Annotated in this window: 56 protein-coding genes, 4 tRNA genes and 2 pseudogenes (1 of these 62 running past the window's edge); 38 read left to right on the top strand and 24 right to left on the bottom strand. The window is 63.5% G+C overall.

Going from position 1 to position 56052, the window contains the following annotated elements:
• The first annotated feature begins 17 nt into the window (after positions 1–17).
• The 3 genes from ybgF (at position 18) to OX460_RS16715 (ending at position 1084) form a co-directional block, all read left to right on the top strand.
• Entirely contained in the window at positions 18–776 is a 759-nt protein-coding gene (gene ybgF, locus OX460_RS16705) for a tol-pal system protein YbgF (protein WP_099664974.1), read from the top strand.
• A 67-nt stretch (positions 777–843) separates the two neighbouring features.
• Positions 844–919: transfer RNA gene (locus OX460_RS16710), tRNA-Lys, on the top strand.
• Positions 920–1008: 89 nt separating this feature from the next.
• Positions 1009–1084: transfer RNA gene (locus tag OX460_RS16715), tRNA-Lys, on the top strand.
• Between the two features lie 45 nt (positions 1085–1129).
• Here the strand turns inward: OX460_RS16715 and OX460_RS16720 are convergent.
• The 4 genes from OX460_RS16720 to OX460_RS16735 form a co-directional block, all read right to left on the bottom strand.
• The gene (locus OX460_RS16720) at positions 1130–1429 is read right to left on the bottom strand and encodes a BrnA antitoxin family protein (RefSeq protein ID WP_289899312.1); all 300 of its coding nucleotides are present in this window, start codon (positions 1427–1429) and stop codon (positions 1130–1132) included.
• Positions 1389–1661 carry a BrnT family toxin gene (locus tag OX460_RS16725; RefSeq protein WP_289899313.1) on the bottom strand — a complete coding sequence of 91 codons (273 nt, stop codon included), beginning with the start codon at positions 1659–1661 and terminating at the stop codon, positions 1389–1391. Before OX460_RS16725 ends, OX460_RS16720 begins: the two co-directional genes overlap by 41 nt.
• An 80-nt stretch (positions 1662–1741) precedes the next feature.
• On the bottom strand, positions 1742–2872 hold the full coding sequence (locus OX460_RS16730) for an acyltransferase (RefSeq protein ID WP_289899314.1): 1131 nt from the start codon (positions 2870–2872) through the stop codon (positions 1742–1744).
• Positions 2873–2994: 122 nt separating this feature from the next.
• The gene (locus tag OX460_RS16735) at positions 2995–3336 is read right to left on the bottom strand and encodes a helix-turn-helix domain-containing protein (protein ID WP_052140607.1); all 342 of its coding nucleotides are present in this window, start codon (positions 3334–3336) and stop codon (positions 2995–2997) included.
• Between the two features lie 106 nt (positions 3337–3442).
• Between OX460_RS16735 and OX460_RS16740 the strand changes: the two genes are divergently transcribed.
• Positions 3443–4531, top strand: a complete 1089-nt coding sequence (locus OX460_RS16740; RefSeq protein ID WP_289899315.1) for an NADH:flavin oxidoreductase/NADH oxidase — start codon at positions 3443–3445, stop codon at positions 4529–4531.
• Here OX460_RS16740 and OX460_RS16745 read toward each other — a convergent pair.
• Positions 4525–6012: an MDR family MFS transporter gene (locus tag OX460_RS16745; protein WP_289899316.1), complete on the bottom strand. Its 1488-nt coding sequence runs from the start codon at positions 6010–6012 to the stop codon at positions 4525–4527. The genes OX460_RS16740 and OX460_RS16745 overlap by 7 nt on opposite strands.
• Positions 6009–6467, bottom strand: a complete 459-nt coding sequence (locus tag OX460_RS16750; protein WP_289899317.1) for a MarR family transcriptional regulator — start codon at positions 6465–6467, stop codon at positions 6009–6011. Before OX460_RS16750 ends, OX460_RS16745 begins: the two co-directional genes overlap by 4 nt.
• Before the next feature lie 119 nt (positions 6468–6586).
• Between OX460_RS16750 and OX460_RS16755 the strand changes: the two genes are divergently transcribed.
• Both OX460_RS16755 and OX460_RS16760 read left to right on the top strand, forming a co-directional pair.
• Positions 6587–6662 (top strand) — tRNA-Lys (locus tag OX460_RS16755).
• Positions 6663–6733: 71 nt separating this feature from the next.
• Positions 6734–6809, top strand: a tRNA-Lys gene (locus OX460_RS16760).
• Positions 6810–6909: 100 nt separating this feature from the next.
• On the opposite strand, the gene OX460_RS16765 is transcribed toward OX460_RS16760, so the two are convergent.
• From OX460_RS16765 to OX460_RS16780, 4 genes and pseudogenes are all read right to left on the bottom strand, one after another.
• The gene (locus OX460_RS16765; RefSeq protein WP_289899318.1) at positions 6910–7593 is read right to left on the bottom strand and encodes a PEP-CTERM sorting domain-containing protein; all 684 of its coding nucleotides are present in this window, start codon (positions 7591–7593) and stop codon (positions 6910–6912) included.
• A gap of 240 nt (positions 7594–7833) precedes the next feature.
• A pseudogene (locus OX460_RS16770) lies at positions 7834–7998 on the bottom strand (transposase); the annotation flags it as partial.
• A gap of 118 nt (positions 7999–8116) precedes the next feature.
• Positions 8117–8763, bottom strand: a pseudogene (locus tag OX460_RS16775) (IS5 family transposase); the annotation flags it as partial.
• Positions 8764–8998: 235 nt separating this feature from the next.
• A complete protein-coding gene (locus tag OX460_RS16780; RefSeq protein WP_289899376.1) occupies positions 8999–9739 on the bottom strand; it encodes a helix-turn-helix transcriptional regulator in 741 nt (246 codons plus the stop codon).
• Positions 9740–9867: 128 nt separating this feature from the next.
• Between OX460_RS16780 and OX460_RS16785 the strand changes: the two genes are divergently transcribed.
• On the top strand, positions 9868–10125 hold the full coding sequence (locus OX460_RS16785) for a hypothetical protein (RefSeq protein WP_289899319.1): 258 nt from the start codon (positions 9868–9870) through the stop codon (positions 10123–10125).
• Positions 10126–10192: 67 nt separating this feature from the next.
• Positions 10193–10801 carry a YigZ family protein gene (locus OX460_RS16790; RefSeq protein WP_289899320.1) on the top strand — a complete coding sequence of 203 codons (609 nt, stop codon included), beginning with the start codon at positions 10193–10195 and terminating at the stop codon, positions 10799–10801.
• Positions 10802–11061: 260 nt separating this feature from the next.
• On the opposite strand, the gene OX460_RS16795 is transcribed toward OX460_RS16790, so the two are convergent.
• From OX460_RS16795 to OX460_RS16805, 3 genes are read right to left on the bottom strand one after another with little or no spacing between them, the layout of a single operon-like run.
• Positions 11062–11667 (bottom strand): hypothetical protein, encoded by a 606-nt coding sequence (locus OX460_RS16795; protein ID WP_289899321.1) that lies wholly within the window; start codon positions 11665–11667, stop codon positions 11062–11064.
• A 33-nt stretch (positions 11668–11700) separates the two neighbouring features.
• Positions 11701–12090: a hypothetical protein gene (locus OX460_RS16800; protein ID WP_289899322.1), complete on the bottom strand. Its 390-nt coding sequence runs from the start codon at positions 12088–12090 to the stop codon at positions 11701–11703.
• Positions 12091–12103: 13 nt separating this feature from the next.
• Complete coding sequence (locus OX460_RS16805) at positions 12104–12481, bottom strand: nuclear transport factor 2 family protein (RefSeq protein ID WP_251350913.1); 378 nt, start codon at positions 12479–12481, stop codon at positions 12104–12106.
• Between the two features lie 262 nt (positions 12482–12743).
• Here OX460_RS16805 and OX460_RS16810 point away from each other — a divergent pair, with 262 nt between their 5' ends.
• The 6 genes from OX460_RS16810 (at position 12744) to OX460_RS16835 (ending at position 18779) form a co-directional block, all read left to right on the top strand.
• Positions 12744–14144 carry a cation:dicarboxylase symporter family transporter gene (locus OX460_RS16810; protein WP_251350914.1) on the top strand — a complete coding sequence of 467 codons (1401 nt, stop codon included), beginning with the start codon at positions 12744–12746 and terminating at the stop codon, positions 14142–14144.
• An 80-nt stretch (positions 14145–14224) separates the two neighbouring features.
• A complete protein-coding gene (locus OX460_RS16815) occupies positions 14225–14521 on the top strand; it encodes a hypothetical protein (RefSeq protein ID WP_289899380.1) in 297 nt (98 codons plus the stop codon).
• Positions 14452–14649 carry a histidine phosphatase family protein gene (locus tag OX460_RS16820; protein ID WP_289899377.1) on the top strand — a complete coding sequence of 66 codons (198 nt, stop codon included), beginning with the start codon at positions 14452–14454 and terminating at the stop codon, positions 14647–14649. The genes OX460_RS16815 and OX460_RS16820 overlap by 70 nt, the downstream gene beginning before the upstream one ends.
• 112 nt (positions 14650–14761) lie before the next feature.
• A complete protein-coding gene (locus OX460_RS16825; protein ID WP_289899323.1) occupies positions 14762–17275 on the top strand; it encodes a TonB-dependent receptor in 2514 nt (837 codons plus the stop codon).
• A 20-nt stretch (positions 17276–17295) separates the two neighbouring features.
• On the top strand, positions 17296–18219 hold the full coding sequence (locus OX460_RS16830; RefSeq protein ID WP_099664989.1) for an S-adenosyl-l-methionine hydroxide adenosyltransferase family protein: 924 nt from the start codon (positions 17296–17298) through the stop codon (positions 18217–18219).
• A 236-nt stretch (positions 18220–18455) separates the two neighbouring features.
• Positions 18456–18779: a hypothetical protein gene (locus tag OX460_RS16835; RefSeq protein WP_251350917.1), complete on the top strand. Its 324-nt coding sequence runs from the start codon at positions 18456–18458 to the stop codon at positions 18777–18779.
• Between the two features lie 99 nt (positions 18780–18878).
• On the opposite strand, the gene OX460_RS16840 is transcribed toward OX460_RS16835, so the two are convergent.
• The 3 genes from OX460_RS16840 to OX460_RS16850 all read right to left on the bottom strand — a co-directional run bounded on the left by OX460_RS16840 (position 18879) and on the right by OX460_RS16850 (position 23941).
• Positions 18879–22100, bottom strand: coding sequence for an efflux RND transporter permease subunit (locus tag OX460_RS16840; RefSeq protein ID WP_099664991.1), 3222 nt, complete (start codon positions 22098–22100; stop codon positions 18879–18881).
• Between the two features lie 3 nt (positions 22101–22103).
• Positions 22104–23276 (bottom strand): efflux RND transporter periplasmic adaptor subunit, encoded by a 1173-nt coding sequence (locus OX460_RS16845; RefSeq protein WP_077401247.1) that lies wholly within the window; start codon positions 23274–23276, stop codon positions 22104–22106.
• A gap of 239 nt (positions 23277–23515) precedes the next feature.
• Positions 23516–23941: a divergent PAP2 family protein gene (locus tag OX460_RS16850; protein WP_289899324.1), complete on the bottom strand. Its 426-nt coding sequence runs from the start codon at positions 23939–23941 to the stop codon at positions 23516–23518.
• Positions 23942–24176: 235 nt separating this feature from the next.
• Here OX460_RS16850 and OX460_RS16855 point away from each other — a divergent pair, with 235 nt between their 5' ends.
• From OX460_RS16855 to OX460_RS16905, 11 genes are all read left to right on the top strand, one after another.
• Positions 24177–25259, top strand: a complete 1083-nt coding sequence (locus OX460_RS16855; RefSeq protein ID WP_289899325.1) for a DUF475 domain-containing protein — start codon at positions 24177–24179, stop codon at positions 25257–25259.
• A 225-nt stretch (positions 25260–25484) separates the two neighbouring features.
• Positions 25485–26060 (top strand): TerD family protein, encoded by a 576-nt coding sequence (locus OX460_RS16860; RefSeq protein WP_046682304.1) that lies wholly within the window; start codon positions 25485–25487, stop codon positions 26058–26060.
• 107 nt (positions 26061–26167) lie between these two features.
• On the top strand, positions 26168–26884 hold the full coding sequence (locus tag OX460_RS16865) for a TIGR00266 family protein (RefSeq protein WP_070224704.1): 717 nt from the start codon (positions 26168–26170) through the stop codon (positions 26882–26884).
• Between the two features lie 99 nt (positions 26885–26983).
• A complete protein-coding gene (locus OX460_RS16870) occupies positions 26984–28021 on the top strand; it encodes an ATP-grasp domain-containing protein (RefSeq protein WP_289899326.1) in 1038 nt (345 codons plus the stop codon).
• On the top strand, positions 28018–29175 hold the full coding sequence (locus tag OX460_RS16875; protein ID WP_289899327.1) for a phosphoribosyltransferase domain-containing protein: 1158 nt from the start codon (positions 28018–28020) through the stop codon (positions 29173–29175). The genes OX460_RS16870 and OX460_RS16875 overlap by 4 nt, the downstream gene beginning before the upstream one ends.
• Positions 29153–29905, top strand: a complete 753-nt coding sequence (locus OX460_RS16880) for an HAD family hydrolase (protein WP_099664997.1) — start codon at positions 29153–29155, stop codon at positions 29903–29905. Before OX460_RS16875 ends, OX460_RS16880 begins: the two co-directional genes overlap by 23 nt.
• Entirely contained in the window at positions 29902–31002 is a 1101-nt protein-coding gene (locus OX460_RS16885; protein WP_289899328.1) for a cysteine protease StiP family protein, read from the top strand. Before OX460_RS16880 ends, OX460_RS16885 begins: the two co-directional genes overlap by 4 nt.
• Positions 30995–31981, top strand: a complete 987-nt coding sequence (locus tag OX460_RS16890; RefSeq protein WP_289899329.1) for an HpcH/HpaI aldolase/citrate lyase family protein — start codon at positions 30995–30997, stop codon at positions 31979–31981. Before OX460_RS16885 ends, OX460_RS16890 begins: the two co-directional genes overlap by 8 nt.
• A complete protein-coding gene (locus OX460_RS16895; RefSeq protein WP_289899330.1) occupies positions 31978–33216 on the top strand; it encodes a TerD family protein in 1239 nt (412 codons plus the stop codon). The genes OX460_RS16890 and OX460_RS16895 overlap by 4 nt, the downstream gene beginning before the upstream one ends.
• 33 nt (positions 33217–33249) lie before the next feature.
• On the top strand, positions 33250–33624 hold the full coding sequence (locus OX460_RS16900; protein ID WP_046682297.1) for a hypothetical protein: 375 nt from the start codon (positions 33250–33252) through the stop codon (positions 33622–33624).
• Between the two features lie 209 nt (positions 33625–33833).
• On the top strand, positions 33834–34787 hold the full coding sequence (locus OX460_RS16905; protein WP_289899331.1) for a hypothetical protein: 954 nt from the start codon (positions 33834–33836) through the stop codon (positions 34785–34787).
• 123 nt (positions 34788–34910) lie between these two features.
• Here OX460_RS16905 and OX460_RS16910 read toward each other — a convergent pair whose 3' ends face one another.
• Both OX460_RS16910 and OX460_RS16915 read right to left on the bottom strand, forming a co-directional pair.
• Entirely contained in the window at positions 34911–37358 is a 2448-nt protein-coding gene (locus tag OX460_RS16910) for a hypothetical protein (protein WP_289899332.1), read from the bottom strand.
• A 232-nt stretch (positions 37359–37590) separates the two neighbouring features.
• Positions 37591–38604, bottom strand: a complete 1014-nt coding sequence (locus OX460_RS16915; protein ID WP_289899333.1) for a serine/threonine protein kinase — start codon at positions 38602–38604, stop codon at positions 37591–37593.
• A gap of 104 nt (positions 38605–38708) precedes the next feature.
• Between OX460_RS16915 and OX460_RS16920 the strand changes: the two genes are divergently transcribed.
• The 6 genes from OX460_RS16920 to OX460_RS16945 all read left to right on the top strand — a co-directional run bounded on the left by OX460_RS16920 (position 38709) and on the right by OX460_RS16945 (position 45009).
• On the top strand, positions 38709–39407 hold the full coding sequence (locus OX460_RS16920; RefSeq protein ID WP_034785080.1) for a UPF0149 family protein: 699 nt from the start codon (positions 38709–38711) through the stop codon (positions 39405–39407).
• Between the two features lie 78 nt (positions 39408–39485).
• Positions 39486–40406, top strand: a complete 921-nt coding sequence (locus tag OX460_RS16925; protein WP_289899334.1) for a LysR family transcriptional regulator — start codon at positions 39486–39488, stop codon at positions 40404–40406.
• A 102-nt stretch (positions 40407–40508) separates the two neighbouring features.
• Positions 40509–42044 carry an MFS transporter gene (locus tag OX460_RS16930; RefSeq protein WP_289899335.1) on the top strand — a complete coding sequence of 512 codons (1536 nt, stop codon included), beginning with the start codon at positions 40509–40511 and terminating at the stop codon, positions 42042–42044.
• 27 nt (positions 42045–42071) lie between these two features.
• Complete coding sequence (locus OX460_RS16935; protein WP_289899336.1) at positions 42072–43142, top strand: HlyD family secretion protein; 1071 nt, start codon at positions 42072–42074, stop codon at positions 43140–43142.
• Positions 43139–44578, top strand: coding sequence for an efflux transporter outer membrane subunit (locus OX460_RS16940; RefSeq protein WP_289899337.1), 1440 nt, complete (start codon positions 43139–43141; stop codon positions 44576–44578). The genes OX460_RS16935 and OX460_RS16940 overlap by 4 nt, the downstream gene beginning before the upstream one ends.
• The gene (locus OX460_RS16945) at positions 44575–45009 is read left to right on the top strand and encodes a hypothetical protein (protein WP_180278603.1); all 435 of its coding nucleotides are present in this window, start codon (positions 44575–44577) and stop codon (positions 45007–45009) included. The genes OX460_RS16940 and OX460_RS16945 overlap by 4 nt, the downstream gene beginning before the upstream one ends.
• A gap of 9 nt (positions 45010–45018) precedes the next feature.
• Here OX460_RS16945 and OX460_RS16950 read toward each other — a convergent pair whose 3' ends face one another.
• The 5 genes from OX460_RS16950 to OX460_RS16970 form a co-directional block, all read right to left on the bottom strand.
• The gene (locus tag OX460_RS16950; protein ID WP_289899338.1) at positions 45019–45807 is read right to left on the bottom strand and encodes an ATP-binding cassette domain-containing protein; all 789 of its coding nucleotides are present in this window, start codon (positions 45805–45807) and stop codon (positions 45019–45021) included.
• A gap of 10 nt (positions 45808–45817) precedes the next feature.
• On the bottom strand, positions 45818–46870 hold the full coding sequence (locus OX460_RS16955) for an iron ABC transporter permease (RefSeq protein WP_099665008.1): 1053 nt from the start codon (positions 46868–46870) through the stop codon (positions 45818–45820).
• The gene (locus OX460_RS16960; protein WP_251350936.1) at positions 46867–47805 is read right to left on the bottom strand and encodes an ABC transporter substrate-binding protein; all 939 of its coding nucleotides are present in this window, start codon (positions 47803–47805) and stop codon (positions 46867–46869) included. Before OX460_RS16960 ends, OX460_RS16955 begins: the two co-directional genes overlap by 4 nt.
• Complete coding sequence (locus tag OX460_RS16965) at positions 47793–48890, bottom strand: ChuX/HutX family heme-like substrate-binding protein (RefSeq protein WP_289899378.1); 1098 nt, start codon at positions 48888–48890, stop codon at positions 47793–47795. Before OX460_RS16965 ends, OX460_RS16960 begins: the two co-directional genes overlap by 13 nt.
• A gap of 225 nt (positions 48891–49115) precedes the next feature.
• A complete protein-coding gene (locus OX460_RS16970) occupies positions 49116–50015 on the bottom strand; it encodes a DMT family transporter (RefSeq protein WP_077401189.1) in 900 nt (299 codons plus the stop codon).
• A gap of 317 nt (positions 50016–50332) precedes the next feature.
• On the opposite strand from OX460_RS16970, the gene gcvA reads away from it, so the two are divergent.
• Both gcvA and OX460_RS16980 read left to right on the top strand, forming a co-directional pair.
• Entirely contained in the window at positions 50333–51277 is a 945-nt protein-coding gene (gene gcvA / locus OX460_RS16975; protein ID WP_289899339.1) for a transcriptional regulator GcvA, read from the top strand.
• Positions 51274–51612 (top strand): hypothetical protein, encoded by a 339-nt coding sequence (locus OX460_RS16980; protein ID WP_289899340.1) that lies wholly within the window; start codon positions 51274–51276, stop codon positions 51610–51612. The genes gcvA and OX460_RS16980 overlap by 4 nt, the downstream gene beginning before the upstream one ends.
• A 138-nt stretch (positions 51613–51750) precedes the next feature.
• Here OX460_RS16980 and orn read toward each other — a convergent pair whose 3' ends face one another.
• Positions 51751–52347, bottom strand: a complete 597-nt coding sequence (orn, locus tag OX460_RS16985; RefSeq protein ID WP_289899341.1) for an oligoribonuclease — start codon at positions 52345–52347, stop codon at positions 51751–51753.
• 56 nt (positions 52348–52403) lie between these two features.
• Here orn and OX460_RS16990 point away from each other — a divergent pair, with 56 nt between their 5' ends.
• The 5 genes from OX460_RS16990 to OX460_RS17010 form a co-directional block, all read left to right on the top strand.
• Entirely contained in the window at positions 52404–53684 is a 1281-nt protein-coding gene (locus OX460_RS16990) for a M48 family metallopeptidase (RefSeq protein WP_289899342.1), read from the top strand.
• Positions 53681–54046: a 4a-hydroxytetrahydrobiopterin dehydratase gene (locus OX460_RS16995; protein WP_289899343.1), complete on the top strand. Its 366-nt coding sequence runs from the start codon at positions 53681–53683 to the stop codon at positions 54044–54046. Before OX460_RS16990 ends, OX460_RS16995 begins: the two co-directional genes overlap by 4 nt.
• On the top strand, positions 54043–54948 hold the full coding sequence (rsgA, locus tag OX460_RS17000) for a ribosome small subunit-dependent GTPase A (protein WP_289899344.1): 906 nt from the start codon (positions 54043–54045) through the stop codon (positions 54946–54948). The genes OX460_RS16995 and rsgA overlap by 4 nt, the downstream gene beginning before the upstream one ends.
• A gap of 282 nt (positions 54949–55230) precedes the next feature.
• A complete protein-coding gene (locus OX460_RS17005; RefSeq protein WP_099665017.1) occupies positions 55231–55647 on the top strand; it encodes a hypothetical protein in 417 nt (138 codons plus the stop codon).
• A gap of 240 nt (positions 55648–55887) precedes the next feature.
• Positions 55888–56052 carry the start of an ATP-binding protein gene (locus OX460_RS17010; RefSeq protein ID WP_289899345.1) on the top strand. 2685 nt of this gene lie beyond the right edge of the window, so only the first 165 of its 2850 coding nucleotides appear in the window; its start codon is at positions 55888–55890; its stop codon lies off the right edge, out of view.

A 56052-nucleotide genomic window follows, 5' to 3' on the forward strand; every position in this document is an offset into this window, starting at 1 on the left:
TTTTGAAAGCCCGACTCATGATGACATTCTCGAAAGCCGGCGTCGCCGCCGCCTTGATGGCCGCGTTTGCCTACCTGCCCCTGCACGCCAACGCCGCCCTGTTCGATGACGACGAAGCACGCAAGGCCATCCTCGAGCTGCGCGCCAAGGTCGACGCCATGGCGCGCGACCTGAACAGCCGCATCGACGCCAAGGCGGACAAGACCAGCACCTTGAGCCTGCTCAACCAGCACGACCAGACCATGCAAGAGATCGCCCGCCTGCGCGGCCAGATCGAAGTACTGGGCAACGACCTGGCAAACACGCAAAAGCGCCAGAAGGATTTCTACACCGATATCGATGCGCGCCTGCGCAAGCTCGAACCGCGCCAGGTCACCATCGACGGCCAGGAAGCGGCCGTGGGCGTGTCCGAGCAAAGCGCATACGAATCCGCGTTCGGCCTGTTCAAGTCGGGCGACTACAAGGGCGCCGTGACGGCCCTGGACGGCTTCGTGAAACGCTATCCGGAATCGGCCTACGCGGCCAACGCGCAATACTGGCTGGGCAACGCCTATTACGCCCAGCGCGACTGCAAGAGCGCCATCACGGCCCAGCAGGCCGTGCTGAAACACTACCCGGACAGCCCGAAAGCGCCCGACGCCATGCTCAACATCGCCAGCTGCTACACGGAGCTGAAAGACAAGCCGAACGCGACCAAGACGCTGAACGCCCTGATCTCGCGCTACCCGGACTCCAGCGCGGCCCAGGCGGCCAAGGAACGGGGCGGCAAAAAGTAAAAGCGGGGAAAAAGTTGCCCGTTAGGTTTGACAGAATCCCGGGCACCCCCTATAATCTTTCTTCTTCGGGTCGTTAGCTCAGCTGGTAGAGCAGCGGACTTTTAATCCGTTGGTCGCAGGTTCGAATCCCGCACGGCCTACCACGAATACGCAGTACTGATCTGCTTGCGAGTTGTTATAGCAAGCATTTTTTTACGGCACAGTGTTACCGAAGTTGTTGTAAAAAGTTTTTGGGTCGTTAGCTCAGCTGGTAGAGCAGCGGACTTTTAATCCGTTGGTCGCAGGTTCGAATCCCGCACGGCCTACCAAATACTATGAAGAAGCCAACCGTTCGCGGTTGGCTTTTTTATTTTCTAGGCTTGCCTGGATCGCAGCCACTCCTTCAACGCATCATTCATGCGCGTTTGCCACCCATCTCCGGTGGCCTTGAAGGCTTCGAGGATGTCGGCATCGAAACGTATGGTCGTGCTGACCTTGCCGCCAGTGCCAACGGGTCTGCCGCGGCGGCGCACCGCTTCCTGCTGCGCCTCGGGACGGGAAACGGGCTTATCGCCCACTTGCCAGACACCCTGCTCGAAAAAACCGTCCGTCAATTCAGGCGCATCGTCCGGATCAGCCCAGGCTTTGCTTGTATTTGTCGATTTCGCGTTCATTTGCCTTCCTCATGCTGATGATCCTGCGCGCCCGGCCACGCGGCGTCCAGACCATTACAACCAGGCGCTCGTCGAGCCAACTTGCAGTGATGAAGCGGGGTTCGCCGTAGTCCTGGCGCTGGTCCGGCAGCGTAATGGTGAGGCCGTCAAACACTACACGCGCACGCGCAAAGTCGAGACCACGCTCCCTGAGCGTCTTTTCACGCTTGACAGCATCAAAAGTGATTCTCATTATTTATTGTAGTAACAAATAATAGAAACAGCCAGCCCTGTTTCGCGAACAAGGGCGCCATCACTGCTACATCACCACCCTTAACGCGACACCAGCGCCGGCCTCCCGGCCAGATGCGCCACCACGCTGCCCATCGCCCGCCCCAGCGGCACCTCCACCCAGCGGTAAAACGCGGCGCCGGCCGCCAGGCTGGCGCCCCAGGCCGTCAGCATGCCCAGCGCCTGCCACTCCGGCTCAAGCGGGACATAGCTGATAAACAGCGCATTGACCAGCAGGCTGACGGGAAAGTGGACGAGAAACACGGCATACGAGATACGTCCGAGGGTGTTGATGACGTTCCAGGCACCGCCCTGGGACGGCGTGCGGGCGCGGCCGAACAGGAACAGGGCGCAGGCGACGATCAGGGCCAGGGCGATGCGGCTGCGGTAGTCGACGGCCAGGGCCAGCAGGACGGGCACGGTTGCCATGGCCATGAGCGCGCTCATGGCCCCCGGCTTGCGGGCCGGATCGCTGGCCCACCAGGCCAGCATGCCGAGACCGTAGCTGCCGAAGAAATACGGCGCCCAATTGTCCCAGCCCGCGTCAAGATTGAAATACAGCAAGGAAAAGGTGATGCCCACGGTGACGGCCAGCGGCATCAGCCAATGCCCGCGCCGCTGGCCCGCCAGGCGGCCGCCCAGCCACAGCAGCGCTACCGTCAGAAAATACAGCTGGAAATCGATGGCCACGTACCAGGCGCCGGCCGACAGCGACTCATAGCCGAGCACGCCGTGCAGCAGCAAGGCATGGGCGCTCAGCTGGCCCAGGGTGACGGCGGCCGACATGGAGTCGTGCAGCATCCAGATGCCGGCCACGGGCGTGATGATGGCCGCGAGCAAGGTGGCTGCCAGGAAAGGCGGCGCCAGCTTGGCGTAGCGGCGCCAGATCGCCTGCAGCGGCGTGGCAATGCCGGGGCGGCCGGCGGGTGACAGGGATTTGGCGACGAGAAAGCCGCCGATGACGAGGAACACTTGCACGGCGATGCGCGCGCTGCCGCCCAGCCAGCCTAGCAGCTCGGGCCACAGGGGTTGCACGTAGTCGGACATGGGGCCGTAAAACGCCAGGTGATGCAACACGATCAACTGCGCCGCGCCTGCCTTCAAACCATTGATCCAGCCAAACTGCGGACGATGTGCCAGGTCCGCCTGTGATACCACTGCTGCTGCCGTCATTCCCATCCCTTGCCATGCCAGGCAGTGTCGCCAGCCCATCGCGCAACAGGCGCGCGGCTGAGGATTTACCGAAAGGCCGATATCATAGCCGAGGCTGGAAGATGGCGGGGCACGGCAGGCCGCTACGCGCCCTGCCCGCCCGCGTCCGGCGCCTCGGGCGCCAATGGCTGTTGCGCCAGGATGGCGTCCAGCAAGCCGGGGAAGCGGCTTTCGATATCGGCGCGGCGCAAGGTATTCATGTGTGTCGTGCCCGCGTTTTCCGTATAGACGAGGCCCGCTTCGCGCAAGACCTTGAAATGGTGGGAAACGGTCGATTTCGGCCGTCCGCCATCGAGGTCGCCGCAGGCGGCCGCGTCGACGCGGGCCAGGTGGCGCACGATGTCAAGGCGGATGGAATCGCTCAGGGCGTATAGCACGCGCTCGAGGACGAATTCGCTGGCGGGAGGATGTTTGTGTGGGCGCATGAGCAGAATCATACAGCATGCGCTATACTAATTCCATTCTTCGAATATTTACGAACTACCGAATCAGCATTCACTGACATTTCCACCAACAAACACAAAGGCCACCATGTCCGCCCTCTTCCAGCCCTACACCCTCAAAGGCATCACCCTGCGCAACCGCATCGCCGTGCCGCCCATGTGCCAGTACATGGCCGTCGATGGCCAGGCCAACGACTGGCATCTGTCGCATTATGCAGGCATGGCGCGCGGCGGCGCGGGCCTGGTGATCGTCGAAGCGACGGCCGTGGCGCCCGAAGGCCGCATCACGCCGGGCTGCACGGGCATCTGGAACGATGATCTGGCGCAAGCCTTCGTGCCGGTGGTAAAGGCCATCAAGGCGGCCGGCTCCGTGCCCGGCATCCAGATCGCCCACGCAGGCCGCAAGGCCAGCGCCAACCGCCCCTGGGAAGGCGACGACCATATTGCCGAAGGAGACGCGCGCGGCTGGCAAACCATCGCCCCGTCCGCCATCGCCTTTGGCGGCGGCCTGCCGAAAGTGCCGCGCGCCATGGACCTCGACGATATTGCCCGCGTGAAACAGAACTTCGTCGACGCGGCCGTGCGCGCCCGCGAAGTGGGCTTCGAATGGCTGGAGCTGCACTTCGCCCACGGCTACCTGGCGCAAAGCTTCTTTTCCGCCCACTCGAACCAGCGCGAGGACATTTATGGCGGCAGCCTGGAAAACCGCAGCCGCTTCCTGCTGGAAACATTGAAAGCCGTGCGTGAAGTGTGGCCCGAGCACCTGCCGCTGACGATCCGCTTCGGCGTGCTGGAATTCGACGGCCGCGACGAGCAAACCCTGCTCGAATCGATAGCCCTCGTGCGCCAGTTCAAGGATGCCGGCATGGATATGATCAGTGTCAGCATGGGCTTCACCATTCCCGACGTGGCAATTCCCTGGGGCCCTGCCTTCATGGGTCCGATCGCCGAGCGAGTCCGCCGCGAAGCGGGCGTGCCCGTCTCGTCCGCCTGGGGCTTCGGCACGCCGGCCATCGCCGAGCGCGTCGTCAAGGAAGAGCAGCTGGACGTGGTGATGGTCGGCAAGGCGCACCTGGCCAATCCGCACTGGGCATATTTTGCCGCCAAGGAACTCGGCGTGGAACGCGCCTCGTGGACCCTGCCGGCGCCCTACGCGCACTGGCTGGAACGCTATTGATCGTCCTTGACCGTCGCCGGATGCCCCTCCAGGGGCAGTTCCAGCAGGAACAGCAGGAAGACCAGCCCCAATAGCAGCAACACGGCGCCGGCGCCGAACACGCTGGCGATCGCATGGCGGTACACTTCCACCGTCTGCGTCGCCGCCTGGGCACCCAGCGCCGAGACGGCTTCCACGCCATGCTGGTGCAGCTGGCGCGCAAGGATGGCGCCGGACGCCGTCACGCCCAGCAAGCCGCCCAGCGAGCGGAAAAAGGCCAGCATGGCCGTGCCCACGCCGCGGCGCGCCAGCGGCAAGGCATTTTGCACGGCGATCGTCATGTTCGGCATCACCAGCCCCAGCCCCGTGCCGAGGAAGAAGATGGCCGGCTCGATGATCCAGTAACCGCGCGACGTTTCCATGGCCCAGGCCAGCACGGCAAACGACACGACCGCCACGGCCAGCCCCGCCACCTGCACCATCTTGTACTTGCCCGAACGCGACAGCACCCGGCCGTTGAACATCGACGACGCCACCAGCCCCACCATCATCGCCACCGTCATCACGCCGGACTCCGCCGGACTGGTGCCCATCACCAGCTGGAAGAACAATGGAAAGAAGACGCTGGCGCCCATCAGGCCCATGAACGTCATGGCCATCACCAGGCTGGCGATATTGAAGGTGCGGTTCTCGAACAGGTCGGGCGGCAGCACGGGCTCATCCACCCGCCCCACGTGGAACGCCAGCCAGATCCCCAGCAGCACGGCGACGCCGCCGCACACCTTGATCGCCAGCGCATCCCACGGCCACTCGGTGCCGCCCAGCGCCAGCACCAGCAGCGCCGCCGTGACGGCGCCCGTCAGCAAGGCGGAGCCCAGATAATCGATCTTGTGCGCATGCGCGGGCGCGGGTTTGCGCATAGCGCGCGCGATGATGACAAAGGCGGCGGCGCCGACGGGAATATTGACAAAGAAAATCCAGTGCCACGACAAGGCGTCCGTGATCACGCCGCCCAGCACGGGGCCCAGCACGCTGGTGACGGCAAACACGATGGGCACCATGCCTTGCCGCTTGCCCCGCTCGGCGGGCGGCACGAGGTCGCCGATGATGATCTGCGCCAGCGGCATGAAGCCGCCCGCGCCCAGGCCCTGGATGGCGCGGAAGATGATCAGTTCCGTCATGTTCTGCGCCAACCCGCACAGCACGGAACCGAGCAGGAAAGTCAGCAAGGCCGTGAAGATCATGGGGCGGCGGCCGTACTGGTCGGCCAGCTTGCCGTACAGGGGCATGGTGGCCGTCGAGGCCAGCACGTACGCCGTCACCACCCACGACAGGTGCGCCATGCCGCCGAGGTCATCGACGATGCGCGGCAAGGCCGTGGCGACGATGCTCTGGTCCAGCGCGCCCAGGCCCAGCACGGCCATCAGGCCCAGGTAGGTGGCGCGCACTTCGCGCTCCGTCAATGGCGCCTCTGCGCCTGCGGGTGTGCCAAGGCCGCTCATGCCTGGCCTATCTCGAGCAGCGGCTGCATGGCGGCGGCCAGCGCATCGACCTGCTGCGGCGTCAGGCGGGCGATACGCCGCGCCAGCGCATCGCGGCGCCGCGCACGCAGGGTCTCGAGGATGGCCAGGCCATGCGCGGACACGTGCAGACCGGAACGGCGCCGGTCCTGCGGATCGGGCGCGCTGCGCTCGACGAGACCCGCCTCTTCGAGCGACTTGACCTGCGCGCTGACGGTCGGCCCGCGCACGTTCTGCAGGCGCGCCAGCGCGGCCACGCCGATGCCGGGCTGCTCGTGGATCAGCGCCAGCAGCATGTACTGCATCATCGACACGCCGCCTTCCAGCTCGCCCCCTTCGCGCTGCATGGAGCGCAGCAGGCGTTTGAACGCCGTGCGCAATTCATCGGACAGCGCCAGCGCGCGTTCGGGGATGGGAAGGTCTTCGGTAGTGGACATGGAAACATATAAGTAGGTAGGCTATCTACTTATATTAGTCCGCCCCCGAGCGTTGCGCAAGGTTTTTTCCATCCCCGCCCTTCCCAAAACCACCATTGGACGTCATAATAGCCGCCCTTGGGTCGTTAGCTCAGCTGGTAGAGCAGCGGACTTTTAATCCGTTGGTCGCAGGTTCGAATCCCGCACGGCCTACCAAGATTCAGTCGTCAGCATGGCAAGCATGTTGATACGGCACAGCGTTACCGCAGTAAGTAGTCAAAGTTTTTGGGTCGTTAGCTCAGCTGGTAGAGCAGCGGACTTTTAATCCGTTGGTCGCAGGTTCGAATCCCGCACGGCCTACCAAATACTTCAGAAAAGCCCACGAACCCGGTTCGTGGGCTTTTCTGTTTCCGCCGCATCTGCGCTAGCACACGACAGCCCTACATACCCCCTCCCTGGCATCTCAAGCCATATCAGATTTGGCGCCGCGGCGCCTTCTTGCCTGCAACCCAATCGCAACAATTCCGACAAGCAACATTCCATAGGTACTTGGCTCAGGAACGGGCGATACCAACGATCCATTCAAGACAATCTCACCAATGGCATATAGGGGCAGACCATTACCTATATTTTTAAAATCACTAATCGTTATTACATCCGTGGCAATTCCATCCAGAGCCGTTCCGGCAAAACTGAATCCATTATTGCACAGGTTACTGCTGCATTTTGGTCCCCAGTTAGTCGCATTCAAGTATAGCGACTGATCGCCAAAGCTGATCTTTGCCCCCGACAAATTTCCAGCAGAGACATTTCCTGCGTGCAACATACTATAAAAATTCATCTCATGAATAATACTCTGACCCGACAAGTGCAAAGTAATTATCGGATTATCAGGGGAATAGATGAACTGGGTACTCTCAACGCCACTCGGAACTATTCCATCATTCAACGATCCTTTACCGCCACTGTAATCATAAATCAAATCCAATGTGGGATGAACTCGCGTTAGCGTTCCATCGTAATTATTATTCCAGTTCCCTGCATCCTTTGCACGTCCATTTTTTATATCATATGTGACAATTGTTTGAGCATTGGCAGAAGCGCATGTCAGTGCCAAAAAAATCGCCGCAACTCTCAAAAAATTCATAGTATACATTTCCTTATATTTACATTAACAAATATATGTTAACTGAAATGAAACACACTATCAATTATTATTTCAACACTACCGATTTTTAAAAATACAACCTCACTTGATAGCTTCCACACACTCACTATCCTATCGCCGCAGGAAAATACTTCACTGAGCTCAATTAAATACGATAATTTTCCAAAAAAATATGAATTAACCAAATAAAAAACAAACCTGGATTGAGACTTAGAACGCCTAACAAAACCTCTGAATGTATCTCCAGCAGATGAGTATGCAGGCAAGCGAGAGGAATGCCTGATGGATATCGGCACGGCGTTCGTAGCGGATGCGTAATCGGCGAAAGCGGTGCAGCCAGCCCAGTGTGCGTTCGACCACCCATCGCCATTTACCTAAGTAATTCTCAGGAAATTATTGTGAATTTATGACGAACAGAACTGGATGCTATGCAAGGCGCCCGCTGCGACGCAGAGCGCCGGTTATGGAAGTCAGAAATCACAATAATTTATTGGAGGTTACTTAGGCGTTCGCGCGACTCAATGCCGTAGCGGGCTATGCGTGGAACGATGCCACGGCTGCGCAACCAGGCCCGATGGGCACGCGAAGCGTAGGCCTTGTCGGCATGCAGTTTGGCAGGACGTTTGCGTGGACGGCCAGCAAGACCTGCTACTGGAAGGACGGCTTCAAGCAGGGGAATGAGCATTCGGGAATCATGTACCTGAGCCCCCGATATGCTCGCCACCAGAGGCAGACCGCGTTGATCGACGAGCAGATGGTGCTTGCATCCGAGCTTGCCGCGGTCGGTGGGATTGGGGCCGGTATGCTGTCTGCCGAGGGGGATGGCACGCTGGCCGAGTCGACACTGGCGCGTTCCCACTGAATTTGGTCGTATTCCCGCAAGTGCTGCAGCATGGCGTCATGGATGCGTTGCCACGTGCCGGTTTGTTGCCAGGTATGTAGACGCCGCCAGCAACTCATGCCGCTGCCGCAACCGAGTTCACGGGGAAGATATTCCCAAGGCAAGCCGGTCTTGAGGACGAACAGGATGCCGGTCAAGGCGGCACGGTCGTCAATGCGAGGACGCCCGCCTTTGGGAGAGGGACGATGTGCTGGCAGCAAAGGCTGAATCAGCGCCCACAGGTCATCAGGAAAAAGTGCTTTGGCCATGGCGCGGCCCTCGAAAATGATGTCAGGTAGGTTTGACCAGCATCGGTGCCCTTTGTTTCCGGGGACGACGTTTTGTTAGGTGCTATTACCCTCTCTCAAACGATCAAAAGACAAGCCGTCAAGCATCAACATCGGAACAGCACAAGATCAGGAAGGACGAGGGATAGGGATCAAGTCCGGCATTCGCACACGATTTCAGCCTTGGCCGCCTCTATCAACAGCAAGGTGCGCTTTATCAAATACCGATATTGCTCGATTCACCGCCATGTCCGTCCCCATACCTGCCCGGCGTCACGCCCATCACGCGCTTGAACATGGCGATGAAGGCGCTGACGGTCTCGTAGCCCAGGTCCAGTGCAATCGTCGTGACGGGCTGGCCGGCGGCCAGCAACTCCAGGGCGCGCAGGATGCGGGCGCGCTGGCGCCAGGCGGACGGAGTAAAACCGGTCTCGTTCGTGAAACGGCGCGCCAAGGTGCGCGGTGACACGCCGGCCCAGGCGGCCAGCGCTTCCACGCCCCGTTCGTCGGCCAGGTCATCGAGCACGGCGCGCGCCACGCGCACCAGGCGCGGGTCCGTGGGTAGCGACAAACCGAACGGCTCGTGCGGCGCGGCGGCGATCTCGTCGAGGATCACGCCTGCCACCCGGGCCTGCCGCGCATCGAGTACGCCATCGCCCCAGCTGCTGGCGCGATCCACCGCTTCGCGCAGCAAGCCCGAGACGCGCATCACGCACGGTGCGGCGGGCAGACCGTCGCAACTGGCCTCGTCCACATACACGCTCCAGCCCGCAAACGGTCCATGCGAACGCAGCCCATGCACGTGATGGGGCGGCATCCACACGCAATGGCTGGCCGGCACCACCCATTGCCCGCTGTCGGCGGCAACGGAAAGCAAACCCCGCATGGCGCCGAACAGCTGGCCGCTGGCATGGCGGTGCGCCGCCGTCACCCTTTCCTGCGGCTGGGACATGCGCATGGCGCGCAGCGGCGCCAGCAGCGTCGGCGGCAAGATTGGCGGATTTGACGTATCGATAGTCATAAACAACGCAGGCAAGACAATTCCGCCATCATACAGTGGAGTCTTTCGACATTCAGGAGTGCATCATGCGTGCAGAAGACGTCTTACCCGATCAACAAAACCAGGGCCAGTTCAATGGCGTCACCGTGCGCAAGGGCACGGTGGGCGCCTTCCTCGCGAATGCCAGGCTATGGCTGGATGAGGCCAGCAGCGACGCCGAGCGCAGCAGCGCCGAACGCGACATCCTCGACGTCCTGCCCGCCCTGCACGCACTGGGACTGTTCGACATCGTGCAAGTGCGCGATGCTGCGCTGCGCGAACTGGTATCGCCATCGGCCACATAGGCGGCACTGGCTCGTCGCGGGCGCGCATTTCCTCTATCATGCTGCTTTGCCCGCCTTCGCACCCGCCATGCCGTTTACCATTGCCGCCCCCGTCCACAGCGAACTGATCATCAAGAAAAGCCGTTTCATCGGCTGCGTGCAGCCCATGACGGACCGCGCCAGCGCGCAGCAGGTGGTCAACGATTTGAAGGCGCAGCATCCGGGCGCCTGCCATGTGTGCTGGGCGCTGCTGGCGGGCGGGCAATCGGCAGCCGTCGACGATGGCGAGCCGAGCGGCACGGCCGGGCGGCCCATGCTCGACGTGCTGCGCCACCAGGACCTGGAAGGCGTGCTGGCGACCGTCGTGCGCTACTTTGGCGGCATCAAGCTGGGCGCGGGCGGCCTCGTGCGCGCCTACACGGACAGCGTGGCGCAAGCGTTGTTGCAGGCGGAAAAGACGGCCATCGTGCGTCAAAGGTCCCTGCGCTGCACGGTGCCGTATGCGATGGAAGGCATGCTGCGCCGCGAACTCGACGGCGCCGGCGCCACCTTGCTGAACGTGGAACACGGCGCAGACGTACTGTTCGACTTCAGCCTGCCTGAAACGGCGGCCACCGCCCTGCTCGCCCACCTGCTGGAGGCGGGGAATGGACGGATACAGTGGCTGGACGCGCAGGATGGCGAGGACCAGTCATAATCAACTGCTGCAGTCTGGCGGACATGATGGACGGCGACAAGCGCCCCATGGAAAACATATCCGCTTTTGCCGGAATACGCTGATCCACCACCACGGCGAAATCGCCTTCATTCCCGGGCATATAATTTCCGCAGGCTGTACAGATGCCCGCACCGGCATGCCCGCTCGCCCACGCTTCATTGGCGTCCACCACATCTGTCCCACAAGAATACAGATGCCACATGTGTTTTTTCATGGCCTTGCCTTAAAAACCACCATCGTCATGGATAGCGCTGCTCCTGATATCCATTCGCAAACACGTGAAGAATATTCTCCAGCTGTCCGTCCACATAGCCGAACAGAATCTGATATCCGGTATGGTTTTCCTGGCCATGCTCTCTCTGCCGGACCATGATGGAATGGAGGCGATCATCCTCATACAGATAATCGTAAGTCCCTTCGCCAAATTTCCCGAAATTGATGTCCTGCGCGATGCGTGCCCCGTCAAGAAAACTGAGCATGACATTCCTCAAGCTCCCTCCCGCATTGAAATGCACGCTTTTCAGTTCGCCGCGCTCATGAAAATAGAAGCTCCTGTTGATGATGGCAGCAGATCCGCCATAGCTTTCCACCAGGATGACCTTGCCTTCCCCATCGAAATAGTAGACATGAGTATCTTTCAGCGTCGCGGGCAGCGACTTCAGCTCTTTTCCCGGCTTGAAGCCGGCCCTTTGGGCTTCGAATGGCCTGACATTACATAACAGCCCTTTGCTGATCAGCGTTCGCGCCACGCGCAGTTTGACGGCATCCACATACGTCGCCATGAAAAAATCGGATTTCGACGCTATCGCGTGGAATTGCTCGCCCAGTTTTTGGATTTCGCTCATGCTATATCGCTCCCGCTACGACACTTCCAGCAATCAAGCCTTGCGCGGGCGCTTGATCTGCAACAAGATGAAATGCGTCCACGCCAGCGCCGGCAGCACCATCAGCAACAACATCAGTCCGGCCGGCATGTCCGGCACGAAACGCACGAAGCAGGCGAGAAAACTGGCGATGGCCAGCCAGAAGCGCCAGTTGAACGCGTATGCCTTGCGCGCCACCGTCGCCAGCGCGATGCGCCAGAATTCCAGCAAGGCCCACAGGCCGCCCGTCAGCAGCAACGCGGCCAGCGCATTGGCGCCGGGGGCGTCAGACCAAGTGCGCACCAGGTTATACAGCAGCACGGGATAGCCGGCCGTGATGGCCAGGGTGGCCGGGCCGGCGGCGATGACAGCTTCCAACAGCTGCCCTTTGGAACGATGATCCACTAAATCTTGCTCCTCAAGCCACGACGCCGGAATGGGCGGCGATCACTTGCAGCGCGCCGGCCGCATCCTGCGCCCAGACGCGCGTAAAACGGAAGTCGCCATGCGTTTCCACGTCGTGATAGCTGCCCGTCAATTGCATGCGCACGGAAACGACGGCCACGTGGCCGTTGACGCGCACATGGCGCTCGGACGCGCGCAAGTCCGTGATGGTCAGCAAGCGCTGCTCGTGCGCGGCCAGGTCCGCATGCTTGCTCAGCAAATGCCCCAGGTGATTGGTAAACAACAAGTCATCGGCCAGCAAATCTTTCAGTACCGCAACGTCGGAGGCCATCATGGCCAGACGCAAGCGTTCTTCCGCATCAAGTACCTGCACTTCCGTTAAAGCATTCATCTTTTTCCTTGAAATAAGTTGCACAATATTAATAAATAAGCAAAACATGCTGGCATGAAATCGTGTTTTCCACAATCCGCCGGAAGACTTATGCCTGTGGAGCATATTCATATAGCGTAATATTCGCAGCGGTATTGCGCAAAACGCCACCATAGTACTGTACAGTGCTTGCCCTTTCGCCCGGGGCAAGAGCGAAAGTTACTGGTAGCAAAGTTCCACGTGCTCTCCGCAGTCTCGAATAAAACCAAGATAAGGCCCACTTATGGCAATTAACATCATTCTGAACCTGCTCGTTGCGCTGATCGTCTTCGCCTTCATGTTCCACCAGCAACGCAAACACGCGACGTTTACCGTGCGCGTCTTCACGGGCCTGGGCCTGGGCGTGCTGCTCGGTGCGGCCGTGCAGTGGCTGTACGGCGCCGGCTCGCCCATCATCGCCGGCACCAATGAATACATCGACATCGTCGGCAGCGGCTATGTGAAATTGCTGCAAATGATCATCATGCCGCTGATCATGGTGTCCATCATCTCCGCCATATTGAAACTCAAGGACGCGAGTTCCCTGGGCAAGATCAGCGCGCTGACCATCGGCACCCTGCTCATCACCACCACGGTCGCCGCTGCGCTGGGCATTTTGATGGCCAAGCTGTTCGGCCTGACGGCTGTCGGCCTGACGTCGAGCGCCGCCGAAGTGGCGCGCGGCGTGCAGCTGCAAGGCTCGCTGGAAACGGCGAAGGCCCTGTCGCTGCCGAAACTGCTGGTCAGCTTCGTGCCGACCAACCCCTTCCTCGACATGACGGGCGCGCGCAAGACGTCGACCATCGCCGTGGTCGTGTTTTCCATCTTCATCGGCATCTCGGCCACGGGCATTGCCGCCAAGAAGCCGGAAATTTTCGCATCCTTCGAAAACTTCATGAAAGTGGCGCACGCCATCGTCATGCGCATGGTCACCCTGGTGCTGCGCCTGACGCCGTACGGCGTGTTCGCGCTGATGTTTGAAGTGGTGGCCTCATCGAGCTACACGGACATCTTGAAATTGATCAACTTCGTCGTCGCCTCGTACAGCGCGCTGATCTTGATGTTCCTCGTGCACCTGGCCATCATTGCCGGCGTGGGCCTGAACCCGCTGCGCTTCGTGAAAAAAGTCTTCCCCGTGCTGGCCTTCGCGTTCACCTCGCGCACCAGCGCCGGTTCGATCCCGATGAGCGTGCAGACGCAAACCCAGCGCCTGGGCACGCCGGAAGGCATCGCCAACTTCGCTGCCTCGTTCGGTTCCACCATCGGCCAGAACGGCTGCGCCGGCATCTATCCCGCCATGCTGGCCGTCATGATCGCGCCCACCGTCGGCGTCGACCCGTTCACGATCAGCTTCCTGCTGCCATTGCTGGCCATCATCACCATCGGTTCCGTCGGCGTGGCCGGCGTGGGCGGCGGCGCCACGTTTGCCGCCCTGATCGTGCTGTCGGCGATGGACTTGCCCGTCGCGCTGGCCGGCTTGCTGATCTCCGTCGAACCGCTGATCGACATGGGCCGCACGGCCTTGAACGTGAGCGGTTCGATCACGGCGGGCACCGTCACCAGCCGGGTCATGGGACAAACCGACCTGGCCGTCTACAACAGCGACGACGCGCCCGACCTGGACGAAGCGGAACACGCCGCCTAGGAACGTATCCAGCGGCGCGCCGCGCCTTGCCGCCTCCCTCCATATTGATTGACAATAAACATGGAGGGAGGCGCAAGGCGATGAAACAGAAATGGCCGCAGCACATCTGGATCGTGCGTCACAGCCAAAGTGCCGGTGACGTGGCGCGCGATGCCGCTGAAGCGGAAAAACAGCTACTGATCGCCATCGCCGAGCGCGGTGGCGATGTGCCCCTCTCCGACCTGGGCGCGTGCCAGGCGCAAGCCCTGGCCGACTGGTTCGCCCCCCCCCTGAACAACAGGCAACCGTCGTGCTGTACTCGCCCTACATGCGGGCCCGGCGTACAGCACAAGCCGTGCTGGCGCGCATCGGTGCGGACAGCCTCCCCTGCGTGGTAGCCGACGAGCGCCTGCGTGAAAGGGAGTTCGGCATCCTCGACCGCTGGAAGCGGCCGGCACACAAGTCACGGCCCAGCCCGACATGCCGGCCGCGCCGAAATCCTGAACGGAGGGTCATAACGGCATAAAAACAACAGCATAAGCATATCCAGAAAGAATCGTTAGCGCGGGCGGGCGCCTCCCTTAAGCTCATGGCAACTGTTTCCACACCGACACTAATCGAGCCCAAAGGACACCGCCTTGCATCCGCGCCATTCATCCGCCCCCGCCTCCCTTCCCGCCACGCCGCTGCGCGCCATCGTGCTGGCCTGCGCCATGCTGGGCGCACCGTCCGCCTGGGCCCAGGACGCGCAAGCCACCGCCGGCACAGGCGCTGCCGCTGAAACGGCGGGCGCCGGCATCGACCAGGTCACGGTCGTCGGCTCGCGCGCGCGCAACCGCACCGTGTTCGACAGCAGCGTGCCCATCGACCGTTTCGGCGCGCGCGAAGTGAGCAATGCGCTGGCGACGGGCGACGTGGGCGCGGCCCTGCAAAACCTGTCGCCGTCGATCAACTTCCCCCGCATCGAGTCGAGCGGCGCATCGGACTCCGTGCGCGGCATCCAGTTGCGGGGACTGGCGCCCGACCAGGTGCTGGTGCTGATCAACGGCAAGCGCCGCCACACGAGCGCCGTGCTCGACACGGAAAGCAGCTTTGCCGGCACCGTGCCGGTGGACATCAACGCCATTCCGCCGAACGCCATCGACCATATCGAAATCCTGCGCGACGGCGCCGGCGCCCAGTACGGCAGCGATGCCGTGGCGGGCGTGATCAACATCGTGCTGAAGAAGGCCCGTACGGGCGGCGCCGCGTCCATCAGCTATGGCGCCAACCACACGCATTTCGACCCGACCGATCAAACCATGACGGATGGCCAGACCGTCATCGTCAACGCCGACTATGGCGTGCCGTTGGGCGAGGCGGGATTCTTCCGCTTCGGCGCGGAAACGCGGCGCCGCTCGCCCACGGAACGTGCCGGCCCCAGCGACGCGGGCTGGACTTCCTACAACTTCACGCCAGCCGACCAAGCGCTCGACGGCAAGGTGGTATTCAAGTCGGGCGACTCGCGCCAGCGCAACCACTATCTGTTCTACAACACCCAGCTCACCCTGGATAACGGCCTGGACCTGTACTCGTTTGCCACCCTCAACGAGCGCACATCGGACGGCAGCGCCTACTTCCGCTATCCGGGCGACCCGTCGAATGTACCGGCCCTGTATCCGAACGGCTACCGCCCCGTCACCAACGGCGACAAGCGCGACCTCAGCATCGTGGCCGGCGTGCGTGGCAGCTGGGGCGAGTGGAACTGGGACGTCAGTGCGCGCCATGGCAGCGACCGCTTTGACTACGGCGTGAGCCACTCCGTCAACGCCTCGCTGGGTGCTGCCAGCCCCACGCGTTTTAATTTGGCAGGCTTCGACTTCCGCCAGAACGCCTTGAATCTCGATGCCACGCGCAGCATCGACATCGGCTTGCCCGCCCCCTTGAGCCTGGCGGTGGGCGCCGAATGGATGCGCGAAACCTACACCAGCTCGGCTGGCGACCCTGCCTCGTATGCCGCCGGCAGCTTTACCGATGCGCCGCCGGGAGCGCAGGCAGGACCAGGCTTGCGCCCTTCGGACGCCTACGACGGCAGCCGGCAAATCCGCTCCGTGTATGCGGACGTGGAAAGCGACCTCACGCCGCGCCTGCTGGTAGGCGCCGCCGCCCGCTATTCCGATTACAGCGACTTCGGCAGCGCCAGCACGGGCAAGCTGTCGACGCGTTATAAAGTGACGGACAACTTCCTCCTGCGCGGTTCGCTGTCGAACAGTTTCCGCGCGCCGGCCCTCGTGCAGACGGGTTTCCGCTTCGCCACCCTGAACTTCAACGCCGATGGCACGGCTCTGCAAACGGCGGCCCTGCTGCCGGCCAGCGACCCGCTGGCGCGCAGCTTCGGCGCGCAACAGCTGAAACCTGAAAAATCGACCAACGTCTCGCTGGGCCTGGCCTGGAAACCGGCCGCCGCCACCAGCGTGACGGTAGACGCCTATGTGATCCGCATCCGCGACCGCATCACGCGTTCGAGCGACTTGCAAAGCGACGCCGTCACGGCCTACCTGGCCGCCAATGACCGCAGCGACATCCAGTCCGTGGCCTACCTGGCCAACCTGCTCGACACACGGACCAAGGGCCTGGACGTGGTGCTGAACCACGACCTGACGTTCACCTCAGGCAAGCTGAACCTGAATGCGGCGCTGAACCTGAACAAGACCAGCCTTGACAAGGTACGCCAGAGTTCCGCTGCGCTGGCCAACATCGATCCCAGTCTGACCCTGCTGACGGAGACGAGTTTGTTCCGCATCAAACATGCGTCACCGTCCAGCAAATTAATCCTCGGCGCCGACTGGCAGGCGGCCGGCTGGGGCGTGCAGGCGCGCGCCACGCGCTTTGGCGAGCTGAAAGATTTTTCGTACGACAGCGATGCCCCCTTGATCGACGGCATCCCCGCCCAGCGCTTCGGCGCCGTCTGGTCGCTGGATCTGGAAGGTCAATTGAAACTGAGCAAGCAACTGACCTTGAGCGTGGGCGGCAACAACATCCTCGACCGCTATCCGCAGCGCGTGCGGGAAACGAATAACGCCACGTATGGCGGCGCCCTGCCCTACAATTTCATCAACCCCATCGGCGTCAATGGCGCGTACTTTTACGCTAAATTAAGCTACACGTTCTGACACCGGATACAAAGGAAATCATGATCATCAAACGCCTCTCCCACCTCGTCGCCGGCACCTGCCTGAGCGCCCTCCTGCTGTCGTCCGCCCAGGCCGGCGCGCCGCTGGTGCTGATGACGGACTTCGGCACGGCCGATGGCGCCGTGTCGGCCATGCATGGCGTCGCTTATGGCGTCGATCCGCAGCTGACCATTTCGGACCTGACGCACCAGATTCCCGACTACGATATCTGGCTGGGCGCCTACCGCTTGTACCAGACGGCCAATTACTGGCCGCAAGGCACGGTATTCGTTTCCGTCATCGATCCGGGCGTGGGCACGGCGCGCAAGTCGGTGGTGCTGAAAACCAAGGGCGGGCGCTACTTCGTGGGGCCGGACAATGGCCTGTTCACCCTGATCGCCGAGCGCGACGGCGTGGCCGAACTGCGCGAAATCGATGAAAAGGTCAACCGCCTGGCTGGCTCCGCCGAGTCCTACACCTTCCATGGCCGCGACGTGTACGCGTACGTGGGTGCGCGCCTGGCGTCGGGCGCCATCAGCTATGAACAGGTGGGTCCGCAATTGCCGAGCGAATCCGTGGTGAAGATCGCGTATCAAAAGCCTGTACGCGATGGCAACACGATTCGCGGCATCGTGCCCGTACTGGATGTGAAATACGGCAATGTGTGGACGAACATTCCGAAATCCCTGCTCGATGAATTGCAGGTAAAACTGCACGACCCGCTGCAAGTACGCATCTTGCACAAGGGCAAGCAAGTGGCCAAGGTCACGGCACCGTTCGAGCACACGTTTGGCGGCGTGGCCAAAGGCAAGCCCCTCGTCTACCTGAACAGCCTGCTCGACGTGGCCGTCGCCATCAGCCAGGGCGACTTTGCCGCCAAGCATCACGTCGAGTCGGGCGTGGATTGGGAAGTGGAAGTGAGCAAGGCCCCTGCCGCCAAATAAATCGTCTTGCGCGGCCAGGACGTCCTGTCCTGGCCCACCCCGTATCCCTTGCGGATTTGCGCTGCGTCAAACGCAGCGCGCTCCCCGTCTCCGCCAGCACCGCGCCTGTGCAAGTCCGGTGAACCAGTACCGGCCCGCCTACTCTAAACCTTGCAAGCGATGCCAGCCTTGTTCCAGATACGCAATCTGGCGAGGCATGCGTTTCCACGACAGTCTTTCACTGAAAAGGAACAATCATGACGGCTCCACTCCTGACCACCAGCAAGCTCGTCCTCGGCAGCGCCATCGTCTGTGCGCTGCTGGGCGGTTGCAACAAGCGCAACGATACCAGCACCACCGCCACTCCCGCCGCCACCGCTCCGGCAACGCCGCCCGCCACCAGCGGCACGTCCGGCACCACGGGCACGACCAATCCGGACGCCACCACGCCGGCCACGCCAGGGATGGCACCGGGCACCACCACCAACCCCGATGGCACGACCACCCCGCCCTCCACCACGCCGCCAGGCAACGGCACAGGCACGGGTACAGGAACCACGCCGCCACCGCGCAACAGCTAGCGCGCCGCATCCTGGCCAACCGGGCAGGCAAAAAAAAGAGCCTTCCGCGGAAGGCTCTCGAAATACCACGGCGCAGCGCAAGCTGGCCTTGGCCCGGTTTTACTTTTGCAGGCTGACCGACGTCGCCTTCGGCGTGCGGCGTCCCATCAGGAACAGCACGGCCTTTTTCAGCATGCGGTAGGCGAAGCGCACCAGCAGCAGGGTCAGCACGCACTCGATCAAGGTCAAGAGCATGGCTACGGCCACGGGCATGCGCGCGGCGCGGCGGTGGAACTTGGCCACGGCGCCGTCGCGGGCGATTTCGATGCTGTCGTAGAAGGTCGGCACGACCAGCAGGGTCAGAATCGTCGAGGTGATGGTGCCGCCGATGATGGCGATCGCCAATGGACGGTAGAACTCGCCGCCCTCGCCCAGGCCCAGCGCCACGGGGAACATGCCGGCGATCAGCGCAAACGTCGTCATCAGGATGGGGCGCAGACGCATGCGGCCCGCATACATCAGCGCGTCTTCGCGGCCATGGCCCTCTTCCTCGCGCTTGCGCGCCGCGTCCAGCAGCAGGATGGCGTTCTTGGCGACCAGACCCATCAGCATGATGATGCCGATAAAGCTCATCAGGTTGAGGGTGTTGTTCGTGATCACCAGCGCCACCACCACACCGATCAGGCTCAGCGGCAAGGACATCATCACGGCCACCGGCGCCGTAAAGGAACCAAACTGCATGACCAGGATCAAATACATCAGGCCGATACCCATCACCAGCGCGATCAGCATTTCCGTGAACAGCTCTTGTTGATCCTGGCCGGCGCCGCCAAGCGCCAGGCCGTAGCCGGGCGGGAAGTCGATGGAGTTGGCCAGCTTCATGGCGTCGCTCGTCACTTCGCCATTCGAGCGGCCTTGCGCATTGGCCGACACGGTAATCGTGCGCTTGCCATTCTTGTGTTCGATGCCGGAAGGGCCCTTGCCCATGGTGATGGTGGCGATCTGGTCGAGCGGGACCATTTGCGAAGTCCCCGTCACGCTGATCGGCAGGCGCTCGATGTTTTCCGATGCCACGCGGTCATCGGGATGCAGGCGCACGGCCACGTCGCGCGTTTCGCCCGTCGGATCGACCCAGTCGCCCACTTCCACGCCGGCAAAGGCCACGCGCAACGATTGCGCCGCGTCATTGACGGAAATGCCCATCGAGTTGGCCAAGCCGCGGTTCAGCTCGATCTGCAGCTCGTTCTTCGGGTCTTGCTCGGACAGGCCCACGTCGACGGCGCCGGGAATGGCACGCAGCTTATCCATATAGGCATTCGTGATTTCCATCAATTTGCGCGAATCCGGGCCCGTGAATTCCACCTGGATCGGTTTTTGCGAACCGTTGCTCAAGTCATCCTGCACCACGTATTCGGCGCCCACCAGGCGGGACATCTTTTCGCGCAGCTCGACGGCGATTTCCTTGGCCGAACGCTTGCGGGTATTGCGCTTGCCGATGTCGACATACACTCTTCCGCCGCCCGCATTGATGGAACTGTTGGTATCCTTGGTTTCAGGCAAGGTACGCGCCAGCACGGCCGCCGCTTCCAGTTTCAAACGCGAATACTCGATGCTGCTCGACGATGGGGTGCGCACATTGATCATCAAGTTGCCCGAATCGGATGCTGGCAGGAAACTCGTGCCGCCATGGGTAGCGTGCAGGACGATGGCGCCTACCAGGCTGCCGAAGGCGATCACGGCCATCCAGCGGCGATGATGCAGGGCCCAGGCGATCACGCGGCCATAACGGTCGGCCTGGTGGTCGAACCAGTGATTGAATTTTTCCAGTACGCGGCCGATGCCTTTTTTCGGCGCCGAGTGTTCCTCGACCGGGTCGCCCCAGTAAGCCGACAACATCGGGTCGAGCGTAAACGAGATGCCCAGGCTGACCAGTACCGAGCACGTCACCGTCAAGGCAAATGGACGGAACCACTCGCCGGAGATGCCGGGCATGAACGCGACGGGAATGAAGACGGCGATGATGGAGAAGGTCGTGGCGGCCACGGCCATGCCGATCTCGGCCGTGCCTTCCAGCGCGGCCGTGCGGCGGTCCTTGCCCATTTGCATGTGGCGCACGATGTTTTCACGCACGACGATGGCATCATCGATCAGCACGCCAATGGCCAGCGACAAGCCCAGCAAGGTCATGAAGTTCAGGGTAAAGCCGCACAGCCACACGGCAATGAAGGCGGCAATCACGGACGTAGGCAGGCTCAGCGCCGTGATCAGGGTCGAACGCCACGAGTTCAGGAAGGCGTAGACGACGAAAATCGTCAGCACGGCGCCCAGTACCAGCGATTCGATCACATTGTTCAAGCTATGCTGGGCGTTTTCGCCGCCGTCGCGCGTCACTTGCAGGATCGTGCCTTTCGGCAAGGTCTTGTTGATTTCCGCCACCATGTCGCGGATCTTGTTGGCCACGCTGACGGTGGAAGCGTCGCGCACGCGGGTGATCGAAATGCCCACGTTGGGCTTGCCGCTGCGCATGCTCAGGCTGTTGACTTCGGCAAAGCCATCTTCGATGGTGGCCACTTGCGCCAGACGGACGATTTCCTCGCCGCGGCGCTTGATTACCACTTTTTCGAAGTCGCTTGGCGACTCGATGCGGCCCACGAGGCGGATGCTTTTCTCGTCCAGGGTGCCGCGCACCTTGCCCACGGGCGCATTCGTGTTCTGGTTGCGCAAGGCGGTGACGACGTCGCTGACGGAAACATTGTATTCACGCAACTTTTCCGCCCGCAGCAGCACGGACAGTTCGCGCTTGAGCGAACCGCCCACGTTGACCAGCGCCACGCCATCGACGGTGCGGAAGCGGTCCGACAGCACGTCCTCGGCCAGGCGCGAAATTTCCGCATGGCTTTGCGTATTCGACGACAGGGCCAGCTGCATGATGGGCTCTGCAGCCGGATCGATGCGCTGCAGGATAGGTTCGCGCATTTCCGTCGGCAACTTGTAGCGCACGGCGGCAATCGCATTGCGGATATTGTCGGACGCTTCGATCAAATTGGTATTGAAGGAAAACTTCAGGAAGATGCTGGCCGAACCTTCATTCGAATCGCTGTTGACTTCGGTCACGCCGGAAATGCTTTGCAAGGACTTTTCCAGGCGGTTCACCACTTCGCGCTCGACCGTGTCGGGCGACGCGCCGGGGTAAGGAATGCTGACGACGATGAACGGTACTTCGACGTCCGGGTTCTGGTTGACGCGCAATTTCTTGAGCGCCAGCAAGCCGACGCACATCATGGCCAGGATCAGGACGATGGTGGCGGTGGGCCGCTTGATACTGAAATCGGAAAGGAACATGGCTTAGTTTCCTTTACCGGCAACGGCGGTGCTGCTGCTGGCCACGGCGGCGGCTGGCACGGCCTTGGCGGCCGTCAATTCCACTTTCTGCCCATCCTTGAAGGTCGAGCCCGGCGTGCGCAGCACGGTATCGCCGCTGGCCAGGCCGCTTTGCACTTCCCACTGGCCCGTACGCACGTCGCGCGCGCCGATACGCAAGTTAACTTTATGCAAAGCCTTGTCCTTGACTTTCCACGTGTACGTGACGTCGCCCGCCTTCACCAGGGCCGAGTCGGGGATCATCAGCGCGCTGACGGTTTCCGTCTCGATACGACCTTCCGCATACAGGCCGGCCACGCGCGGTTGTTCCTTGTCATTGAAATCGACGAGCACGGCCACCTGGCGCGTGACGGCGTTGGCGGCCGGATCGACGCGGCGCACCTTGCCCGCGAAATCCTGTCCCGGATAACCATTGATGCGGAACAATACCGGCTGGCCCACCTTGACGACGCCGATCTTGTCGGCCGACACCAGGCCTTCCAGGCGCATGCTGGTTGGATCGATGACCTTGATCAATTCCTTGCCGATTTGCGCCGTATCGCCATTCGATACCTTGCGCTCGCTCACGATGCCGTCGAACGGCGCGCGCACGAGGGTGCGCTGCAACTGCTGGCGCGCTTGCACGGCGCGGCTTTTCGCGGCGGACAGATCGCTTTGCGCATTGTTGCGGCGGATTTCCGCGTCTTCCAGCGCCTGCGTCGACGTCATGCCCGAAGCGCGCAGGGTTTTCATGCGCTGGAACATGCGTTCGGACTGCTCCAGCACCTGGCCGGCGGCGCGGCTGGCTTCCTCGGCCGAATTGAGGCCGTCGCGGATGGACGTTTCGTCCAGGCGCACCAGCACGTCGCCCCGCTTGACGATTTCACCATTTTCCTTCATGACCTGGATCACCACGGCCGACACTTCGGCGCGCAAGTCCGCGTTGCGCTCGGGTTGCACGGAGCCGGTGATGACCGGCCCCGACGCCAGCGCATTGCTCTGGATGGTCAGCAAGTCTTCCGGGGACACGAGCAAATTGGCGGCAGCGCCCGCCTGTTCCTTGGCATTCTTGCCGCCCTTGCCGGGATCTTTGGACTCTTTGCCGCAGGCGGCCAGGGCAGAAGCGATTGCCAGAACAAACAGGGTTTTGCGCAACATGGGTAATTCTCCGGATAGATAGCACCACTACCGTTCCCGCGGCCCGGATAGGGCTGCAAGCGATAGCAAGCATAATATTTTTATTAAAACCACAAGCGCCAAAGTATCCATGAGCGCATCCGGGCATGTCAATCGGCGGTTTCCTGAATGCTTTAATCAATGGATGAAACGTAGTTTTTACGCCCTGAAACGCAAAACCCCGCCTTGAAGCGGGGTTTTGCGTTTCAGGGGAAGCGAACTTAGCGGCCGAAAACGGTGTTGATCAGGAAACCGATGGCCACGCCCGTGCACAGGCCGCCGGCGATTTCCACCAGGGTATGGCCCATGCGCTCGCGCAACCAGGTATGCGCGGGGCTGGCCGCTTCCTTGGCCAGGCGGTTGATGGCGGCCGCCTGCTTGCCCACGTGCTGGCGCAGGCTGTTGGCGTCGATGATGACGATGAAGGCCAGGGTCACTGCCACGCCGAAGGCGGGATGGCCGATGCCTTCGCGCAAGGCGATCAGGGTCGCCATGCTGGACACGACGGCACTATGGTTGCTGGGAAAGCCGCCATTGCCGACCAGGCCGAACGCCCATTGCCGCGTGCGGACACTGTTGATCAGGAATTTGATCGGTCCGACCAGGATCCAGGTGATCAGGGGCGTGACGAGGTAAGCGATATCCACGGGGTATTCCTTCTTATATATGTATAGGGTGTGTCAGGGGAGACAGGCGCGCCGCAATTATCGCAGAACATCCGCGCCAGCAGAACTGTCTGTCGTCAGCCTATAAAACGCCGCCCCCGGCGGCAACTAATATAAAATCATGGCATATACAACAATTGACGTATATCAACACTCAGTGCGGCGCACACAGCGGCGCGGATAATCAAACGTCTTTCATACTTGCAACGGGGTACTCATGCGGCATTTCAGAATTTCCTTTTTAGTCACTTTTATCCTGATGGCTGTGTCAGGCTGGTGGGGTTACAGCCATGGCGGCATGCCGGGCCTGATCCAGGCGCTGTGGATCACGGGCGTGCTGGGCATCATGGAAGTGTCGCTGTCGTTCGACAATGCAGTGGTGAATGCCTCGGTCTTGCGTCACTGGAATGAATTCTGGCAAAAACTGTTCTTGACGGTAGGTATCCTCGTGGCCGTCTTCGGTATGCGGCTGCTGTTTCCATTGGTCATCGTTTCCGTCGCCACGGGCCTGGGCCTCGTCGACGTATGGACCATGGCCACCACGACGCCCGATGTGTACGCCAAGCACCTGACGGACAACCATGCGCAAGTGGCAGCCTTCGGCGGCGCCTTCCTGCTGCTGGTGTTCCTGAACTTCCTGTTCGACGACGAGAAGGAATTGCACTGGCTGGGCTGGGCCGAGGAAAAAGTCAACGCGCTGGGCACCGAAAGCCTGGCCGTGCTGATCACCATGGGCGCCGTGGCTGCCTGCGTGGCGATGGGCCCCGTGCAGCAAAAATACAGCGTGCTCGCGTCGGGCATCGTCGGCATCGCCGTCTACATCGGCGTGAACTGGATCAGCGGCTTGCTGGAAGAAGGCGAACCGGACTTGCAGGATGACGCAGAAGAAAACGCCGCGCCGGCCAGGAACGGCAATGGCGACCTGGTAAAAACCGTGGCGCGCGGCAGCATCGGCGGCTTCCTGTACCTGGAAGTGCTGGACGCCTCGTTCAGCTTTGACGGCGTGATCGGCGCGTTCGCCATCACCAACGACGTCGTCATCATCATGCTGGGCCTGGCCATCGGCGCCATGTTCGTGCGCTCGATGACGGTATACCTGGTGCACAAGGGCACGCTGGACGAATTCGTCTACCTGGAGCACGGCGCTCACTATGCGATCGGCATCCTCGCCTTGATCATGCTGGCGTCCGTCAAGTACCATATTCCGGAGTGGTTCACGGGCCTGTCGGGCGTGGCCTTCATCCTGGTCTCGCTGTGGTCATCCTTGCGTTATCGCAAACGGCACGCGGCACAAGCTTGAAATCGGGGGTTCCGCCCCCATTTGAGGAAGTAATGGCACGAGCGCCTTGCGCTCATCCCATGAAGGCATGTTTAACAACGCCTGACAAAACCGTAGCGAGCGGAAGGAAGTTGTGGCAGAGAAGCGCAACTGTACGAAGGTACAGTGAGCATCGGAGGCCGCAAATTACGACGCGCAGTAGGTTTTGATTGGCGTTTTGAGTTAATTACTGAAAAGGAGCACCACATGGCAATCAGTTTGCAAAAAGGCGGCAACGTCAACCTGAGCAAGGAAGCACCGAACCTGAAGAAGATCATCGTCGGCCTCGGCTGGGATCCTCGTTCGACGGACGGCGCCACCTTCGACCTTGACGGTAGCGCTTTCCTCCTGAAAAGCGACGGCAAAGTCCGTGGCGACTCTGACTTCATTTTCTACAACAACCTGAAGTCGACCGACGGCTCCGTCGTCCACACGGGCGACAACACCACGGGCGAAGGCGAAGGCGACGATGAGCGCATCGAAATCGACCTGACCCGCGTACCAGCCGACATCGACCGCATCAGCATCACCGTCACCATTCACGACGCCGACGCGCGCCGCCAGAACTTCGGCATGGTGTCGAAAGCCTTCATCCGCTGCCTGAACGCGGAAGGCGAAAAAGAAATCGCCCGCTACGACCTGTCCGAAGACAGCTCGACGGAAACGGCGATGATCTTTGGCGAAATCTACCGCTACAACGGCGAATGGAAGTTCAAGGCTATCGGCCAGGGCTTCAACGGCGGCCTGGGCCCACTGGCCCGCTCGTTCGGCGTCAATGCCTAAAATTCACACGCAGAAAGCCTGCCTGGCTTTCTGCGGTGAATTGGACTAGTGTCATATCATCACTGCCGCCTGCACAGTTCAGGCGGCTTTTTTTTTGGAGATTTATCATGCCAGTATTTAGTGTCACGGGCGACGTCGATCCTTTCCTCCACGTCAGCATGAAACAGGGCGAAACCATCTATTGCGAATCCGATGCGATGGTGATGATGGAAACGGCGCTGGACTTGAAAGGCAAGATGACGGGCGGCCTGGGCAGTGCCATCATGCGCCGCTTCGCGAATGGCGAATCGTTCTTCCAGCAGCACATCGAAGCGGTGCGCGGCAGCGGCGATTGCCTGCTCTCGCCTACCCTGCCGGGCGCCATCGAAGTAGTCGACGTGGGCGCGCGCCAGTACCTGCTCAACGACGGCGCCTTTGTCGCCGCCACCTCGGGCACGGAAATGAAGGTGCGCACGCAAAGCATCGGCAACGCCTTGTTCGCCCAGTCGGGCGGCTTCTTCGTCATGGAGACGGCCGGCACGGGACAAGTGGTGGTGTCGGGCTTCGGCTCCATGTTCCAGCTCGACGTCGAGCCGGGCAAGGATGTCGTGATCGACAATTCCCACGTCGTGTGCTGGGACAATAGCCTGAAATACGAGATTTCCGTGACCACGGGCGGCGGTTCGGGCGGCGGCGGCATCGGCGGCTTCCTCGGCAATATCGTCAACAGCGTGACCAGCGGCGAAGGCATCGTGCTGCGCTTTTCCGGCTCGGGCAAGGTGTTCATCTGCTCGCGCAACCGCGACGCCTTCCTGAAGTGGACGGCCAGCGGCAAAGCCGGCTGATTCCCCCTCCTCTCTAAGGCCAGGTTAAGTCTGGCCGCTTAGAATCCCCGCGCGCGCACCTGCGCGCGGCTTCCCCCTATTTCCACCCGGTCCCCGTACATGCAAAGAGTCTGGTTCAACAAAACATTTTCCTCCGTCGGCACGGCCATGCGCCTGATCCGCGAGGCCGATATGGCCGCGACAAACGGTGCGCCCCGCTATCACCTCGTATGCAGCAATACGAACGCGCACGCGGCCGCCTTCCTGGCGGCCCACGAATACGCGGTCGAACCGTCCGGCCTCACGGGTCTCGATTATGTCGAGTGGTGCCTGGAATTTTGCCGCGACCGGGGTATCACGATTTTCTGGCCCGGCAAGGAAGCAGGCCTGATCGGCAGCGCCAGCGCGCGCTTCGCCGCCATCGGCACGCGCGTGCTCAGCGTGGCCAGCGAAGAGACCTTGACCCTGATGCATGACAAGGCGCGCTTCTGCGACGGCCTCGATCTGCCCATGGCGCGCCCGGCCGACTACCGCGCCGTCACAAACATCGCCGAATACGACGCCGCGTGCGCCGAACTGCGCCCGCTGCATCGCAAGCTGTGCATCAAGCCATCCGAATCCGTGTATGCCCTGGGCTTTGCCATTCTCGATGAAGAGCGCACCAGCGCCCAGCTGCTGCTGGCCGGCGCCGCCTACCAGATCAATGCGCAAGAGCTGCGCAACGGCCTGGCGCAGATGGAAACGTTCAAGACCCTGCTGCTGATGGAATACCTCGATGGCCACGAATACAGCGCCGACTGCGTCGCCGACCAGGGCAAGCTCATTTGCGCCGTGCCGCGCAAGAAGCTGCACGGGGGCGGCAGCGGCCAGCTGATCGAGCTGCGCGCCGACTTGCTGGCGGCCTGCGACAAACTGGCGCGCGACTACCGCCTGAATGGCGTCTTCAACATCCAGTTCCGCGAAGGCGCGAATGGCCTGGCCTTGTTGGAGATCAACCCGCGCATGTCGGGCGGCATCGGCATGGCGTGCGCGGCCGGTCCCAACCTGCCCTACCTGGCGCTGGCCGGTTTCGACCAGGGCTTTGACAAGCTCACCGTGCCCGCCATCCAGGAAGGCATGCGCGTGGGCGAAGCCGCCTACGCCGTGGAGCTGCCATGAACCTCGTCAAGCAGCAGATGCCCACGGGCGAACTGACCTTGAAAGTGGACGAGGCGCGCTTTCCGCTGGATTGGCTGATCGGCTTTGCCGCGCGCGCCAACGCCAAGCGGGGCTTTTTGTTCCTGTCCAAGGTGCTGGGCAAGCACTGGCCCGTCACGCCGCGCGCCATGCAAACCATCCACGACGACCTGGCAGCGCAGATTCCCCCCAGCCTGCCCGGTCCCGTCGTCTTCATCGCCATGGCGGAAACGGCCGTCGGCCTGGGCCAGGGCGTGTTCGAGGCGTGGCTGCGCGCGAACCCGAATGGCAAGGCCCTGTTCTTGCACAGCTCGCGCTACCGCGTGGGCAGCGTGCCTTTTTTCGAATTCGAGGAATCGCACAGCCACGCGCCGCGCCAGTTCCTGCATTTGTCGGACGCGGCCAGCGCCCTGTTTTCCACCGCGCGCAGCCTGGTGCTGATCGACGATGAAGCGTCGACCGGCAACACCTTCGCCAACCTGGTGCAAGTGTGCCGCGCGCGCTATCCGCAGCTGGAAAAACTGCACCTGGGCGTGATCACCAATTTCATGGGCCAGGCAGCCAACGCGGGCTTGAGTGAGCGTTTCGGCCTGCCCACCAGCATCGGCGCGGCGCTCTTCGGCCACTACGCCTTCCAGGCCGGCGATGCGCCGGCCCCCGTGGCGGCCAGCGCGCAGCGCTTCGAGGCGAATGCGGAACGGGGCGCCAGCCCCGCGTTCGGCCGCATCGGCGTGGGACGCGCCTTGAATCCGCCGCAAGGCCTGGCGGTGCAGCTGGCGCAGGAAATCGGCGCCGGCGACTCCGTGCTGGTGCTGGGCACGGGCGAATTCATGCATCCGTCGTTCCTGCTGGCGCGCGAATTGGAAAGCCTGGGCAAGAACGTGGTGGTGCAATCGACCACGCGCTCGCCGATTTTGTCGTGGGGTTCCGTCGGCCACATCGTCCGCTGCGACGACAATTACGGCGAAGGCATCGCCAATTACCTGTACAACGTGGCGCCCGGCCAATACCAGCACGTTTTCATCTGCCATGAAACCCCGGCCAGCCCGGCCCTCATGCAACTCGCCGGCCAGCTCAATGGCCGCCTGTTCCACTTTCAGTCAGAGACCAAAATTGAAGAAATTCCTGTTTGTTGATCTGGACGACACACTGTTCCAGACCCCGAAAAAATGCCCCGGCGAGACCGACCTGCAGCCTGCCGCCTATCTGAAAAATGGCGACGCCTGCTCGTTTACGACGGCGCGCCAGCGCGCCTTCTTTGACTTTGCGCAAAGCGGCATGACCCTGATTCCCGCCACGGCGAGAAATGGCGACGCCTTCCGCCGCGTCGACCTGCCGTTTACCAGTTACAGCGTGCTCGATTACGGCGGCATCGTGCTGCAGCCGGGCGGCGCGCTCGACGCGGGCTGGCTGTCCCTGATGCAGGACGACATGCAGACGGCCTTGCCGGGCCTTCGGGACGCCATGCGCATCATCGACGATTTCCAGGCCAAAACGGGCATGCCCTCGCGCGCGCGTCTGATCGAAGACTACAACACGCCGTTCTACATCGTCGTCAAGGACCATGAAGCGCGCGGCGAACGCCTGGCCGACATCGAAGAGCAGGTGCTGCAGCAGTGGATCGCCACGGAAGGCAGCGACTACTTCATCCACCGCAACGGCAACAACCTGGCCGTGCTGCCGAAGACCTTGAACAAGGCGCGCGCCGTGGCTTACCTGCGCGCGGAACTGGAAGCCGAACACGGCCCCATCGTCAGCTTCGGCATGGGCGACAGCCGTTCGGACGCCCGCTTCATGGCCGCCTGCGACTACGCCATCATCCCCAACGGCACCCAGCTGGCGGCACTTACGGTGGCGGCTCTATGAACAAGCAGCATTTCAGCGGCAGCTACCGGCAGGAAGACGTGGAGTTTCTGCTCACGCCGATGGCGCTCGAACCCATCCTCGACCTGGCCGAAAAGGAGCGGCTGATCCAGTCGGGCCAGCGCCACTACAGCGAAATGCTGTCGCCGGAATCCCTGCCCTCGCCCGCCTACCTGGCCCTGTTCCAGAGCGCGTTCGCGGCCAACCGCCTGCAGATGGCGCGCGACTGCCTGCGCCTGGCGGCCCTGATCGCGGCGCGCCGCACGGGGCCCGTCACGCTGGTGTCGCTGGCGCGCGCCGGCACGCCCGTGGGCGTCATCCTGGGCCATTTGCTGCGCCAGGTGTTCCAGCGCGAGTGCCGGCATTATTCCGTCTCCATCATCCGCGACCGCGGCATCGATGCGAAAGCCTTGCAGCACATCCTGGCGCAGGGCCACAGTGACGCCTCCCTCGTCTTCGTCGATGGCTGGACGGGCAAGGGCGTGATTTCGCGCGAACTGCGCCAGGCCGTCAACGATTTCAACGCGGCGCATGGCACGGCGATCGACGGCGGCCTGTTCGTGCTGTCCGACCTGGCCGGCACGGCCGCCTGCGCCGCCTCGGCCAGCGACTACCTGATCCCGTCGAGCATTTTGAATGCCACCGTCTCGGGCCTCGTCAGCCGCTCCGTGTTGAATGAAGCCATCGGCCCGGACGACTTCCACGGCTGCGTGTACTACGCACAGTTCGAACAGCACGACCAGTCGCGCGCCTTCGCCGACGGCCTCGTGGCCGACGCCATGGCGATTGCCGCCAGCAGCGGCATCCCGCTGGCCGAAGCGAGCGATGCGCCCGCCATGGCGGCCAGCTCGCAAGCCTACATGGCCGCGGCGCAGCAAGAGTACGGCATCAGCGACATCAACCTGATCAAGCCAGGCATCGGCGAAGCGACCCGCGTGCTGCTGCGCCGCGTGCCCGAGCGCCTGATCGTGCGCGACACGAATGCGCCGGACGTGGCACATTTGCTGCTTCTGGCGCAGGAAAAAGCCATACCCGTCACAGTAGAACCGGCGCTGCCTTACCAGGCGGTCGCCCTTATCAGGAGCGCAGTCGATGGATAACAACTCCCTACACCCGCAAAGCGAACACAAGGCGGCGCTGGGCGCCTCCATGTATGTGCCGACCACGCACAAGGATTTGCTGGCGATCGCCAATGGCGACAAATTCAGCCATTTGCGTTCGGTCATACTTTGCACCGAAGACGCCATCGCGGAACGCGACCTCAGTTACGCGCTGTTCAATTTGTCGCTGGCGCTGCAAAACATGGGCGCCGAATCGGACACCTTGCGCTTCGTGCGCGTGCGCAATCTCGAGGTGCTGGCGCGCGTGCTGTCCATGCCCGGCGCCGACAAATTGAGCGGCTTCGTGCTGCCCAAGTCCACGCGCCACAACTTCGCCGCCTACTTCGAGCTGGTGCGCCACACGCACCATTTGCTGATGCCGACCCTGGAAACGGCGGAAGTGTTCGACGACGAGGAAATGAAGCAGTTCCGCCTCCTCCTGTCGGCGCCGGAAGTGCGCCGCCGCATCCTGGCCCTGCGCATCGGCGGCAACGACCTGCTGGCCCTGCTGGGCTTGCGCCGCCCCACCAGCGGCACCATCTATTCAACCCCGCTGGGACAGGTCATCGGCCGCCTCGTGACCATCTTCAAGCCGCACGGCTTCCAGCTGACGGCGCCCGTCTTCGAGCACCTGTCGCAAGGCAGCTGGCTCGATGCGGAAGTGGCGCAGGACATGGCGCACGGCATGATCGCCAAGACGGCCATCCACCCGGACCAGGTGCCGCAGATCGAACGCCACTACCAGGTGGCGCAGTCGGACATCGAACTGGCGCTGCGCATCATCGACCCGGACAGCCCGGCCGTGTTCCGCATGCAGGAATCGATGTGCGAAGTGGCCACGCACAGCAGCTGGGCGCAGCGCATCATCGAGCAGGCGCGCCTGTTCGGCATCCGCCATGCGGCCGACACGGCGCCGGCGCACGCACCGACTACCTCATTGACTCAACTCTCAAGCGACGAAGGGATTGCACGACCATGACCAATTTCACACGCGGACAAAAAGGCAAACTGGCTGACCTGGGCTTGAATGGCCCGTTTGCCGTCACGCTCGATATCGTATCGGGTTCGATGGAAGTGGACGTCAGCTGCTTCGGCGTCGATGCGGCCGGCAAGCTGTCGGACGACCGCTACATGGTGTTCTTCAACCAGAAAAGCGCGCCGGACAACGCCATCACAGTGGAGCTGAACGGCCCCCGCTCCACCTTCCAGGTCGACCTTTCCCGCCTGCCCGCCTCCATCGACAAGCTGGTCTTCACGGCGGCGACGGAACAGGGCAGCATGCGCGCGCTGGGAAATTCCAGCATGGCGCTGGGCCAGGCGGCCACGTTTGCCTTCACGGGCAATGACTTCCAGGACGAAAAAGCCGTCATCATCGGCGAACTGTATCGCCGCGACGGCAGCTGGCGCTTCGGCGCCGTGGGCCAGGGTTTCGCGGGCGGCCTGGCGGCGCTGCTGAAGCACTTCGGCGGCAGCGAGGCGGCGCAATCGTCCCCGGCGCCGGTTCCCGTGCCTGCGCCAGCGGCCCCGCCGGCGGCGAATAAAATCTCGCTGTCGAAGATCCGCCTGGAAAAGCGCGGCGACAAGATTTCGCTCGACAAGCGCGACAGCGGCGGCTATGGCCGCATCCGCGTCAACCTGAACTGGAACCAGAACGCGTCGCAGGGCCAGGCGCCCACCTCGAAGCTGGACACGGGCTTCCTCGGCAAGCTGTTCAACAAGCCGGCCGGCCGTGCGGGCGGCATCGACCTCGATATCGGCTGTCTGTTCGAAATGAGCAACGGCGCCAAGAGCGCCGTGCAGGCGCTGGGCAACAGCTGGGGCGCATATGACCGTCCGCCGTACATCCACCTGGAAGGCGACGACCGCACGGGCAGCGTCAGCAGCGGCGAAAACATCTTCATCAACGGCACCCATTTCGACCAGATCAAGCGCGTGCTCGTGTACGCGTTCATCTACGAAGGCGTGCCGAACTGGGCCGCCACGGATGGCGTCGTGACGATCGAAATTCCCGGCCAGCCAACCGTGGAAGTGCGCCTCGACAGCGACAGCCAGCATGCCATGTGCGCCATCGCCATGCTGGAAAACCACGGCGGCAACCTGCAGGTGACAAAATTGGTGGAATACTTCGGCGGCCAAGGTAAAATCACGGCGCACCAGGCGATGGACGAGCGCTACAACTTTGGTCTCAACTGGAAAGCCGGACGGAAAGATTAATTCTTTCTCCAATTAAACAATTCACCTCCTAACATGACCCCAACGACCAAAAAAGTCACCTTCGCCTTCGCCATCTTCCTCGTGGCCGGCTTCCTGCTGCTGGCAGCCTACACGTGGATGGCCCTCAGCTTCTCGTACTCGGAAGGCGAACGGGCGGGCTACCTGCAAAAGTTCTCCAAGCGGGGCTGGATCTGCAAGACATGGGAAGGTGAATTGCTGCTGACGGCGCTGCCGGGCACCATCCCGGAAAAATTCCAGTTCAGCGTGCGCGATGAAGAAGTGGCGAAGCAATTGACGGCGGCCGCCGGCAAGCGCATCCTCGTCACCTACAGCCAGCACAAGGGCGTGCCCACGCAATGCTTCGGCGAGACGGAATATTTTGCCGATAAAGTCGTATTGAGCCAGTAATAAGACAGCAATACGCCCGCAAGTCCAGCAATCCTGCGCCGGCCAGCCCTTCCAGGCCGGCGCCTCACACATTCTCACTTTCTTGTACACTTGTGACAAGTTCTGGCTGAACAGTTTACAAATGTAGTCAATGTGCAAGATCCTTGTGCCATCGCATGTCGCTCCGCCAGCCGATCGTTAGCGTGTATTCACCCGTCACTGGAAACGTCATGCGCATACCATTCATCGTCCTGGCGCTGCTGGCCGCCTCGCACCCCCTGTCCGCCCGGGCGCAGGACCTGTCCGGCATGGCCGGCGCCCTGAAAGTCAGCTCGACCAATGAGCGTACCTTTGTGGCCGCCATCAGCTACACGCAGCCGGTGGGCAACTACAATGCCGTCAGCCTGTCCTACATCAACGAGGGCCATCCGCAAGACCATCACCGCGACGGCATGGCGGGCCAGGCCTGGCTGCGCACGAAAAAAGTGGAGCAAGGCCTGATGCTGGGCGCCGGCGTAGGCCGCTACTTCTTCTTCGACACGGCCAGGACCGACGACGGCCTGCATAACTTTGACAATGACCACGGCTGGGGCTCCATCGTCAGCTTGCAGGCGCGCTGGCAATTCGACAACCGCTGGTATGCGCAAGCGCAGCTCAACCGCATCAAGCCGGACGGCAAGGACAACACCACGCACCTGCTGCTCGGCGCCGGCTACCGCTATGACGGCGTGCCGGGCGCCAAGCTGCACTTGCAGAACTGGGCGTACGACGACACCTTGACCTTGGCGACGGGCCACACCATCGTCAACAGCCTGCGCTCCGAGTCCTCGCGCCCCTTCACCCTGGAATACCGGCGCGCGGCGGGAAAATACGTGGACTGGACCGTCACAGCCCTCGATGAAGGCAACACCGACCTGGCGCACCGGCGCGGCGTGGCCGCCCAGCTGTGGCTGATCCGCTCGCTCAATGAAAAGGTGGAATTCGGCATGGGCGGCGGCCCGTACGTGGCGTGGGACGGGCGCGACAGCCAGGGCCACGGAACGCGCCTGACAGGCTTGCTGTCGGCCGCGGCCCGCTACCACGTCAACCGCCGCTGGGTGGCGCAAGTGGCGTGGAACCGGGTCATCACCGATTACCACCGCGATGCGGATGTGCTGCTGGTGGGGGTGGGACGGAAGTTTTGAGCGAGATGCAGACGTAACCCAAACCTGGGACTGGGGTCGGTCGCAGCGCGATTGGAACGCAGTCCATTGGACTGCGTTTCCCCGTTAAGGTCCGACCCCGGGTGTTATCGGGTTTTCAGGCCTTCAACGTGAGCGCCAGACGGCTCCCGCGTCATTCGGCTGCGTCAGGCGCTCGATCACTTCGCGCGTCAAACTGGCCGAGCTGACCTGTTCGGCTTTCGCGCGGGCGGCGCTCAAGGAGCTGGAAAACGCGCTTTGCGGCTGCTCCAGGCTGGCGCGCAGGGCGGCCAGTTCGCGCTCCTGCTGCTGCGCGCGCGCCGTTTCCATCTCCAGCAATTGCTGCTTGGCCTCGGCCATCGCGCGCGTGGTATCGGCTGCCTTGCGCTGCAGGGCGGCGTGGGTCTGAGCGCTGGCCAGCAAGGCTTGCTGTGCGGCAAGCTTCTCGCTGGCGGCCTGCTGCGCGGCCAGTTCCAGCTGCTCGCGCTGGCGCATGGCGTCCAGCGCCTGCTGTTCCAGTACGGCGCGCGCGTCGGCTGCCGCCGTCGCCTGCTTTTCCGCTTCCAGACGGCCGGCAATCGCTTGCGAGGCGCGCTCTTCGGCGCCGCTGGTCTGGCGCTGCTGCACCAGTTTTTGCGCAATCAGCGCCAGCGACTCGCGTTCGGCCGCGACGAAATCGCGCTCGGACGCCAGCAGCGCTTCGGCGGCTTGCGCCTTGTCTTCTTCCACGCGGGCGCGCTCGCTGTGCACCTGCCCCAGTTCCACGGCCAGGCGCGCCTGCGCCTGCACGGCTTGCGCGGCGGCGGCTTTCTGCTCGCCTTCGACCAGCGCCTGATCCATCAGGATGCGGATCGCGTCGGCTTCCTTCTGCGCCGCTTCCTGCAAGGCCAGTTCGGCCGCATGCTGGCCGCGCAGCAGTTCCGCCTGCGCGCCTTCGGCAGCGATGCGTTCCTGCGCCGCGTTGCACGCCAGCGCTTCCGCTTCCAGTTTCTCTTTCAAGGCGGCGATGGCGGCTTGTTCGGCGGCCAGGCGTTCCTGTTCCGCCTGCAGCAGCTGCTCGGCCTGCAAGGCTTTTTCCTGCGCCAGTTGCGCTGCCTGTTCCTGCGCGGCCAACGTTGCTTTTCCGGCATCGGCCTCGGCCTGCTCGGCGTCGTTCTGGCTGGCGGCCAGTTCCGCCGCCTGGCGCGCCAGTTCGGCCCGCTCATGCGCCAGGCTGGCGGCGCGCTGCTGCTCTTCCAGTTCGCGGGCCGCCGCGACGGCAGCTGCCTGCTCGGCCGCTTCGCGTGCCTTGGTCTGTTCCAGTGCGGCCGTTTCCGCCTCCAGCTTGGCGTGGCCGGCGATTTCCGCATCCTGTTCGGCGGTGACGCGGGCCAGCGCCACGGCGCGCAGCTGGCGGTCCACCTCGATGCGCGCCTCGGTGGCGGCCAGGATGCGCACGTCGGCATCGCGGCGCGCCTGCGCGCTGGCCACGGCGACCATTTCCAGGCGCTCGCGGTGGATGGCCGCGTCGCGCAATTCCTTTTCCGTCTGCAGGCGCAAACGCAGGGATTGCGCCGCGTGGCGTTCCGATTCCGCCTGCGCCAGGGCGATGGCTTCGCGTTCCTGCTCCAGGTGCGCCAGCGCGCGCGCTTCTTCCAGGGCGCGCACTTCGGCGGCGGCGCGGTTGAAGGCCGATTCCAGCGCGATCTGGTCGGCGCGCTCGCGCTGCACCGTCAAGTCCAGCGCTTCGCTTTCCGCCTCGGCCAGCATCTGCGCCGTCTGGCGCGCACCGTGCGCATGGCGTTCGCGCTCGCGGGCCAGCACGGCGACTCTGGCGTCGGCCGAGGCGATGCCCACCATTTCTTCCTTGGCCGCCTGCACGGCGGCGACGCGCTCGACGGCCTGCAGGCGCGCCTGCTCCGTCTGCACCTGCAATTCTTCGGCGGCGCGGGCGGCCTGTTCGGCCAGTTCCGACTGCACGGCCACCTGCTCGCTGGCGCGCAAGCGGCTTTCCTGTTCGGCGCGCGCACGCTGTTCGGCGGCCAGGCGGATTTCATTGTCCGACTCCACGCGGGCGCGCAGTTCGGCCGTTTCCTGCTTGACGGCTTCCAGGCGGGCCACGCTGGCTTGCGCGGCGGCGCGCATGGTATCGAGACGTTCACGGTTGGCGGCAATCGCCTCTTCGGCCGCCTGCGCATTTTGCTGCGCGGCCGCAGCGGCGGCGGCGTCGATGGCGGCGCGGTCCTCGGCCAGCGAGCGCACGCGCGCCTCGGCCAGCGCCCGGCTTTCGGCGGCGCAGGTGGCCTTCGCTTCCGCTTCCACGCGGGCAATCGCCTCGTGGATGGCTTTCAATTCCATTTTCTGGCGTTCGGCGGCGGGCGCCCTGGCGTCGGTTTCCGCTGCCGGTTCGGCTTGCGGTTCGGGCATCGCGGCGACGGGAACCTCAGGAACAGCTGCTGGCGCAGGTACGTCAACCTTGCGCTCCAGGTCCTTGAAATCATGCAGCGAGACCATGCTGTCCTGGTCGAACTCGTCGTCTGCGGAATACGCGACGGTGAGGGAGGCGGCCTGGCGCTGATTTTGCTGTGCTTGCATGATTTCTCGCTTATTCGGGTGAATTCCGTTGCTTATGGGAATTTATTACCACCATTATCGAACAGGCATGCACAAATCAGCGCGGCAAGAAGAGCCTGTTTTACCGCTCTTTTCAGGATTTGCCAGGGATTTAAGCGTCCGAGAAAATGCTCAGGGCAAGGCGCATTGCCGAAGGCAGTACGAATAGTACGCCTAGGCAATGCAACGCCGCCATGGGCGTTTTATCGCGCGCTTAAACAGGCCACAATGGCGCCTCATCCATCAAGGCCACCTGTTCGCGCAACTCGAGGATGCGGTCCTGCCAGTAGCGCTGCGTGTTAAACCACGGGAAGGCGACGGGGAAGGCGGGATCGTCCCAGCGGCGCGCCAGCCAGGCCGAATAATGGATCAGGCGCAGGGTGCGCAGCGCTTCGACCAGGTACAACTGGCGCGGGTCGAAATCGCAAAAATCTTCGTAGCCGGCCAGGATGTCGCTCATCTGGCGCAGCATATCGCCCCGCTCGCCCGACAGCATCATCCACAGGTCCTGGATGGGCGGGCCCATGCGGCTGTCGTCGAAATCGACGAAATGGGGGCCCGCATCCGTCCACAGCACGTTGCCGCCATGACAATCGCCATGCGTGCGCAGCACGGCCACGTCGCCCGCGCGGTCATAGCAGCGCTTGACGCCGTCGAGCGCCTGCTGTGCCACGCTGGAATACGCAGCCAGCAGTTCGGGCGGCAAGAAATTACCTTCCAGCAAGAATTCACGCGGCTCGACGCCGAACGTCTGGTGATCGAGCGCCGGCCGCTCCTTGTAGGTGGACAGCGCGCCGACGGCGTGGATGCGGCCGATGAAGCGCCCTATCCATTCCAGGGTCGCCGGGTCGCCCAGCTCGGGCGCGCGGCCGCCGTGGCGGGGGAAGACGGCAAAGCGGAAGCCATGATACTGGTGCAGGGTGCTGCCGTTGATTTCCAGCGCCGGCACTACCTGGATTTCGCGCTCGACCAGTTCGGACACGAACGCGTGTTCTTCCAGGATGGCCGTATCGCTCCAGCGCGCGGGGCGGTAAAACTTGGCCACCAGGGGCGCGCTGTCTTCGATGCCCACCTGGTAGACGCGGTTTTCATAGCTATTCAGGGCCAGCAGACGGCCATCGCCGCGCAAGCCCACGCTGTCGAGGGCGTCGAGCACGCAATCGGGGCTCAGGGCGGAAAAGGGATGGACGGGCCGGTCGTCCTCGTGCGGCTGGTTTTCATTGTGCATAAGCGACATTGTAAGGCGCGCGCGGGCCGCCGGTGCAAACACTTCGGTGATGAAGCGCCGCAAGGCGTATACTGGCGGCTTACATTCAATACAAAGAGCAAGCCATGCAACTCGAACAGCCATTATCAGAAAAAGAATTCGACGAATTAGACCAATTCCTGTTGTCGGAGCGCTGCTCCGAAGACGCGATGACCATGGATATGCTGCACGGCTATCTGACGGCCGTCGCCATCGGCCCGGAACCGATCATGCCGGCCGAATGGTTGCCGCGCGTGTGGGGCGAAGATGCCGAAGATGCGCCGAAATTCAAGAACAGCAAGGAAGAAGAGCGCATCGTCAACCTGATCATGCGCTTCATGAACGAAGTGCTGGTGACGTTTGAAGTGGCGCCGAAGGAGTTCGAAGCCCTGTTCGTCGAACACGACTACGAAGGCCAGACCCTGATCGACGCCGAAGCCTGGTGCTGGGGCTTCTGGGACGGCATGGAACTGCGTCCTGGCTCGTGGAACGAAATCTGGGATTCCGAAGTGGCCGAGCTGATGCAGCCTATCTACCTGCTGGGCGCCGACGAAATCAAGGAAGAAGAGCTGAAACTGGTGGAAGACCCGGTCAAGGCGCACAAGCTGGCGCAGGAACTGGAAGCGAACCTGCCGGCCATCCACCGTTTCTGGGTACCGCGCCGCAAGGCCCCCGTGCAAACCATGAAGCGCGAAGAGCCGAAAGTGGGCCGCAACGACGACTGCCCTTGCGGCAGCGGCAAGAAGTTCAAGAAATGCTGCGGCGCCGAGCCGGCAGCCGAGTAATCCTGCAGCAGCATCCCCTGATGCGCCGGCGTCCTGCCGGCGCAGCGCCGACGTTGGCCCCCGGGCTATAATCGCCGCATGAAACTCCCCGACCTGAACCTGCTCGTCGCCCTCGACATCCTGCTCGAGGAAGGCAGCGCCGTGGCCGCGGCGCGGCGCATGAATTTGAGCGCGCCGGCCATGAGCCGCACCCTGGCGCGCATCCGCGACGCCATCGGTGACCCTGTCTTCGTGCGCTCCGGGCGCGGCCTGGCGCCCACCCCGCGCGCGCTGGAATTGCGCGAACAGGTGCGCGGCGTGGTGGAGCAGGCGCACGCCATCTTCACGTCCGGCCGCGAAGTGGACTTGCGCACCCTGGAACGCACTTTCAGCCTGTGCGCCAACGACGTGTTTGTCGGCGCCTATGGCGGCAAGCTGCGCGACCTGCTGGCCAGCCATGCGCCGCTCACGGTGCTGCGCTTCGTGCCCGAAGGCGATGGCGCCACGGAAAACGACGCCCTGCACGCGGGCCGCGTCGACCTGTACATCAGCGCGCGGCGCGCCTTTGCGCCCGACATCAAGCTGCAGCAGCTGTTTACCACCGGCTTTGTCGGCATCGCCCGCAGCGACCACCCGATCTTCGACGGCCCCGTCAACCTGGACAGCTTTACCGAGTACGAACATATCAGCGTCTCGCGGCGCGGCCTGGCGCGCGGCCCCTTCGACACGGCCCTGGCGGAGCGGGGCTACACGCGCCGGGTGTCGCTGATCAGCCCCAACTTCCAGTCCGCCATCTTCGCCGTGGCCGATTCGCGCCTGCTGCTGCCGCTGATGCCCACGCCCCTGCTGGCCATCGTCGAGCGCCTGGGCTTGAGGCTGCGCACCTTCCAGTTGCCCATCCCCGTCGACAGCGTGGACGTCTTCCAGGCCTGGCACCCGCGCCTCGACCACGACCATGCGCACCGCTGGCTGCGCCGCATGATCAAGGAGCTGTGCGGCAGCGCGCTCCCTGGCACCTGAATCATTGCGCCAGACGCAATTCAGGCTTCATTAATTATCAATTTTCACAAGATTAACGGCTACCTATACTGCGTGGACTGATTCTCATCCACGGAGTTCCCTGTGTCCGCTGTACTGCTACCCGGCGCCGTCCCGACGGCGCCGCCTCCCCCAACACCGCCCGCGCCCCCCATCTTCGGCCTGCGCCTGGCCACGGGCCTGGCCGGCGTGCTGCTGGCCGTGCTGGTGTCCGGCCTGAATGAAAACATCACCAAGGTCGCGCTGGCCGACATCCGCGGCGCCATGGGCATCGCGCGCGACGACGCCAGCTGGCTCGTCGCCCTGTATGCGGCCGCCTCGGTATCGGCCATGGCGTTCGCGCCGTGGTGCTCCGTCACCTTTTCGCTGCGCCGGCTGACGGCCGCCGCCATCCTCGTCTGCATGGCCGCCGGCGTGCTCTGTCCGTTCGCGCCGAACCTGTCCGTGCTGATGGTCTTGCGCGTGGTGCAGGGCGCGGCCGGCGGCGCCCTGCCGCCCATGCTGATGACGGTGGCGCTGCGCTTCCTGCCGCCGAACATCAAGCTGTATGGCCTGGGCGGCTATGCGCTGAGCGCCACCTTCGGTCCCAGCCTGGGCACGCCGCTGGCCGCCTTCTGGACGGAATACCTGGGCTGGCAATGGGCGTTCTGGCAAATCGTCCCGGGCAGCATCGTCGCCCTGCTGATGGTGTCCTGGGGCTTGCCGCAAGACCCGCTGCGCCTGGAACGCTTGCACCAGTTCGACTGGCGCGGCTTGCTGCTGGGCTTACCCGCCATCAGCATGCTGGTGGTGGGCTTGCTGCAGGGCGAGCGCCTGGCGTGGTTCGCCTCGCCGCTGATCTGCGTGCTGCTGGGCGGCGGCCTGCTGCTGCTCGTCTTGTTCTTCATCAACGAATGGTCGCATCCGCTGCCGTTTTTCAAACTGCAGCTGCTGTCGCGACGCAACCTGAGCCACGCCCTGCTGACCCTGGGCGGCGTGCTGTTCGTGCTGCTGGCCGTGATCCTGATTCCCTCGTCCTACCTGGCGCAGGTGCACGCTTACCGTCCGCTGCAAACGGCGCCCGTGATGCTGATGGTGGCGCTGCCGCAATTGATCGCCTTGCCGCTGGTGGCCGCCCTGTGCAATATCCGCGCCGTCGACTGCCGCTGGGTGCTGGCCATCGGCCTGGCCCTGCTGGCCCTGTCCTGCGTGCTCGGCGCGCGCATGTCGCCGGACTGGATCCGCACGCATTTCTACCTGCTGCAGGCGGTGCAGATCTTTGCGCAACCGATGGCCGTGATTCCCTTGCTGCTGCTGGCCACGACGGGCCTGGCGCCGCAGGATGGTCCTTTCGCCTCGGCCTGGTTCAACACCATCAAGGGCATGTCGGCCGTCGTCGCCACCGGCGTGCTCGATGCGCTGATCACGCGCCGCAACCATTTTCATTCGACGGTGCTCAGCGAACGCCTGGGCAACCTGCCAGCCGGCGTGGACGTGGCGGGCCTGGGTGCGCGCATGCATGCGCAAGTCGTCACCCTGACCTCGTCCGACCTGTACCTCACCGTGGCCGCCATCGCGCTGGCCATGATCCTGATCATTCCCATCCTGCCGACGCGCGTCTATCCGCCGCGCGCAGCCTGATTTCCATTTTTACGAAAGAGCTTCACCATGCAAACACCCATACTGCGCTCACGCGCATTTCTTCTCGGCCTGGCCTTGCTGGCCTGCGCCCTCGCCTTTTGCGCCTGGCAACTGCTGTTCGCCCGTGGCGACGAACAAGCCACCGACGACGCCTTCGTCAGCGCCGACTACACCGTGCTCTCCCCCAAGGTGGGCGGCATCGTGCGGGAAGTGCTGGTGGAAGACAACCAGACTGTCAAGGCGGATCAGCTGCTGGCGCGCATCGACGACCGCGATTACCAGGCCGCCGCCGCCTCGGCCCGCGCCGAAGTCGCCGGCGCCGAGGCGCAGCTGGACTATGCCCGCGCCACCTTGCAGCGCCAGCAATCGGTGATCGAGCAAGCCACGACCCTGGTCGACGCCAACCAGGCGGAAGACAAACTGGCGCAGCAGGAACTGGCCCGCTCGCAGCACCTGGCAGGCCAGGGCGCAGGCAGCGTGCAGAATGCGCAACAGGCGCAATCGCGCTTCGACGTAAGCCGCGCGCGCCTGGCGCAAAACCGCGCCGCCCTCGTCTCCACCCGCAAGCAGACGGACATTCTGCAGGCGCAGCAAGGCGCGGCCGAAGCGGCCCTGCTGCGCGCACGCGCCAGCCTGCAACGTGCCGAACTTGATCTGTCGCATACACAGCTGCGCGCCCCCATCGACGGCATCGTCGGACGCCGCGCCGTGCGTGTCGGCGCCCTGGTGGCTCCTGGCGCCAGCCTGATGGCCGTGGTGCCATTGAACCGCAGCTTCGTCGTCGCCAACCTGCAGGAAACCCAGCTGACCCACGTGTGCCAGGGCCAGCGCGCCAGCATCGCCGTCGATGCCTATCCGGGCATGCTCCTGCATGGCACGGTGCACAGCATCGCGCCCGCCACGGGCGTCACGTTCGCCGCCATCGCGCCGGAAAACGCCACCGGCAACTTCACCAAGGTGGTGCAGCGCATTCCCGTCAGGATCGCGCTCGATCCCGGCCAGGATGGTGACGCCCGCCTGCGCGTGGGCATGTCGGCCGAAGTGCGCATCGATACAGCCATGCGCCGTCCACAGCTGCAACAGGTGAGCGCGCGATGAAAGCACTGATACTCTTCACGGCCCTGGGCCTGGCCGGCTGCGGCAGCGTCGGCAGCGACTTCCAGCGCCCGCGCAACGACTTGGGACAGCAATGGCGCCAGGCGGAAGATGCCCGTTTCGCCGCCAGCCTGGATGCCGCCATCGAACAGCGCTGGTGGGACAGCTTTGGCGACGCCACCCTGTCTTCCCTGCTGCAGCGCGCCGCCGGCGCCAACCTCGACGTGCTGGCGGCAGGCAGCCGGCTGGAACAGAGCCGCGCCGCGCGCGGCGTGGCCGGCGCCGCGCAAGGCCCGTCCCTGGGCGCGAATGGCAGCTATGGCCGTGCGCGCAACAGCGAACAAGGCTTGAGCGACCCGTCGCGCCACAACGGCCAGTCCGCCTACAGCCTGTGGCAGACCAATCTCGATGCGGCCTGGGAGCTGGACTTGTGGGGCCGCGTGCGGCGCGAAGTGGAAGCGGCCGACGCGCGCGTCGACGTGGCCGTGGAAACGCAGCGCGGCGTGCTGCTGGCCGTGCTGGCCGAGACGGCGCGCGACTACATCGAGTTGCGCGGCGCGCAGCAGACCCTGGCCATCACGCAGCAACTGCTCGATATCGCCCGCCATACCCTGGACCTGACGCGCATCCGCCTGCGCGAAGGCGCGGCGACGCAACTCGACGAGGCCGAGGCGGCGGCCCACGTGGCCACCATCGAAGCGCGCCTGCCGCCGCTGCAGCAGCGCGAAGCGCGCCTGGGCAATGCCCTCGCCCTCTTGCTGGCGCTGCCGCCGCAAGCCTTGCAGGCGGAACTGGCGGCGGGCAAGGACATTCCGGGCGTGGCCCTGCAGGTGCAGCTGGGCGTGCCGAGCAGCCTGGCCGAGCGGCGTCCCGACATCCGCCGCGCCGAGGCGCAGCTGCACGCGGCCACGGCCGCCATCGGCGTCGCGCAAGGCGACTTTTATCCGCGCATCACGCTGTCGGGCAGCATCGGCCTGCAGGCGATGCAGCTGTCCGACATCGGCTGGGACGCCAAGCGCTTCGCCTTCGGCCCCGGTTTCAGCGTGCCCCTGTTCGACGGCGGCCGCCTGCGCGGCAATCTGCAATTGCGCGAAGCGCAGCAGCAGGAAGCGGCCATCGCCTACCGCCAGACGGTGCTGGCCGCCTGGCACGAGGTGGAAGACGCGCTCTCGGGCTACCAGGCCAACGCCCGCCGCCAGGCCAGCCTCGATGAAGCCGTCAAACAGGGGCGCCGGGCGCTGGGCAGCGCGGAACTGCAGTACCGCCAGGGCGGCACGGACCTCATCAACGTGCTGCATGTGCAAAACACGCTGTTGAACAACGAAGCGGCGCTGGTCGACAGCCGCGCCACCGCTTCGCTGTCGCTGGTCCAGGTCTACAAGGCGCTGGGCGGCGGCTGGCAAGCCTTTTCAACCCCATCGCAAGGAAGCACGCCATGAAACCGAATCCCGCACATTTCTCCATCCACGACGTCAGCGACTTTCCCGTCGTGCGCTTTCGCCCTGAAACGGCCGTCACCGGCTATGCCCCGCTGTGGGAAAACGACATGGACGCCCTGCTGCGCCATGGCGTACCGTTCGTCATGCTGTTCGAAGAGGAACGCGGCGATGAAGCGCACATCGACCGCAAGCGGCGCGGCCTGTGGCTCAAGCACAACAAGGCAGCGCTGGCCGCCCTGTGCCGGGGCCTCGTGTCGGTCGAGGCGGACGCGCAACAGCGCGCGCGCCTGCAGGCGATGGCGGCCGGCGCCATGAAGGCCTTCGGCATCCTGCAGGAGGTGGTGGCCACGCGCGAACAGGCCGATGCGCTGATGGTGTGGCTGCTGGGCAGCGGCCAGATGGCGCGGCCGCGCACGGCGGACGTGTGGTGAGTGAGTCGGTCAGGCGGCCCTGCGCACGGCGCTTCTGGCAGGGATGACGCACACGTCGCCATCGCTGCTGGTGGCCGTCGTCAGGGCGATGCCGTACAGCGCCGCCAGGGCGGGCACGGCGCCGGCATCGCTGGCGATGTCGGCGACCAGCTGCCCCGAACGCACCAGCAGCAGGCGCTCGAAGCCCAGCAAGGCGTGGTTGATGTCGTGCAGGATGGCGACGACGGCGTGGCCGCGCGCGGCGCAAAACTGCTGCAGGCTGTCGAGCAAATCGAACTGCAGGCCGGGATCGAGCGCCGCCAGCGGTTCGTCGACGAGTATCAAGCCATCGTGTACGTCCCACATCTGCGCAAAGATGCGCGCCAGCTGCACCCGCGCCTGCTCGCCGCCGGACAGGGTGTCCAGGCGGCGGCCCAGCAAATGCGCGGCGTGCGCCAGGGTAGCCGCGTCCTGCACGATCTGCCCCAGCTGCGGGTCGACCAGGCGCGCCACCCGTCCCAGGCCGATCACCAGCTCGCACTGCAATCCGAAGGCCACGTTCGAACCTTGCGGCAGGACGGCGCGTCGCCGCGCCAGTTCGGCCAGCGGCCACTGCGCCAGCGGCCGGCCCGAGAATGCCACCTGGCCCGCCTGCGGATGCAGTTCGCGCGCCATCAGTTTGAGCAGGGTCGACTTGCCCGCGCCGCTGGGGCCGAGGATGGCGATGCGCTCGCCCGGCGCCACCTGCAGATTGAAGGGGCCGAAATACTGCTGGCCCAGTTGCGTGGTGGCGAAGGAGAGTTCCAGCAGGGGCGTCATGCGCATCCTTTCAGGCGGTGCCATGGCGAAAGCGCCGCAACAGCATCAGGAAAAATGGCCCGCCCAGCAAGGCCGTGAAAATGCCGACGGGGACTTCCGCCGGAATGGCCACCGTGCGCGCCAGGGTGTCGGCCAACAGCAGCAGCAAGCCGCCCATCAGCATCGCCAGCGGCAGTACCTTGCGCTGGTCCGCGCCCAGCCAGGTGCGCACCAGGTGCGGCGCGATCAGGCCGATGAAGCCGATGCCGCCGCACCAGGCGACGGCAAAACCCGTCAGCACGGCCACCAGCACGATCACCTGCGTGCGCAGCCGGCCTACGTCGATGCCCACGTGCAGGGCCTGCGCCTCGCCCAGCGCCAGCGCATTCAATGAGCGCATCAGGAAGCGCGTGGCCCACAGCGCGCCGGCCAGCACCACCAGCAAGGCCGCCACCTGGCGCCAGCTGCCGGCCGACAGCGAGCCCAATGTCCAGAAAGTCAGGGTGCGCAACTGGTCGTCGCTGGCCAGGTAGATGCACAGGCCCATGACGGCCACCGTGATGGCGTTCAGCGCCACGCCCGTCAGCAGCAGGCCGACGATGGAGCCTGGCGTGGCCCAGCGGGCGACCCGGTCGAGCAGCACGCAAATGAGCATGGCGCCGGCGAACGCGGCGGCCGGCAGCAGCCACACGCGCAGCTCGGGCGCCACGTGCAGGCTGGCGGCAAAGACGATGGTGGCCGCGCCCGCGCAGGCGGCGCCGCTGCTCACGCCCAGCAGGCCCGGATCGGCCAGCGGATTGCGGAACAACCCTTGCGTCAAGCCGCCGGCCAGCGCCAGCGCGGCGCCGATCAGGATGGCAAACAGGGCGCGCGGCAGGCGGATATGCCACAGCACATACGCGCCGCCGGACAGCGCCTCGCCGCCAGCCTGCAAGGGCGCGAGCCAGTCGGCCAGCGCCACCGGCACGGCGCCCGCCTGCACGGCGATGAGCAAGCCGCACGCCAGGGCGGCGGCCAGCAGCCCGCCAGCGCCCCAGCGCGGCCAGCGCCAGGGAGCGACGGACGCCAGGGAGGCCACGTTCATGCGGCCATGGCTTTGGCAAACGCTGCATCGAGTTCGGCCAGCGCCTGCGGCATGCGCGGGCCAAAGCCCAGCAGCAGCATGGCTTCCAGCGAGACGATGCGGTGCTTGCGCCCGGCCGGCGTCTGCGCCAGCCCTGGCAGTTTCAAGATGCCGTCCACGCCGCCCGAGGCCTTCAAGCCCTGGTCCGTGACGAGCACCAGGTCGGGCCGCGCGGCGATCACGGCTTCCGGCGTGAGCGGCTTGTAGCCGGCAAATCCGTCCTGCCCGCCCATCACGTTGACGGCGCCCGCATACGCCAACATGGCGTCGGCGCCCGTCTCGCGCCCGCCCACCATCACCTGGTTCGGCGCATGGGCGAGGATGAACAGCACGCGCACCGCTGATTGTACCGGTGATTGGCTGCGCTGGCGCACCTTGCCCAGGGCGCCGTCCCACTGCTGTTGCAAGGCTTGCGCCAGGCGCGCGGCGGGGTCGGCGCGTCCCGTGATCTGGCCCACCTGTTTTACCCGTTCGAGCAAGCCTTCGAATCTGTTATTCGCGTTCAGTACCGCCACCGACACGCCCGCGTCGCGCACCTGGCGCAGCACCGTTTGCGGCCCCGCCTCCTCGGTGGCGATCAGCTGCGTGGGCGCCAGCGACAGCACGCCCTCGGCCGACAAGGTGCGCGCATAACCGACCTGCGGCAGCTGCTGCGCCACGGCCGGATACAGCGAAGTGGTATCGACGCCCACCAGTTCGCCCTGCGCCTCGAGCGCGTAGACGATTTCCGTCAGGGCGCCGCCCACGCTGACGATGCGCCGCGCCTTGACAAGCGGCTTGCCGGCGTCGCTGACGGCGGCAAGCACCTGCATCGGCGCTGCCAGGGCCAAGGCTCCCGCCCCCATTTTTTTCAGCGCGATGCGGCGCGCCACGCTGGCGGCGATCATGCGGCGCATAGTTCACCCTCCTGCAGCACGCGCTCGACGACGTTGCGCCATTCGCACAGTTCATGCACGCCCGGCTTGCGTTCGCCGAAGAACATGACGATGGTGTCGCCCTTGGCGTCGAACAGTTCCACCGACGTCACCAGCCCGTCGACCGTGGGCTTTTTGACCACCCAGGCGCTGGCGATATGGTCTTCGCGCAAATGCAGGTTGAAGCGCGCATCGAGGACATTGATCCACGGCCCCATCACGGCGATCTTGTGCACGGGCCCCGAATGGATCTGGATCATGCCCGCATTGCCGACGAAGGCCATGATGGCGACTTTTTCGAGGGCGGCGCTGTTGAGCAGGTCGAGCACGCAGGATTTGTCGAGCTGCTGCACGAAGCGCGCCTCGGCCAGGCGCAGCCCTTGCAGGCGCGAGACCGAATATTTTTTCAGCAGGGTGAAAAATTCATGCGTGTCGCGCAAATCGGCCCAGGCGGCGCGAAAGCCGGCCACGTCGATCTGCGCGTCGGACAATTCGGCCGGCGGCGCAGCCGGCGCCGTCACGGCGATGCCGGCCGCCTGGTCCGCGTCGGAAAAATGCGCCACCAGCGCGTCATAGGCGGCCAGGTCGCTTTGCGGCTTCATGAATATCTTGTGCACGGCATGGCCGGCAGCATCGAAAAATTGCAGGCTGCGCTGCACTTCCTTCCCGCCCCCTTTTTCGCTCACTTCGCGCACGGCAAAGCCATGCGCCCACTGGCGGTAAAACACGCGCAAGTCGATGTCGCCACCAAGCACCAGGCCCACGTGGTTGTTGTGACTGGCTTTTCGATAGACACCCGTCTTTTCATGCACGCACGAAGCGTTGCGCGTCAGCGCCATGACTTCGCCCAGCGGTTCCAGCGCGGCGATGATGGCGGGCCAGTCGGCCTGCAGGCGCTCGGCGCCCAGCAAGGCGCCATCGGCCAGCGACAAGCCGGCATGCGCGGCGATCAACTCGCCTTCGGAAATGGCCAGTTCCTCGGCGATGTCGCGGTGGCGGGCTTTTTTCTCGCGGCGCAGGCGGGCAAATTCGCTGGCGACCAGCTCGGTGTTGCAAATAGGGGGCATGCTCGTCACGGTGTCTCCTTTCAAGGCGAACACTGGCTGGCATGGGCTGGCTGGTGGTGGGGGAATCTTGAAGTTAATTATAAATGAGAATCATTCGCAATCAAGGCTTATTTATGTGAAAAAAATTACGCGCAAAAAAAAAGCGCCGCGACAGGAAACCCGTCGCAGCGCAAAGGAGACCGATCGATACAACTGATCAGTGTTGAGAAAATGTCAGCGTTGAACTCAGGCGCTGGCCTGTACCGCCGGCATGGATGCCGGTTTCGCCGTCGGGCGCTGCGCCAGCAATACCACGGCGGCCAGCACCATGGCGCCGCCCAGCAATTGCGTGCCGCTGACGGATTCCTTCAGCAGGGTCACGCCGAACGCCATCGTGATGACGGGTTCGAACGTGGAAATGATGGATGCCTTGGCCGCGCCGATTTGCGCCACGCCGGCAAAGAAGGCGGCAATCGCGATGGCCGTCGAGAACAGGGCGATGGCGCTGACGGCCAGCCAGCCCGTCGCCGTGCCCGGCAAGGACACGCCTTGCCACAAGGCAATCGCACTGTTCGACAGGCCTGCCGTGCCCAGGATCACCACGCAGGCGGCCAATGGGTGAATATTCTCGCGGCTTTTCGACAGGCTGTTGCCAAACAGAATGTACACGGCGTACACGCCGGCGGCCATCAAGGCCAGGGCGATGCCGATGGGCTGGCCCTGCAGCTTGCCGCCCAGGGTGATGGCCATGCCGGCAATCGCCAGCGCCATCAGCACCAGCATGCGGCGGTCCAGCTTTTCCCAGCCCAGCGCCAGCGCCAGGATCGTCACGAGCACGGGATACACATACAGCAACATGCCGCACAGGCCGCTGCTGGCATACATGAGGGCATTGAAATAGCCTTGCGACTGGGCCGTGTACATCAAGCCCATCAGCATGTAGCCGGCCAGCAGGCGGCCGCGCGGCAAGCGCCAGCCGCCCAGCCACACGAGCGGCAGCAACAGCATGGCGGCGATAACGAAACGCAAGGCCAGCATGGTCGACGGGTTGACCCCGGACGCATACGCCGCCTTGGCAAACACTGCGGAACTGCCGAAACCGGCGGCCGACAGCAACACCAGCGCAACAGCGCGGCGATCAGACATGACTAAACCTCTTTGAGTACGCCAGGGCAAACCTGCTGCGCGTCGCGCTTTGCGGCCTGCGATGCTCACCGTACTGAAGTACGGTTGCGCTTCTCAGCCACAAATCACTGCCGCTCGCGACGGTTTTCCCAGGCGTTGTAAATATTAATGCCAAGCAAGGCTGGAAGGTGATGCGTGCGTGAAATGCATGCGTGAATCCTATTGCGGGTCACTTCACGCAGTGACGGCATCATATTCGCTTGCGCAAAATGAAACAAACCAATATTCTTCACGGATAGGCCGAATATTACTGAGGCTCAAATTACTTGAAGAGTGCCATGTCACGTCCCTTGCCCCCGCTCGCCGCCCTGCATGCCTTCGAGGCGGCTGCCCGCCATGAAGGCTTCCAGCGCGCGGGCGAAGAATTGCACGTCTCGGCCGGCGCCATCGGCCACCACGTAAAACAGCTGGAAGCGTGGCTGGGCATCGTGCTGTTCCAGCGCATGCCGCGCGGCGTGGTGCTCACCAGCGCCGGCCAGCGCTATGCGGCCTCGCTGGGGCCGATACTCAACCAGCTGGCCGATGTATCCGAGCAGGCGCGGCGCCAGGGCGATGACAAGGTGGTGACGGTGACGGCCACCAGCTCGCTCGTCTCGCGCTGGCTGATGCCGCGCCTGGGACGCTTACGCGACCGCTATCCGCAGATCGAACTGCGCGTGCTGGCCTCGATGCACCCGGTCGACCTGGCGCGCGATGGCGTGGACGTGGCCATCCGCCTGGGACCGGGCCGCTATCCTGGCCTGAAAGTGGATTTATTGATGGAAGAATGGTTTTCCGCCGTCTGCAGCCCCGATTTCCGCGCCAACGCGGCCAGCCTGCGCCAGCCCGCCGACCTGCTGCGCTACCCGCTGCTGCACGACGAGCCGGAAGTGCACCTGCCCGGCGAAATCGACTGGACGCGCTGGCTGCACAGCTGCGGTGTGCATTACAGCGGCAATAGCGGCAACAGCGGCGCGCGCTTTTCGCACACGTATCTGTGCCTGGACGCGGCCGCCAGCGGCCAGGGCGTGGCCATCGCCGCCAGCCCCCTGATCGGCGACGATTTGCGCTCGGGCCGCCTGGTGCGCGTGTTCGAGCACGCCGTGCGCGGCCCCCACTGCTATTACCTGCTGCGCTCGCCCCAGGCGGAAACGCGGCCCCTCGTGCACGCCTTCTGCGAATGGCTGATCGCCGAGGCGCGCGCCGACCAGGAAACCGTCTGGCCTACCGTGGAGAGCGCATGACGAGCAGGGAACTGGCGCGCAGCGCCCGATTTATTGTCCAGCATGAATATGAACACGCCAAGGTGACGGCGGCCGATGGCCGGCAAGCCAGCCTGGGCGAGTTCTATGGCGACCCGGCCGTGGCCTTGATCGATATCAATGAGCAATGGTGCGCCGTGGCGGGCGAAGGATTGGTGCTGTGCCGGCTGGGGCAGCCGTTCGGCCAGTGCGCGGCCTATTTCCGCGAACCTGGCGAGACCGTGTGGATCACGGGATTGCGGCAAACGGGACCGTTTGCGCTGGAGTGGCAAGGCGAGGATGGCGCTTGGTCCACCTTTGACTTGGATACGATGTAACAGATCCTTCGCGACGCCTCGCAAAACCGTAGCGAGCGGAAGGGAGAGGTGGCTGAGAAGCGCAACCGTACTCAAGTACGGTGAGCATCGCAGGCCGCCTATACCGACGCGCAGTAGGTTTTGCGAGGCGTCATCACATTACAGCTTGATGAAGTGTTCGCGGTAGTACTTCAGCTCTTCGATCGACTCGAGGATATCGGCCAGCGCCGTGTGCTTCTGGTGCTTCTTGAAACCGGTGGCGATTTCCGGCTTCCAGCGCTTGCACAGCTCTTTCAATGTTGATACGTCAACATTACGATAGTGGAAGAACGCTTCCAGCTTCGGCATGCCGCGCACCATGAAGCGGCGGTCCTGGCCGATGGTGTTGCCGCACATGGGCGACTTGCCAGCTGGCACGTATTTCTTCAGGAACGCGATCAATTCCGCTTCCGCCTGCGCTTCCGTCACGGTCGACGCCTTGACCTTGTCGATCAGGCCCGAGCGGCCGTGCGTGCCCTTGTTCCATGCATCCATCTTGTTCAGGGTTTCATCCGATTGATGAATCACAAACACGGGGCCTTCGGCCAGCAGGTTCAAGTGCATGTCCGTCACCACCACCGCCACCTCGATGATGCGGTCGGTATCGGGCTCCAGGCCCGTCATTTCCATGTCGACCCAGACCAGATTCATCTCATTGGGACGTGCCGGAACAATCGGTGCGGGGGTGGATGCAGTTAAGTCGGTCGCTTGTGACATAATTCTCTCTTGGCCTAATCAAACTAAATAATCAGCCATTTTCTCACAGGCACAGAATGTATTCACTCGCGTTTTCGATTTTGTTTGTATCCGTCCTCGTTTTGACCCTGGCCGTGCGCTTCTGGCTCGCTTCGCGGCAGATTCGCCACGTGCTGGCCCACCGCGCCGCCGTGCCCGCCGAATTTGCGGAAAAGATCCCGCTGGCCGCGCACCAGAAGGCGGCCGACTACACGGTGGCGAAGACCAAGTTCGGCTTGCTGACCTTGCTGATCAACTATGCCGTGCTGATCGGTTTTACCTTGCTGGGCGGCCTGCAATGGCTGGCCCTGCACCTGAATGAATGGATGGGCTCTGGCTCGCCCATGCTGTACCAGATCGGCCTGATCGCCGCCTTTGCCGCCATTTCCGGCCTGATCGACCTGCCCTTCGATTATTACCGCCAGTTCGTGCTGGAGCAGCGCTTCGGCTTCAATACCATGGCGCGCAAGCTGTTCTTCACGGACATGCTCAAGGGCGTGGGCCTGGGCGCCGTCATCGGCCTGCCGCTGATCTGGGTCGTGCTGACCCTGATGGCCAAGTCGGGCGGCCTGTGGTGGCTGTACGCGTGGTTCGTCTGGAGCGGCTTCCAGTTGCTGATGATGGTGCTGTTTCCCACCGTCATCGCCCCCCTGTTCAACAAATTCACGCCGCTGGCCGACGAAGCGCTGAAAAGCCGCATCGAAGGCTTGATGCAGCGCGTCGGCTTCGCCTCGAAAGGCTTGTTCGTCATGGATGGCTCGAAGCGCAGCGCCCACGGCAATGCGTATTTCTCGGGCTTTGGCGCCAACAAGCGCATCGTTTTCTTCGATACCTTGCTGTCGCGCCTGGCGCCGCAGGAAATCGAAGCCGTGCTGGCGCATGAACTGGGCCACTTCAAGCTCAAGCACATCGTCAAGCGCATCGCCATGATATTCGTCATCTCGCTGGGCTTTTTGGCGCTGCTGGGCTTCCTGAAGACGCAGCCATGGTTTTACGCGGGCCTGGGCGTCGACCCGGTCGCCCTGGCCCTGACGGGCCAGCCGACGGATGCGCTGGCGCTGCTGCTGTTCATGCTGGCCTTGCCCGTCTTCACTTTCCTGCTGGGACCGTTGACCTCGCTCAGCTCGCGCAAGCATGAATTCGAAGCGGACGCCTTTGCCGCCACGCACACGCAGGCGGACGACCTGGTCTCGGCGCTCGTCAAAATGTATGAAGACAATGCGTCGACCCTGACGCCCGACCCGCTGCACTCGGCCTTCTACGATAGCCACCCGCCGGCCAGCGTGCGCATCCGCCACCTGAAAGGGGCTACGACATGAATACGCCATCGACTTCGCAAGACCTGGCCCAACTGTCCTGCACGCCGCGCCAGCAGGCGCTGGGCGACACGGACATTGCCACCCTGCACGCCCTGCTGCCGCAATGGAACTTGCAAAATGGCAAGCTGTGCCGCGACTTCGGCTTCAAGAATTACTACCAGACCCTGGCGTTCGTGAACGCCCTGGCCTATATGACCCATACGCAAGACCACCATCCGGAGCTCATCATTACTTACAAAACCTGCGCCGTGCGCTACGACACGCACTCGGTCAACCATGGCGCCGGCGGCCTGTCCGAAAACGACTTCATCTGCGCCGCCAAGGCCGACCTCATCTACCAGAGCAGCCAGGTGGCCCCATGAGCGAAAGCAAGTTGACGGGCATCATCATCGCCGCCCACGGCCGCCATTACCTGGCCGACGTGGACGGCGCCAAGCTGCAATGCGTAACGCGCGGCAAGAAAACCAATGTGGCCGTGGGCGACATCGTGCACCTGACGCGTACCTCCAACGACCAGGCCGTCATCGACCGCATCGAGGAACGCAAGACCCTGCTGTACCGCTCGGACCAGTACAAATCGAAGCTGCTGGCCGCCAACCTGACGCAGTTGTTCATCGTCGTGGCGACGGAACCGGGCTTTGCCGACGACCTGATCTCGCGCTCGCTGGTGGCGGCCGACGCGGCCGGCATCGAAGCGCGCATCATCCTCAACAAGACGGATGTGACCGCTTCGCTGGAGCGCGCCCGCGAACGCCTGCTGCCGTATTCATCGATGGGCTATCCCGTCGATGAAGTGTCGGCGCGCGCCGAACCGGAACACGCGGTGGCCACTCTGGCGCCCCTGCTGGCGGGGCAGTCGTCGATCCTCATCGGCCAGTCGGGCATGGGCAAGTCGTCATTGATCAACCTGCTGGTGCCGGACGCCGACATCGCCGTGCGCGAAATCTCGGCCGCGCTCGACACGGGCAAGCACACGACGACCTTTACGCGCCTGTACAAGCTCGACGAACTGGGCGCAAACAGCTCCATCATCGATTCTCCCGGCTTCCAGGAATTCGGCCTGTACCACTTGTCCGAGGGCATGCTGGAGCGGGCCTTCCGCGAATTCCAGCCCTACCTGGGCGGCTGCAAGTTCTATAACTGCCGCCACCTGATCGAGCCGCAGTGCGCCATCCTGCAAGCCTTATCTGAAGGCAAGATCGCCAAGATGCGCCATACCCTGTACGGCCAGCTGCTGCACGAATCGGCGCAAACGCTGTATTGAACGCGTCTGGCGTCCGTCGTCGAGGCGGGCGCCAAACCGATAAAAAGTTTACCACCACGAATTAAACAGAATTAAATTCTGCCGCAGAGCCTGCTTTCTCCCATTCATTCCAAAACCATCCGTCGCCTGATTTCGCGTTTCAGCGCCGGATTCCGGCGTTTCATCGCTTTGCGCTGGCATGGCACCCCTCCGCTTGCTACCTTGGCATTGTCCCCGCCAGCGAACCTGCTGGAGACAACATTGGTCTAACTCCAACCAGCATCTCGATCACAAGGTGAAATCATGAAAGCATCGTTCTCGCGTACCCTCGCCCTCGGTAGCGCCGCCCTCGTCCTCGGCCTGTCTTGCCTCAGCGCCAGTGCGCTGGAAATCGGCGAACAGGACAAGGTCCAGGTTTCCGGCAAGGTGTATAAACTGGCGCCGCAGGAATTCAGCCAGTACGGCAACAGCTACCAGCTCGACACGGGCGATACCTTGCTGCTGCGCCAGCAAGTCAACCGCTATTTCACGCAAATCAAGGGACAGCCCGAAGTGGAGCTGTTCGGCCGCGCACCGGGCGTCTTTGAAACGGCCAGCGGCACCCACATGGAATTTCGCAACGATGGCGACGTCATCGCCATTACCGGGCTGAACAATATTCCGGGCGCCGTCGCCAAGGCTGGCGAAACGGCCAGCACCGTGCACTTCGCCGGCCGCTAGCACAGGCGGCACGGTACAGCACGGCAAACGGCCGGCAAGCCGTGCCAGGCTGTCCACGTGCATCAGCCGGCAGGGGCTGGTGCACGCCCCGCCTGCTTTGCGCAGCCTGAAAGGGCGCGCGTAAAAAAATACTGTCGAGTCGACCAAACAACTGCATCCGATGCAGCTTACAATGCGATCCAATAAGGTGTCACTGGCCGCTGGCCAACACCATCGCCTTGCGGGAGATTTCGGATGGAAATGTTCGCACTCGAACATGACATTGCACAGTGGGAAGATACACTGCGGCCATTGCGCGCCCTGGAGCGCCTGCCCTTGCTGATGCTGCTGGCATGGCATTTGCGCCAGCGCAACTGTGCCCAGGCGCTGCATCATGCGGCCGAAGCGGCAGCCTTGCTGCCCCAG

Origin of the sequence: Janthinobacterium sp. SUN033, from assembly GCF_030397595.1 — a bacterium.
Taxonomy (GTDB): Bacteria; Pseudomonadota; Gammaproteobacteria; order Burkholderiales; family Burkholderiaceae_D; genus Janthinobacterium; species Janthinobacterium kumbetense.

Bases quoted from the DNA above. Each gene is read 5' to 3' on its own strand.
- OX460_RS16965 (WP_289899378.1), bottom strand. From the start codon at position 48,890: ATGCCCCCTATTTGCAACACCGAGCTGGTCGCCAGCGAATTTGCCCGC.
- OX460_RS16905 (WP_289899331.1), top strand. From the start codon at position 33,834: ATGCGCATACCATTCATCGTCCTGGCGCTGCTGGCCGCCTCGCACCCC.
- OX460_RS16780 (WP_289899376.1), bottom strand. From the start codon at position 9,739: ATGCGCATGTCCCAGCCGCAGGAAAGGGTGACGGCGGCGCACCGCCAT.
- OX460_RS16945 (WP_180278603.1), top strand. From the start codon at position 44,575: ATGAAACCGAATCCCGCACATTTCTCCATCCACGACGTCAGCGACTTT.
- OX460_RS16910 (WP_289899332.1), bottom strand. From the start codon at position 37,358: ATGCAAGCACAGCAAAATCAGCGCCAGGCCGCCTCCCTCACCGTCGCG.
- OX460_RS16730 (WP_289899314.1), bottom strand. From the start codon at position 2,872: ATGACGGCAGCAGCAGTGGTATCACAGGCGGACCTGGCACATCGTCCG.
- OX460_RS16915 (WP_289899333.1), bottom strand. From the start codon at position 38,604: ATGCACAATGAAAACCAGCCGCACGAGGACGACCGGCCCGTCCATCCC.
- OX460_RS16925 (WP_289899334.1), top strand. From the start codon at position 39,486: ATGAAACTCCCCGACCTGAACCTGCTCGTCGCCCTCGACATCCTGCTC.
- OX460_RS16970 (WP_077401189.1), bottom strand. From the start codon at position 50,015: ATGTCTGATCGCCGCGCTGTTGCGCTGGTGTTGCTGTCGGCCGCCGGT.
- OX460_RS16805 (WP_251350913.1), bottom strand. From the start codon at position 12,481: ATGAATGCTTTAACGGAAGTGCAGGTACTTGATGCGGAAGAACGCTTG.
- OX460_RS16920 (WP_034785080.1), top strand. From the start codon at position 38,709: ATGCAACTCGAACAGCCATTATCAGAAAAAGAATTCGACGAATTAGAC.
- OX460_RS16745 (WP_289899316.1), bottom strand. From the start codon at position 6,012: ATGAGCGGCCTTGGCACACCCGCAGGCGCAGAGGCGCCATTGACGGAG.
- OX460_RS16950 (WP_289899338.1), bottom strand. From the start codon at position 45,807: ATGACGCCCCTGCTGGAACTCTCCTTCGCCACCACGCAACTGGGCCAG.
- OX460_RS16865 (WP_070224704.1), top strand. From the start codon at position 26,168: ATGCCAGTATTTAGTGTCACGGGCGACGTCGATCCTTTCCTCCACGTC.
- OX460_RS16835 (WP_251350917.1), top strand. From the start codon at position 18,456: ATGACGGCTCCACTCCTGACCACCAGCAAGCTCGTCCTCGGCAGCGCC.
- OX460_RS16940 (WP_289899337.1), top strand. From the start codon at position 43,139: ATGAAAGCACTGATACTCTTCACGGCCCTGGGCCTGGCCGGCTGCGGC.
- OX460_RS16855 (WP_289899325.1), top strand. From the start codon at position 24,177: ATGCGGCATTTCAGAATTTCCTTTTTAGTCACTTTTATCCTGATGGCT.
- gcvA (WP_289899339.1), top strand. From the start codon at position 50,333: ATGTCACGTCCCTTGCCCCCGCTCGCCGCCCTGCATGCCTTCGAGGCG.
- OX460_RS16785 (WP_289899319.1), top strand. From the start codon at position 9,868: ATGCGTGCAGAAGACGTCTTACCCGATCAACAAAACCAGGGCCAGTTC.
- ybgF (WP_099664974.1), top strand. From the start codon at position 18: ATGATGACATTCTCGAAAGCCGGCGTCGCCGCCGCCTTGATGGCCGCG.
- OX460_RS16810 (WP_251350914.1), top strand. From the start codon at position 12,744: ATGGCAATTAACATCATTCTGAACCTGCTCGTTGCGCTGATCGTCTTC.
- OX460_RS16830 (WP_099664989.1), top strand. From the start codon at position 17,296: ATGATCATCAAACGCCTCTCCCACCTCGTCGCCGGCACCTGCCTGAGC.
- OX460_RS16795 (WP_289899321.1), bottom strand. From the start codon at position 11,667: ATGAGCGAAATCCAAAAACTGGGCGAGCAATTCCACGCGATAGCGTCG.
- OX460_RS17005 (WP_099665017.1), top strand. From the start codon at position 55,231: ATGAAAGCATCGTTCTCGCGTACCCTCGCCCTCGGTAGCGCCGCCCTC.
- OX460_RS16890 (WP_289899329.1), top strand. From the start codon at position 30,995: ATGGATAACAACTCCCTACACCCGCAAAGCGAACACAAGGCGGCGCTG.
- OX460_RS16960 (WP_251350936.1), bottom strand. From the start codon at position 47,805: ATGCGCCGCATGATCGCCGCCAGCGTGGCGCGCCGCATCGCGCTGAAA.
- OX460_RS16840 (WP_099664991.1), bottom strand. From the start codon at position 22,100: ATGTTCCTTTCCGATTTCAGTATCAAGCGGCCCACCGCCACCATCGTC.
- OX460_RS16725 (WP_289899313.1), bottom strand. From the start codon at position 1,661: ATGAGAATCACTTTTGATGCTGTCAAGCGTGAAAAGACGCTCAGGGAG.
- OX460_RS16980 (WP_289899340.1), top strand. From the start codon at position 51,274: ATGACGAGCAGGGAACTGGCGCGCAGCGCCCGATTTATTGTCCAGCAT.
- OX460_RS16935 (WP_289899336.1), top strand. From the start codon at position 42,072: ATGCAAACACCCATACTGCGCTCACGCGCATTTCTTCTCGGCCTGGCC.
- OX460_RS16860 (WP_046682304.1), top strand. From the start codon at position 25,485: ATGGCAATCAGTTTGCAAAAAGGCGGCAACGTCAACCTGAGCAAGGAA.
- OX460_RS16870 (WP_289899326.1), top strand. From the start codon at position 26,984: ATGCAAAGAGTCTGGTTCAACAAAACATTTTCCTCCGTCGGCACGGCC.
- OX460_RS16990 (WP_289899342.1), top strand. From the start codon at position 52,404: ATGTATTCACTCGCGTTTTCGATTTTGTTTGTATCCGTCCTCGTTTTG.
- OX460_RS16735 (WP_052140607.1), bottom strand. From the start codon at position 3,336: ATGCGCCCACACAAACATCCTCCCGCCAGCGAATTCGTCCTCGAGCGC.
- OX460_RS16885 (WP_289899328.1), top strand. From the start codon at position 29,902: ATGAACAAGCAGCATTTCAGCGGCAGCTACCGGCAGGAAGACGTGGAG.
- rsgA (WP_289899344.1), top strand. From the start codon at position 54,043: ATGAGCGAAAGCAAGTTGACGGGCATCATCATCGCCGCCCACGGCCGC.
- OX460_RS16895 (WP_289899330.1), top strand. From the start codon at position 31,978: ATGACCAATTTCACACGCGGACAAAAAGGCAAACTGGCTGACCTGGGC.
- OX460_RS16790 (WP_289899320.1), top strand. From the start codon at position 10,193: ATGCCGTTTACCATTGCCGCCCCCGTCCACAGCGAACTGATCATCAAG.
- OX460_RS16875 (WP_289899327.1), top strand. From the start codon at position 28,018: ATGAACCTCGTCAAGCAGCAGATGCCCACGGGCGAACTGACCTTGAAA.
- OX460_RS16900 (WP_046682297.1), top strand. From the start codon at position 33,250: ATGACCCCAACGACCAAAAAAGTCACCTTCGCCTTCGCCATCTTCCTC.
- OX460_RS16765 (WP_289899318.1), bottom strand. From the start codon at position 7,593: ATGAATTTTTTGAGAGTTGCGGCGATTTTTTTGGCACTGACATGCGCT.
- OX460_RS16720 (WP_289899312.1), bottom strand. From the start codon at position 1,429: ATGAACGCGAAATCGACAAATACAAGCAAAGCCTGGGCTGATCCGGAC.
- OX460_RS16995 (WP_289899343.1), top strand. From the start codon at position 53,681: ATGAATACGCCATCGACTTCGCAAGACCTGGCCCAACTGTCCTGCACG.
- orn (WP_289899341.1), bottom strand. From the start codon at position 52,347: ATGTCACAAGCGACCGACTTAACTGCATCCACCCCCGCACCGATTGTT.
- OX460_RS16845 (WP_077401247.1), bottom strand. From the start codon at position 23,276: ATGTTGCGCAAAACCCTGTTTGTTCTGGCAATCGCTTCTGCCCTGGCC.
- OX460_RS16740 (WP_289899315.1), top strand. From the start codon at position 3,443: ATGTCCGCCCTCTTCCAGCCCTACACCCTCAAAGGCATCACCCTGCGC.
- OX460_RS16750 (WP_289899317.1), bottom strand. From the start codon at position 6,467: ATGTCCACTACCGAAGACCTTCCCATCCCCGAACGCGCGCTGGCGCTG.
- OX460_RS16955 (WP_099665008.1), bottom strand. From the start codon at position 46,870: ATGAACGTGGCCTCCCTGGCGTCCGTCGCTCCCTGGCGCTGGCCGCGC.
- OX460_RS16820 (WP_289899377.1), top strand. From the start codon at position 14,452: ATGCGGGCCCGGCGTACAGCACAAGCCGTGCTGGCGCGCATCGGTGCG.
- OX460_RS16815 (WP_289899380.1), top strand. From the start codon at position 14,225: ATGAAACAGAAATGGCCGCAGCACATCTGGATCGTGCGTCACAGCCAA.